General features: G+C 56.5%; 52 protein-coding genes (2 of these 52 cut by a window edge). 29 read left to right on the top strand and 23 right to left on the bottom strand.

Features of this window, described 5'->3' with window-relative positions:
• On the bottom strand, window positions 1-566 hold the 5' portion of the coding sequence (gene fixJ / locus KFJ24_RS02830; RefSeq protein WP_250829580.1) for a response regulator FixJ. 61 nt of this gene lie to the left of the window's left edge; 566 of the gene's 627 nt are visible here — the first part of the coding sequence; its start codon is at window positions 564-566; the stop codon falls past the left edge of the window.
• 39 nt (window positions 567-605) lie between these two features.
• A complete protein-coding gene (locus KFJ24_RS02825; protein ID WP_250829579.1) occupies window positions 606-3014 on the bottom strand; it encodes a Lon protease family protein in 2409 nt (802 codons plus the stop codon).
• A 248-nt stretch (window positions 3015-3262) separates the two neighbouring features.
• Between KFJ24_RS02825 and KFJ24_RS02820 the strand changes: the two genes are divergently transcribed.
• Entirely contained in the window at window positions 3263-3640 is a 378-nt protein-coding gene (locus tag KFJ24_RS02820; RefSeq protein ID WP_250829578.1) for a PilZ domain-containing protein, read from the top strand.
• 15 nt (window positions 3641-3655) lie between these two features.
• Here the strand turns inward: KFJ24_RS02820 and KFJ24_RS02815 are convergent, their stop codons facing one another.
• The 3 genes from KFJ24_RS02815 to pncC all read right to left on the bottom strand — a co-directional run bounded on the left by KFJ24_RS02815 (window position 3656) and on the right by pncC (window position 5890).
• Complete coding sequence (locus KFJ24_RS02815) at window positions 3656-4126, bottom strand: flavodoxin family protein (protein WP_250829577.1); 471 nt, start codon at window positions 4124-4126, stop codon at window positions 3656-3658.
• A 19-nt stretch (window positions 4127-4145) separates the two neighbouring features.
• Entirely contained in the window at window positions 4146-5192 is a 1047-nt protein-coding gene (gene recA / locus KFJ24_RS02810; protein WP_250829576.1) for a recombinase RecA, read from the bottom strand.
• A 197-nt stretch (window positions 5193-5389) separates the two neighbouring features.
• Window positions 5390-5890 carry a nicotinamide-nucleotide amidase gene (pncC, locus tag KFJ24_RS02805; RefSeq protein WP_250829575.1) on the bottom strand — a complete coding sequence of 167 codons (501 nt, stop codon included), beginning with the start codon at window positions 5888-5890 and terminating at the stop codon, window positions 5390-5392.
• Window positions 5891-5971: 81 nt separating this feature from the next.
• Between pncC and mutS the strand changes: the two genes are divergently transcribed.
• Together mutS and fdxA are read left to right on the top strand one after the other, a co-directional pair.
• Window positions 5972-8602, top strand: coding sequence for a DNA mismatch repair protein MutS (gene mutS, locus KFJ24_RS02800; RefSeq protein ID WP_250829574.1), 2631 nt, complete (start codon window positions 5972-5974; stop codon window positions 8600-8602).
• A gap of 159 nt (window positions 8603-8761) precedes the next feature.
• Entirely contained in the window at window positions 8762-9085 is a 324-nt protein-coding gene (fdxA, locus tag KFJ24_RS02795; RefSeq protein ID WP_250829573.1) for a ferredoxin FdxA, read from the top strand.
• Window positions 9086-9175: 90 nt separating this feature from the next.
• Here the strand turns inward: fdxA and KFJ24_RS02790 are convergent, their stop codons facing one another.
• The 5 genes from KFJ24_RS02790 to KFJ24_RS02770 form a co-directional block, all read right to left on the bottom strand.
• Window positions 9176-9808, bottom strand: coding sequence for a LysE family translocator (locus tag KFJ24_RS02790; RefSeq protein ID WP_250829572.1), 633 nt, complete (start codon window positions 9806-9808; stop codon window positions 9176-9178).
• A 34-nt stretch (window positions 9809-9842) separates the two neighbouring features.
• Window positions 9843-10877 (bottom strand): hypothetical protein, encoded by a 1035-nt coding sequence (locus KFJ24_RS02785; RefSeq protein ID WP_250829571.1) that lies wholly within the window; start codon window positions 10875-10877, stop codon window positions 9843-9845.
• A gap of 140 nt (window positions 10878-11017) precedes the next feature.
• Window positions 11018-12001, bottom strand: coding sequence for a DegV family protein (locus tag KFJ24_RS02780; protein WP_250829570.1), 984 nt, complete (start codon window positions 11999-12001; stop codon window positions 11018-11020).
• A gap of 78 nt (window positions 12002-12079) precedes the next feature.
• On the bottom strand, window positions 12080-12913 hold the full coding sequence (locus KFJ24_RS02775) for a metal-dependent hydrolase (protein ID WP_250829569.1): 834 nt from the start codon (window positions 12911-12913) through the stop codon (window positions 12080-12082).
• A gap of 281 nt (window positions 12914-13194) precedes the next feature.
• Window positions 13195-14823: an acyl-CoA synthetase gene (locus KFJ24_RS02770; RefSeq protein WP_250829568.1), complete on the bottom strand. Its 1629-nt coding sequence runs from the start codon at window positions 14821-14823 to the stop codon at window positions 13195-13197.
• 155 nt (window positions 14824-14978) lie between these two features.
• Between KFJ24_RS02770 and KFJ24_RS02765 the strand changes: the two genes are divergently transcribed.
• Together KFJ24_RS02765 and KFJ24_RS02760 are read left to right on the top strand one after the other, a co-directional pair.
• On the top strand, window positions 14979-16484 hold the full coding sequence (locus tag KFJ24_RS02765; protein ID WP_250829567.1) for a PAS domain-containing sensor histidine kinase: 1506 nt from the start codon (window positions 14979-14981) through the stop codon (window positions 16482-16484).
• On the top strand, window positions 16477-17130 hold the full coding sequence (locus KFJ24_RS02760; protein ID WP_250829566.1) for a response regulator transcription factor: 654 nt from the start codon (window positions 16477-16479) through the stop codon (window positions 17128-17130). The genes KFJ24_RS02765 and KFJ24_RS02760 overlap by 8 nt, the downstream gene beginning before the upstream one ends.
• On the opposite strand, the gene KFJ24_RS02755 is transcribed toward KFJ24_RS02760, so the two are convergent.
• Window positions 17113-18537, bottom strand: a complete 1425-nt coding sequence (locus KFJ24_RS02755; protein ID WP_250829565.1) for a PLP-dependent aminotransferase family protein — start codon at window positions 18535-18537, stop codon at window positions 17113-17115. The two genes, KFJ24_RS02760 and KFJ24_RS02755, sit on opposite strands and share 18 nt — an antisense overlap.
• Before the next feature lie 240 nt (window positions 18538-18777).
• On the opposite strand from KFJ24_RS02755, the gene KFJ24_RS02750 reads away from it, so the two are divergent.
• The 3 genes from KFJ24_RS02750 (at window position 18778) to KFJ24_RS02740 (ending at window position 22080) form a co-directional block, all read left to right on the top strand.
• Entirely contained in the window at window positions 18778-19581 is an 804-nt protein-coding gene (locus tag KFJ24_RS02750; protein ID WP_250829564.1) for a PhzF family phenazine biosynthesis protein, read from the top strand.
• Between the two features lie 100 nt (window positions 19582-19681).
• Window positions 19682-20737, top strand: a complete 1056-nt coding sequence (locus KFJ24_RS02745; protein ID WP_250829563.1) for an NAD(P)-dependent alcohol dehydrogenase — start codon at window positions 19682-19684, stop codon at window positions 20735-20737.
• A 161-nt stretch (window positions 20738-20898) separates the two neighbouring features.
• Window positions 20899-22080, top strand: coding sequence for an NAD(P)/FAD-dependent oxidoreductase (locus KFJ24_RS02740; RefSeq protein WP_250829562.1), 1182 nt, complete (start codon window positions 20899-20901; stop codon window positions 22078-22080).
• A 27-nt stretch (window positions 22081-22107) separates the two neighbouring features.
• On the opposite strand, the gene KFJ24_RS02735 is transcribed toward KFJ24_RS02740, so the two are convergent.
• The 3 genes from KFJ24_RS02735 to KFJ24_RS02725 are packed head-to-tail and all read right to left on the bottom strand — an operon-like array spanning window position 22108 to window position 25516.
• Window positions 22108-23064, bottom strand: coding sequence for a hypothetical protein (locus KFJ24_RS02735; RefSeq protein WP_250829561.1), 957 nt, complete (start codon window positions 23062-23064; stop codon window positions 22108-22110).
• A 36-nt stretch (window positions 23065-23100) separates the two neighbouring features.
• Window positions 23101-24027, bottom strand: coding sequence for a universal stress protein (locus KFJ24_RS02730; protein WP_250829560.1), 927 nt, complete (start codon window positions 24025-24027; stop codon window positions 23101-23103).
• A gap of 1 nt (window position 24028) precedes the next feature.
• Window positions 24029-25516: a SulP family inorganic anion transporter gene (locus KFJ24_RS02725; RefSeq protein ID WP_250829559.1), complete on the bottom strand. Its 1488-nt coding sequence runs from the start codon at window positions 25514-25516 to the stop codon at window positions 24029-24031.
• A 301-nt stretch (window positions 25517-25817) separates the two neighbouring features.
• On the opposite strand from KFJ24_RS02725, the gene KFJ24_RS02720 reads away from it, so the two are divergent.
• A complete protein-coding gene (locus KFJ24_RS02720; RefSeq protein ID WP_250829558.1) occupies window positions 25818-27098 on the top strand; it encodes an MgtC/SapB family protein in 1281 nt (426 codons plus the stop codon).
• Here the strand turns inward: KFJ24_RS02720 and alkB are convergent, their stop codons facing one another.
• On the bottom strand, window positions 27099-27749 hold the full coding sequence (alkB, locus tag KFJ24_RS02715) for a DNA oxidative demethylase AlkB (RefSeq protein WP_250829557.1): 651 nt from the start codon (window positions 27747-27749) through the stop codon (window positions 27099-27101).
• Between the two features lie 15 nt (window positions 27750-27764).
• Here alkB and KFJ24_RS02710 point away from each other — a divergent pair, with 15 nt between their 5' ends.
• Together KFJ24_RS02710 and djlA are read left to right on the top strand one after the other, a co-directional pair.
• Window positions 27765-27932, top strand: coding sequence for a hypothetical protein (locus KFJ24_RS02710; RefSeq protein ID WP_250829556.1), 168 nt, complete (start codon window positions 27765-27767; stop codon window positions 27930-27932).
• Window positions 27933-27982: 50 nt separating this feature from the next.
• Complete coding sequence (gene djlA, locus KFJ24_RS02705) at window positions 27983-28774, top strand: co-chaperone DjlA (RefSeq protein ID WP_250829555.1); 792 nt, start codon at window positions 27983-27985, stop codon at window positions 28772-28774.
• Window positions 28775-28780: 6 nt separating this feature from the next.
• Here the strand turns inward: djlA and KFJ24_RS02700 are convergent, their stop codons facing one another.
• Entirely contained in the window at window positions 28781-29389 is a 609-nt protein-coding gene (locus KFJ24_RS02700; protein WP_250829554.1) for a methyltransferase family protein, read from the bottom strand.
• Between the two features lie 186 nt (window positions 29390-29575).
• Between KFJ24_RS02700 and KFJ24_RS02695 the strand changes: the two genes are divergently transcribed.
• Window positions 29576-31063 carry an amidase gene (locus tag KFJ24_RS02695; RefSeq protein ID WP_250829553.1) on the top strand — a complete coding sequence of 496 codons (1488 nt, stop codon included), beginning with the start codon at window positions 29576-29578 and terminating at the stop codon, window positions 31061-31063.
• Here KFJ24_RS02695 and KFJ24_RS02690 read toward each other — a convergent pair.
• The 4 genes from KFJ24_RS02690 to KFJ24_RS02675 all read right to left on the bottom strand — a co-directional run bounded on the left by KFJ24_RS02690 (window position 31030) and on the right by KFJ24_RS02675 (window position 38005).
• Entirely contained in the window at window positions 31030-32919 is a 1890-nt protein-coding gene (locus KFJ24_RS02690; RefSeq protein WP_250829552.1) for a sensor domain-containing diguanylate cyclase, read from the bottom strand. The two genes, KFJ24_RS02695 and KFJ24_RS02690, sit on opposite strands and share 34 nt — an antisense overlap.
• Window positions 32920-33074: 155 nt before the next feature.
• Entirely contained in the window at window positions 33075-33803 is a 729-nt protein-coding gene (locus tag KFJ24_RS02685) for a pseudouridine synthase (protein WP_250829551.1), read from the bottom strand.
• A gap of 39 nt (window positions 33804-33842) precedes the next feature.
• Window positions 33843-36917, bottom strand: a complete 3075-nt coding sequence (locus tag KFJ24_RS02680; protein WP_250829550.1) for an efflux RND transporter permease subunit — start codon at window positions 36915-36917, stop codon at window positions 33843-33845.
• 5 nt (window positions 36918-36922) lie between these two features.
• Window positions 36923-38005 carry an efflux RND transporter periplasmic adaptor subunit gene (locus KFJ24_RS02675; protein ID WP_250829549.1) on the bottom strand — a complete coding sequence of 361 codons (1083 nt, stop codon included), beginning with the start codon at window positions 38003-38005 and terminating at the stop codon, window positions 36923-36925.
• A gap of 330 nt (window positions 38006-38335) precedes the next feature.
• Between KFJ24_RS02675 and ilvG the strand changes: the two genes are divergently transcribed.
• Both ilvG and KFJ24_RS02665 read left to right on the top strand, forming a co-directional pair.
• Window positions 38336-40036: an acetolactate synthase 2 catalytic subunit gene (gene ilvG, locus KFJ24_RS02670; RefSeq protein ID WP_250829548.1), complete on the top strand. Its 1701-nt coding sequence runs from the start codon at window positions 38336-38338 to the stop codon at window positions 40034-40036.
• Window positions 40033-40311, top strand: coding sequence for an ACT domain-containing protein (locus tag KFJ24_RS02665; protein WP_250829547.1), 279 nt, complete (start codon window positions 40033-40035; stop codon window positions 40309-40311). Before ilvG ends, KFJ24_RS02665 begins: the two co-directional genes overlap by 4 nt.
• A 169-nt stretch (window positions 40312-40480) precedes the next feature.
• Here the strand turns inward: KFJ24_RS02665 and KFJ24_RS02660 are convergent, their stop codons facing one another.
• Genes KFJ24_RS02660 through KFJ24_RS02650 form a run of 3 tightly spaced genes read right to left on the bottom strand, consistent with a single transcriptional unit; the run spans window position 40481 to window position 43622 of the window.
• Window positions 40481-41662 carry an acetyl-CoA C-acyltransferase gene (locus tag KFJ24_RS02660; protein WP_250829546.1) on the bottom strand — a complete coding sequence of 394 codons (1182 nt, stop codon included), beginning with the start codon at window positions 41660-41662 and terminating at the stop codon, window positions 40481-40483.
• Window positions 41663-41684: 22 nt separating this feature from the next.
• Complete coding sequence (locus KFJ24_RS02655) at window positions 41685-42836, bottom strand: acyl-CoA dehydrogenase family protein (protein ID WP_250829545.1); 1152 nt, start codon at window positions 42834-42836, stop codon at window positions 41685-41687.
• A 24-nt stretch (window positions 42837-42860) separates the two neighbouring features.
• A complete protein-coding gene (locus tag KFJ24_RS02650; RefSeq protein WP_250829544.1) occupies window positions 42861-43622 on the bottom strand; it encodes an SDR family NAD(P)-dependent oxidoreductase in 762 nt (253 codons plus the stop codon).
• A gap of 103 nt (window positions 43623-43725) precedes the next feature.
• Here KFJ24_RS02650 and KFJ24_RS02645 point away from each other — a divergent pair, with 103 nt between their 5' ends.
• The 15 genes from KFJ24_RS02645 to KFJ24_RS02570 all read left to right on the top strand — a co-directional run.
• Window positions 43726-44175, top strand: coding sequence for a MerR family transcriptional regulator (locus tag KFJ24_RS02645; protein ID WP_250829543.1), 450 nt, complete (start codon window positions 43726-43728; stop codon window positions 44173-44175).
• 87 nt (window positions 44176-44262) lie between these two features.
• On the top strand, window positions 44263-45429 hold the full coding sequence (locus KFJ24_RS02640) for an isovaleryl-CoA dehydrogenase (protein ID WP_250829542.1): 1167 nt from the start codon (window positions 44263-44265) through the stop codon (window positions 45427-45429).
• A 171-nt stretch (window positions 45430-45600) separates the two neighbouring features.
• Entirely contained in the window at window positions 45601-47208 is a 1608-nt protein-coding gene (locus tag KFJ24_RS02635; RefSeq protein WP_250829541.1) for a carboxyl transferase domain-containing protein, read from the top strand.
• Window positions 47209-47222: 14 nt separating this feature from the next.
• Window positions 47223-48029, top strand: a complete 807-nt coding sequence (locus KFJ24_RS02630) for an enoyl-CoA hydratase-related protein (RefSeq protein ID WP_250829540.1) — start codon at window positions 47223-47225, stop codon at window positions 48027-48029.
• A gap of 1 nt (window position 48030) precedes the next feature.
• Window positions 48031-50025, top strand: coding sequence for an acetyl/propionyl/methylcrotonyl-CoA carboxylase subunit alpha (locus tag KFJ24_RS02625; protein WP_250829539.1), 1995 nt, complete (start codon window positions 48031-48033; stop codon window positions 50023-50025).
• Window positions 50025-50930 (top strand): hydroxymethylglutaryl-CoA lyase, encoded by a 906-nt coding sequence (locus tag KFJ24_RS02620; protein WP_250829538.1) that lies wholly within the window; start codon window positions 50025-50027, stop codon window positions 50928-50930. Before KFJ24_RS02625 ends, KFJ24_RS02620 begins: the two co-directional genes overlap by 1 nt.
• Before the next feature lie 21 nt (window positions 50931-50951).
• Window positions 50952-51530, top strand: a complete 579-nt coding sequence (locus KFJ24_RS02615) for a peroxidase-related enzyme (RefSeq protein WP_250829537.1) — start codon at window positions 50952-50954, stop codon at window positions 51528-51530.
• Window positions 51531-51589: 59 nt separating this feature from the next.
• On the top strand, window positions 51590-53272 hold the full coding sequence (locus KFJ24_RS02610; RefSeq protein ID WP_250832538.1) for an AMP-binding protein: 1683 nt from the start codon (window positions 51590-51592) through the stop codon (window positions 53270-53272).
• Window positions 53273-54000: 728 nt separating this feature from the next.
• The gene (locus tag KFJ24_RS02600; RefSeq protein WP_250829536.1) at window positions 54001-54468 is read left to right on the top strand and encodes a nucleotidyltransferase; all 468 of its coding nucleotides are present in this window, start codon (window positions 54001-54003) and stop codon (window positions 54466-54468) included.
• Between the two features lie 137 nt (window positions 54469-54605).
• Window positions 54606-54959: a hypothetical protein gene (locus KFJ24_RS02595; protein ID WP_250829535.1), complete on the top strand. Its 354-nt coding sequence runs from the start codon at window positions 54606-54608 to the stop codon at window positions 54957-54959.
• A gap of 2 nt (window positions 54960-54961) precedes the next feature.
• Window positions 54962-55438, top strand: coding sequence for a hypothetical protein (locus tag KFJ24_RS02590; RefSeq protein WP_250829534.1), 477 nt, complete (start codon window positions 54962-54964; stop codon window positions 55436-55438).
• Window positions 55439-55527: 89 nt separating this feature from the next.
• Entirely contained in the window at window positions 55528-56208 is a 681-nt protein-coding gene (locus KFJ24_RS02585) for a hypothetical protein (protein WP_250829533.1), read from the top strand.
• A gap of 54 nt (window positions 56209-56262) precedes the next feature.
• The gene (locus KFJ24_RS02580; protein WP_250829532.1) at window positions 56263-56589 is read left to right on the top strand and encodes a hypothetical protein; all 327 of its coding nucleotides are present in this window, start codon (window positions 56263-56265) and stop codon (window positions 56587-56589) included.
• 104 nt (window positions 56590-56693) lie between these two features.
• A complete protein-coding gene (locus KFJ24_RS02575) occupies window positions 56694-57191 on the top strand; it encodes a DUF3291 domain-containing protein (RefSeq protein WP_250829531.1) in 498 nt (165 codons plus the stop codon).
• Window positions 57192-57307: 116 nt separating this feature from the next.
• Window positions 57308-57671: the 5' portion of a DUF6932 family protein gene (locus KFJ24_RS02570; RefSeq protein WP_250829530.1), read on the top strand. 206 nt of this gene lie beyond the right edge of the window; only the first 364 of its 570 coding nucleotides appear in the window; its start codon is at window positions 57308-57310; the stop codon falls past the right edge of the window.

Below are 57671 nucleotides of genomic sequence, written 5' to 3'. Positions count from 1 at the left end.
TGGGTTCCCATCTTGTGCATCACCCTGGAGCGATGAATTTCCACCGTGCGTTGACTGATTTCGAGCTCAATGGCAATCACCTTGTTGGCCTGGCCGGCGATCATGCGATCCATGATCTCGTGCTCTCGGGGCGTAAGGCTCTTGATACGGCGAATGATTTCCTGCTTCTCATCCAGGGATTTACGCTGTTCCAGATCCTGCTCTAGAGCCGCCTCAATTTTTTCCAGCAAAGCTTCCTCGCGATAGGGTTTCTGGATAAAGTCCACCGCCCCCTCTTTCATGGCGTCCACCGCCATGGGCACATCACCATGCCCGGTCACAAAAATTATCGGGAGAATCGAGTGCTGCTCGTTCAGCTTCTTCTGAAGCTCCATACCATCCATTCCTGGCATACGGATATCCAGCACGATGCATCCGGCCATCTTGTCGGAGTAATCCTTGAGGAAAGCTGTCGCGCTCTCATAGGTTTTCACCGGCTTGCCGTCAGATTTCAGCAACAACTCCAGTGAATCACGAACCGCTTCGTCGTCCTCTACTACGTAGACAGTCTGCTGGATATCAGTCATGGAAGTATTCTCTCCTGTCCGTTTTCTTATGGAGCCCGATCAATGAATTGACGGGTCTTTATTGGCATCTCGGGCATGTTCCTGATGCTCGTGCTCGCGCATTTTTTCAAGCCTTTGCTGGATAATGCCAAAAACACTCTGCTTCGGGTACCTGCCTTTATCATCCGCCTTGCCAGCAGGCTTGCCCAGCAGCAGCGTAACCGCCTCTTCAAGATGGGAAACGGCATACACGGAAAAGTTTCCTTCCCGCACTGCGTTGACCAACTCACTGTCCAGCATCAGATTCTGGACGTTTGTGCCCGGAACAACCACGCCCTGGGTGCCGGTCAGGCCACCTGTAAGCTGGCAGGTCGCGAAGAACCCTTCTGCCTTTTCATTTACGCCACCAATAGGCTGCACTTCTCCAAATTGGTTGACCGAGCCGGTGATGGCCAGGTCCTGACGCACGGGCACACCCGACAATGATGAAATCAGGGCACACAGCTCCGCGAGGGAAGCACTATCGCCATCCACTTCGCCATAATTCTGTTCGAAGGTGAGGCTCGCCGACAGGTGCATCGGATCCGTCACAGCAAAGTGAGAGGCCAGCCACGAGCTGAGGATCATCACCCCTTTCGAATGGATGTTACCGCCCAGCTTCACATCCCGCTCGATATCCATGACCGCACCATCTCCATAATAGCAGGTTGCGGTGACACGATTAGACAGACCGAACTCAAAACCACCGGTCGAGAGTACCGACAGGGCATTAACCTGCCCGACACAGGTACCACTGGTAGACACCAGCGTTGAACCATCTCGGATGGAATCGTAAAACTGGTCACGGATCCGGCTATCCCGGTATTTGGCACTTTCCAGAGCACGCTCCACATGAATATCCTGGATGAGCTTCGCTCCAGCCTGACGGGCCCAGAAATCAGACTCCCTCAGCAGGTTGGCAATATTGGCTGCATGGAGGGAGAGGCGATTCTGGTGCTCGGCCATACGAGCGCTGTGCTCGATCACCCTGGCAACGGCCTTGTTCGAGCAGTGCAGCAGTTGCTTCTCGCTCACGAGGCTGGCAATAAACTTGGCGTACAGCAGCTGACTGTCATCGGAGCGATACATTTCGTTCTCGAAATCCGCGGTTACCCGAAACAGCTCCGCGAACTCTGAATCGTATTCCTGCAGCAGCATCCAGGTTTCACGGTCACCAAACAGCACAATCTTCACATCCAGTGGCACCGCTTCCGGCTCAATGGATATGGTCCCGGAAAGGGTCAGCTCCCGCTCCAGCGAGTTGATCTGAATGCACTTGGAACGCAGCGCCCGTTTCAGGCCATCCCACACGAAAGGCTGCTCAAGCACCTTGATGGCATCCATCAACAGATAACCACCATTGGCCTTATGCAGGCTGCCCGGGCGTATCAGCGAGAAATCGGTGAAAACCGTGCCTTTGAAGGTGACGTTTTCCACGTAACCGAACAGATTGTGGTAGGTCGGGTTGTCCTCAACCACCATGGGGACTTCGTTGGTTTTCTGATGCACCAGCACGTTGACCAGATAACGTCTCGGCATCTTCTTGTCCAGCGACGCATAGGCGATCGCTGCCTGCTCCTCGTTGTCATCAAGGAAAATATCGAGATTCTCTGCCAGATCGGCCCGTACCGCCTCGAAAAAAGCAACAACCTCCGGCATATCCTTGTATTTCTGCTCGAGTTCGTCGATCTGGTGACCGGAAATGCCCGCAAGCGTCTCCTCATTCAAGGCCTGCTGCTTATCGGCATACTCCTGCTCCCAGTCGGCCAACTTACGAAGTGCCTGACGCAGTTTTTTCTCAAGCTTGTCGATGGCGTCTTCGAACTTGTCCCGCTGCGCCTCCGTCAATGCCTGAAACGATTCCGCGGTGTGGGGCTCCTCACCATTCATGGCCACCAACCGATAGCCGCCAGGTGTGGAAACGGTCAGGCGAACCTTTTTTCGTTTAGCCTGAGCCGCAACCTTTTCCAGCTCGTCTTCCTGCATCTTGCCGTATTCGTTCTTGAGCTGCTCGGAGCGCTCCAGAAAGCTGTCACTGTCAAACGTCTGGGGAATCACCTTCACCAGACGACTCATGAGCTTTTCCATGTCCTGCTTGAGCTGAGTTCCCTGGCCCGCAGGCAGCTGCAACAGCTTGGGTACCCTTGGCTCCTCGAAGTTCGCCACATAGCACCAGTCATGGCTTTGCTGATCGGTATCCACATGGTGCTCAAGATAACGCAGCATCATGGTGCGTTTACCCAGACCGTTGCGGCCCACCGCGTAGACGTTGTATCCACCATGGGGCATAGCCAGCGCAAAGCGCACCGCTTCCTGGGCGCGATTCTGGCCGACGATTTCGGACAGAGGCTCCAGTTGTCTGGTGGTTTTGAATGGCAAATCTTTCAGAACACAGGCTTTGTAGAGCTGGTGCAGAGACAGTGACTTCAAGGTTTGGTCCTGTAACAGTTGAATCATTGGCCGGTCATTGTAGATTCTGCAGCCCTCCCTGTCGCGTGCAGGGTATAGATTTCTCGGAACGTTTCAGGGCTCCACAAAACTGTTAGCCAGTTCACAAAACAGCCGCCAGTCATTTTTCAGACCTATGTCCGAGAACTACACTTCATCTCCCGACCACGGTTTAGCCAACCAACGGTTCGGCCAATAACAAAGACAAGACACGCGATGGATGCCAACGTATGACGAGTGATTCCGCAGATCGCAGAATCAAGGATCGCTTCCCGGCCTCTTGCCTCAAAGTACATTTGCGGGAACGCGGCTTGTTTGGTCGCGGCAGACAGGCCACAGCCGTTACCTGCCTGGACCTTAATCGCTACGGTATGGCTGTACTTTGTCCACGCCCGGTGGAACCGGGGGTCCGGTTATTTATGGATTTTCAGGGTAAGTACATCAGCGAATCGCGGGTCTGTGCGCGGGTGGTGGAATGCCAGCCATTTCAGACTGGTTTCCGGGTTAGCGTACAGTTCAGTTATTGCCAGGATAAAAAAGGCTATTCACGTGCAGCCGACAATGCTCTGTCGCGAATCGAAGGCTTCTACAACCGGTTTGCCAGCTGAAGACTGAAACGTCTCTCAGATTAGGCCAGCGTCCAGGCTAGCCGCAACGTACATTCCCAGTTCCCGACACTGTTCCTCGAACTCGTCCCGGTATTCGCCCCGGCAAATCAGGGGGTCCTGGAGTTGCCGCCAGCGAAGACCTGTGGTGATACTTTCAATCGCCCGGTTGGTACCGGTACCGTCATGCCCTGCCCGGATGTAGTAAGCAAAGGGCAAGCCCTGGGTTTTTTCCAGGCAGGGGTAGTAACTGCGATCAAAGAAGTCCTTCAGAGCCCCGCTCATGTAGCCGAGGTTTTCAGTGGTGCCCAGGATAATGGCATCGCAGGCAAGAACGTCCTCAGGGCCTGCATCCAGGGGTGCCAGGACCGTTACCTCGACGTTCTCGATATCTTCGTGGCGAGCACCCTGCGCGACCGCGTCCCGCAGTTTGAGAGTATTCGGGGAAGGCGCATGGGCAACAACCAGCAATTTCTTTTTGGTGTCCATTACGCCTCCCGAGGACTACTTAAAGCAGCTCACCATTCGCTTCAGCCGGTGCTTCCTCAGCCTTTTCCTTTTTCTCCGGCTTAGGCATCAGCTTGTCGCGGACCTTGGCTTCAATTTCGGTGGCGATCTCCATGTTCTCTTCCAGGAACTTGCAGGCATTCGCCTTACCCTGGCCAATCTTGTCACCGTTGTAGGCATACCAGGCACCGGATTTGTCCACATAGCCTTCTTTCACACCCATATCCAGAACTTCGGCCATGTGGTAGATCCCCTTGCCGTACATGATCTGGAATTCAGCCTGCTTGAACGGCGGAGACACCTTGTTCTTGACGACTTTGACGCGAGTTTCGTTGCCCACGACTTCGTCACCGTCTTTTACCGCACCGATGCGGCGGATATCGAGGCGTACGGAAGAATAGAATTTCAGCGCGTTACCACCGGTGGTGGTTTCCGGGCTGCCGAACATCACGCCGATCTTCATCCGGATCTGGTTGATGAAGATCAGCAGGCAGTTGGCGTGCTTGACGTTACCTGTGAGTTTACGCAGTGCCTGGGACATCAGCCGTGCCTGAAGACCTACGTGACTGTCGCCCATCTCACCTTCAATTTCCGCTTTTGGAGTCAGCGCCGCCACGGAGTCCACGATGATGACGTCCACCGCGTTGGAGCGAACCAGCATATCGGCGATTTCCAGCGCCTGTTCACCGGTGTCCGGCTGGGACACCAGCAGGTCATCCACGTTAACACCCAGCTTTTCCGCGTAAATCGGGTCCAGAGCGTGCTCAGCATCCACGAAGGCACAGGTTTTACCTGCCTTTTGAGCCTCGGCAATCACCTGCAGGGTCAATGTGGTTTTACCAGAACTTTCCGGGCCGTAGATCTCACAGATACGACCGTAGGGCAGGCCGCCTATACCCAGGGCAACATCCAGCCCCAGAGAGCCGGTGGACACCGCAGGAATGGCTTCGCGGGGCTGGTCGCCCATTTTCATGACGGCGCCTTTACCGAACTGGCGTTCGATCTGGCTCAGTGCTGCGCTTAGTGCTTTCTTGCGGTTGTCTTCCATCAGTGCAAAACCCTCTGTCGCCGTAGCGGCCGGTAATCACTCAAGACCGGTCGCGGAATAATGGTGCGGGAACTTGTACAGCAGATACAGCAAATTCCCTGTATATTTGAACAGTATTAAAACATAACCCGATGAGCAGACCAACCCCTCTTTTGTGAAACTGATTTGATTGTTGCATACGCGCTATTCGGCACCGGTCAGGACGCCTCCAGGAACCCCCGGACCCCCTGCAGTGCGAAGAGCGCCGCCTGACGCCGAACCTGATCCCGGTCACCGGAAAAATGCTCAACGACAGCCTCGGTGGAAGCCGGATTATCGCCCCAGGCGAACCAGACCGTGCCCACCGGCTTTTCCTCACTGCCTCCGCCCGGGCCTGCGACACCGCTGATGGCGACAGCCACATCGGCACCGGTGGCAGCCAGAGCACCGGCTACCATCTCCCGAACGACCGGTTCGCTGACCGCACCGTGGTCCTCCAGTGATTTCCCGGTCACCCCCAGCAGTTCCTGTTTGGCCTGGTTGCTGTAGGTGACCAGACCACCGAATACGTAGGCGGATGAGCCTGCCTTGTCAGTCAGTGCCTTGGCCACCCAACCGCCGGTGCAACTTTCGGCCGTGGCAATCATACGTCCCTGGCGTTCCAGCAGTTCCCCAAGGCGCTCTCCGGCGTCGAACAATTCCTGATCACTGCCAGTCATAATGATCTCCTTCATTTCATCCCGGGCGTTATTTTCTTACAATTCACGCCTCCACCCAAAGCAAGGCAACCGGACCCGTCCATGTCAGCAGCTCAGACCGATCTCTCCAAGCACACCCCAATGATGCAGCAGTACCTGAAGATCAAGGGTCAGCACCCTAATGAACTGGTGTTCTACCGCATGGGGGATTTCTATGAGCTGTTTTACGAAGACGCCAAAAAAGCCGCTGAGCTGATGGACATTACCCTGACGGCGCGAGGGCAATCAGGTGGCAACCCGATTCCCATGGCCGGCATTCCTTTTCACTCGTCTGAAGGGTACATTGCCCGGCTGGTGCGGGCCGGTCAATCCATTGCCATCTGTGAACAGATTGGCGACCCGGCCACCAGCAAAGGTCCCGTTGATCGCCAGGTCGTAAGAATTGTTACTCCCGGCACGCTGAGCGACGACGCCTACCTCGAAGACCGCCGCGATAACCTACTCGTGGCAATATACAGCCATCGCGAGCAGTTCGGGTTTGCCTCGCTGGATATTTCCAGTGGCCGCTTCGCCGTCTCCGAGCTGGATAACCTTGAAGCGCTGCAGGGCGAACTCCAACGGGTGCGTCCGGCCGAGATCCTGATCAGTGAGGATTTCCCGTACGAAGAGGTTCTGGAGGGCTTCACGGGAATTCGACGCCAGGGCCCCTGGCTGTTCGAATCCGACACCGCACGCCGGGTGATTACGCACCAGCTGCAGGTGCGGGACCTTACCGGGTTTGGCTGCGAGGACCTGACCCTGGCCATCTGCGCCGCGGGCTGCCTGCTGCAATACGCAAAGGAAACCCAGCGCACCGCCCTGCCCCACATCCGGAAACTGACGCGGGAGCGGCGGGATGAGGCGGTTATCCTGGACGCTGCCAGCCGGCGCAATCTGGAAATAGACATCAATCTCATGGGCGGCCACCTGCACACCCTCGCCTGGGTGATGGACCGAACCGCCACGTCCATGGGCGGACGCGAACTTCGACGCTGGCTCAATCGCCCGTTGCGGGACGTAAATGTGGTATCACAGCGCCAGCAGGCCGTGTCAGCGCTACTGGACGGTTTCCATTACGAGCCGGTACACGGTCTGCTGAAGGCGGTCGGCGACATTGAACGGGTTCTCGCCCGGGTCGCCTTGCGCTCGGCCCGCCCACGGGATCTGGCCCGTCTGCGGGACGCCTTCCAGGCGCTGCCGAACCTCCAGGAGACCCTGAAACCGGTCAATTCCCACCATATCGTGAAGCTGGCCACCATCATTGGCGAATACCCGGAGCTTGCCGACCTGCTGGAACGCTCCATCATCGACAACCCGCCCGTGGTCATTCGTGAAGGCGGCGTGATCCGTGAAGGGTTCGATGAGGAGCTGGACGAACTTCGCAACATCAGCGAGAACGCCGGCCAGTATCTGCTGGATGTAGAGACCCGGGAGCGGGACCGCACCGGCATCAGCACCCTCAAGGTTGGGTATAACCGGGTGCACGGCTATTACATCGAAATCAGCCGCGCCCAGTCAGGTCAGGCCCCGGTCGATTACATCCGGCGCCAGACCCTGAAAAATGCCGAGCGCTTTATCACCCCCGAACTGAAAGAGTTCGAGGACAAGGCCCTGAGTGCCAAAAGCCGTGCGCTGGCCCGCGAAAAGGCCCTTTATGACGAGGTGCTGGAAAGGGTCGCAGAGCAGCTTGCACCACTACAGGATGCAGCCCAGGCCCTGGCTGAACTGGACGTACTGAGCAACTTTGCCGAGCGGGCAACCAGCCTGCGCTTTGCGGCGCCGGAATTCAGTGAGTCACCGGGCTTCGATATTGAAGAAGGCCGGCATCCGGTGGTGGAACAGCTGCTGGCCGAACCGTTTGTGCCTAACGATCTGCTGATGGACACCCAACGCCGTATGCTGGTGATCACCGGCCCGAACATGGGCGGTAAGTCCACCTACATGCGTCAGGCCGCGCTGATTGCCCTGCTCGCCTACACAGGCAGCTTCGTACCGGCCAATCGTGCCGTCCTGGGTCCGGTAGATCGTATCTTTACCCGGATGGGCTCCTCGGACGACATCGCCGGAGGGCGCTCCACCTTTATGGTGGAAATGACCGAAACCGCCAACATTCTCCACAATGCGACGGAGTTCAGTCTGGTATTGATGGACGAGGTGGGTCGAGGCACCAGTACCTTTGATGGCTTGTCGCTGGCCTGGGCCACCGCCGAACACCTGGCAAAAAACATTCGTTGCTACACTCTGTTTGCGACGCACTATTTTGAGCTGACACAGCTCGCCGACGACCTGCAGCATGCCGTTAACGTGCACCTGACCGCCACCGAACACGACGACAGCATTGTGTTCCTGCACAATGTCCACGATGGCCCGGCAAGCCAGAGCTACGGTTTGCAGGTGGCCAAGCTGGCGGGCGTGCCCCAGGACGTGATTCGCAATGCCAAGGGCCAGCTGGCGCACCTGGAAGGTAGTGCAACCCCGGCAGCGCCGGCCAGCCAGGGTCCGGCGCCAAGCGTTCAGGAATCTCGTCCACAGTCCTCGACAAAAGCCAGTGACCCCGTCATGCAGGGCGATATGTTTGCCAGCCTGGAGCCCAGTGTGGTTGAGCAGGCGCTGAAGACGCTTGAGCTGGATGACCTGACCCCGAGAGAAGCCCTGAACCGGCTTTACGAACTGAAGGAACTGCTGGCCAAATAACAGCAACTGTCCAGCTTTTTGACCTAAGTAATAAAGATATAGCGGCCCAGCTCTTGCGGGTCTGCAGGGCGCTCCCTACAATATTGCGCACTAAAACATAACCATGGAGCCGTTACACAAGCTCCCGATGAGATTGACCACTGGACCAGGGATCTGACTATGGCGTTTATCGTTACTGATAACTGCATCAAGTGTAAATATACGGACTGCGTGGAAGTCTGCCCGGTAGACTGTTTCTACGAAGGCCCGAACTTTCTGGTAATCGATCCGGACGAGTGCATCGACTGCGCCCTCTGTGAACCCGAGTGTCCGGCGGAAGCGATTTTCGCCGAAGACGAGCTGCCCGCCGATCAGGTCCAGTTTGTGGAACTCAACGCGGATCTCGCCGGTAAATGGCCCAACATCACAGAGAAGAAAGATCCGCTGCCGGACGCCGAAGAATGGGACGGCAAGCCGGACAAGCTCCAGTACCTGGAAAAGTAAGGCCAGGGTCAGCAAGACACTGCCTGAACAAAAAAAGGGAAGCTTACGAGCTTCCCTTTTTCTTTTTTCTTTGGGCGAACCCACGGTGAATTACGTACTGGCCAACTTGGCCCCCATCGCAACAAAGAACCCGCCGGTGGTGGCATTAAGAGCCCGCTTGAGCCTTACACTTACACCAAGCCCCTTGAAACGAACCACAACCCAGGCCAGCCCGCATTGCCAGATCATAGCCAGCATGAAATGCACACCTGCCAGGATCAGTGATTGCTGAAACGCATTCCCCGCCGGATCCACAAACTGGGGCAGGAGCGCCATATAAAACAGCGCCGTCTTGGGATTGAGAACATTGGACAGCAGCCCCTCCCGGAACGAAGCGGCGATCGAAACGTTCCGCTTTATCACAGCAGATTTGGCCTCAGGAGTTTTTTCTCCCTTCATCAGCGCCTGGCGCAGAGAGACAATGCCCAGCCAGATCAGGTAACAGGCACCTGCCCACTTGAGCGCAGAGAAGGCCCAGGCCGTTTCCACCAGGAGAATGGAAATACCCAGTGCCGAGAGAGTGGCGTGGATGAACAACCCACTACAGATCCCGACACTGGTCACACAACCATCCTTCAGCCCACCGCGCCCCGTGTTCCGCATAACCAGCAGCGTATCGACACCCGGTGTAATGGTGAGCAGGGTGATGGCAACGAGGTAGGCCCAGAATAATTCGGTAAACACAAACGCCTCCGCTTCACGTCAAAGGCTGCACTCATCAGGCCTCAGACTCCAGAATCTTGCGGGCTGCCGCCGACGTGTAAAAGCCGGACAACCTGCGACGAACCAGGGCCTCAACATAGCCCTCTTCGCGCAGAACGTCTATAACCGGAATTGCGTAGGCGTCGACCTCGGCCATGATCACCTCACGGGTCACTCCGACATCGTCGAGCAGATCGGTAATCGGCCGGTCGCCATACTTGGCAAACAGGTGCTCAACCGCCGCGCGGGCGCAGCCGTCAAAGTAGGCGGTTTTGCGAAACTGCAGCCAGAACTCGTAACCAAGCACCACGAATTCCTGCAGCTCAACATCGCCCATCCCCTCACGCAGGTCAGCGATGGTTTGATCTTCCATGGAGACCCAGGCAGCCATCACGCTGTCCCTGAGCTCATCGTCAGTCAGAGCCCTGTGCAGGAATTGCTCACTACGGACAATAAGCTCGGGCAGACTGTCAGACAGCCACGCCTTGATACGCCGCTCAAAGGTTTCGTCCAGCCCCGGTACAGCCCTGTTGGCCATACGCCTGCCGAACTTCATCATCGACCCCACACCCGGAACCGACTTGGTAATCAGGTTGTCCTCGTAGAGGTAATTCACCAGGCCGGCGTAGACCAAATTGGACACCAGTTCCTGATAGACCGGGTGCGCCATGATTTCACTGATCACCCGGTCACGCTGCTGACGCAGTTCCAGGGCTTCTTCAAGGAAGCCGGTCGCCTGCTCCCGGCTCAGGATCTCACCCAGGGTTGTCCGTTCCTGAATCGGTGTATTCATTACTTCTGTTGCCATCTCAGCCGCCAGCTCCGGGATACCGGCATCGAGCTCCATATTGACCACAATGCGATGAATAATGCCCATGACCTGATTTACCGAGGTCAGCCGGTTCAGGGTAATGGTGCCAGCGAGACCAAGCAGCTCCGTCAACTCCTGCTCCAGAAACTTGCGCAACTTTGCGCCCTTCAGCGACGCCATCTCGTGTTTAACGTGCTGGTCCAGTAACGCGCTGGCAAGGTCCTTGCTGCTCTCTGTCATGGCTTATGCTTTCCTGTGTATTCAATATGTGAGATCAGGCTATGAGGCTAACATGGGAGAGCTTGTGAGCAGTTCGCCAAAAATACCGGAAGGATAATGCGGTGGAGCAAATACTAACCGCCGCATGGGATTGTCAGTGGCTACTGAAAATCGCTGAAACTGTGGGGCTCCGCCGCCAGCGCCAGACAAATGCTGCCCGGACCAATATAGATGGAGCTGGTAATCCCCATCTGTGACAACAGTAATTCAACGCCATTGCGCTCGCAGGCGTCCCGAAGCCGGTTGAGCTCCGGCAGATCCTCGATTTCAGTCCACGTGAGACCACAGGACAGACTGACGTATGGCGTGAGCAACCCGGCTTCTACCCGAGCGGCGGCATAGTTCATGACCTTTTCTGCCGCGACGTCAAAGCTCCGGGTTTTGGCGGCCGGCTGAGCTTCAGCCCCCTTGCCGAAAAGCACCGGCGTAATATTGAGCGCCTTGCCAAGGAACGCCACCAAGGCCGAGACGCTCTTGTCGCCCCGGCGGCGGGCACGTTCCCGAATGTAGTGCAGATCCCGGGGAATCACGCAGGTATGGATTTTGTCCGTGAAGGTTTCAACTTCATGGCGGAGAGCATTCTTCGAAAGTTTTTGTTCGATCAGCTTCAGGGTATGGGCTGCCAGCAGACCCTGGCCGGCGAAAATCTGCTTACTGTCGATCACCCGCATAGAGAACTTGCCGTCCCGACCGGCCGCCTGGCGAGCCTTGTCATAGTTGGCCATGACGCTATTCATGGCCTCAGTGGCATTCTGGAAGATCAGACTACGGCTGCGGGTGACAGTTTCGCAGATGGCAACATCGAATTGAGTGACAATCTTCTCAATGAAAAGATCATGGATCTTGTCGGCAGAATAGGCTCTGGTTTCGGCCTGGTGACCCTTTTGCAGCAACCCTTGCTGATAGAACTCCTGGGTTCTGACCGGGTCGTGTTCGTCAATGTAGGTTTCGCCGTCGATCACAGCTGTTACTGGGAGGATAAAAAGATCGTGCTTGCGGCTGAACTCGTAGGGGAGATCACACGCCGAATCGACGATCAGGCCAACGCGCATGGTAGAAGCCTCCAGCTTCGGGCCATCCCTCATGGGGGAACGCCCTTTATTTCATTATTTTTAAAGGCATCCAGTTTTACACAACCTTTTCAGAATTTCAGTATTTCGCTTTCAACCCGCCTGAGAGATTGATTCCAGCTCCTTCAGGTTTTTCTCCAGCAAGCGACGATTATCCTTTTGCCAGGGATGAAACCCCTCCCGGAAATAGGCCAGAAACTCCGGCAGACATTTGCGTATCACACCCGGCTTCCCCCAGAGGAAGTTCAATCCCCCAAGCCAGGTCCGAAGACTCCACAACTTCCCGTCGGTCTTCAGCAGGCTGCAGGTATTCAGAAAGGTGTATTTGAAGAAATTCCAGGTGACAAACAGGAAAACAACACGTCGCAATCGCTCATTGCCGACACATTCGCGGTACACATCAAAAGCAACGGATTTGTGCTCGGTTTCCTCGATCGCATGCCAGCGCCAGAGTCTTGCCATGCCTGGTGTGGCGCCCTTCATCCACTCCGGATGACGCAGAATGGCATTGGCCAGCACCGCCGTGTAGTGTTCCGCACCGCAAGTACCCGCCAACTGACGACTTGGGGCCAGGTTAGCGACCCAACTCATGTGTTTTTCAAAACGCCGATCAATGGCATCGATGTCATAGCCGCGGGCCTTCAAGGCATCGTTATAATGCCTGTGCTCGCGGCTGTGGAGCGCTTCCTGACCGATAAAGCCGCGAATTTCTTCTTTCAGTTTTGGGTCTTCAATCTGATCACGATACAGGCGAACGGCATTAATGAACTGCTGCTCTCCATCGGGGAACTGCAGGGACAGCGCGTTAAAAAAGGCAGTCCGGAAGGCATCGTTGCCATGCCAGAAGGTCTTGAGATCCTCGCTGACGTCAAACCGCATGTGCCGTGGCTTGACCGACACTCCCTCTGGCGTAGAGCTGATGGTCATGGCTGGCTCCTGTCTTCGTCAGATTGTTGTTTTAGGTTGCGAACAGCGGACAAAAAATCATCAGTCAAATCAGTTTAAACCTGAAAACAAGAAGGAAGGAAGGGCCAGACCCGAAAAATCCGACAGATTGTCACGTAATGACATTCTGTCATCCAGTTTCTCGACGACAAAAAAAGGGAGGCGTATCGCCTCCCAAATTCACTCAAGGAATGACTGCCTCCGTGCCGAATCGGGGGCAGCCGGTTCAGTGTTTCAAGAATCGGGCAACGCCGATCCGGGGATCAGTCCAGCTCTTTGGCCTGGTCCCGCAGTACGAACTTCTGGATCTTACCCGTGGAAGTCTTGGGCAGCTCCGAAAAGACGACAGTCTTGGGTACCTTGAACCGGGCCAGGCGCTCACGACAGAAGTTGATGATTTCCTCTTCGCTGACATCACCCGCTTCCGGTTTCAGAGTCACAAATGCACAGGGTGTTTCTCCCCACTTTTCATCCGGACGGGCAACCACTGCCGCTTCCAGCACAGCGGGATGGCGGTAGAGGGCGTCTTCTACCTCGATGGTTGAAATGTTTTCGCCACCGGAGATGATGATGTCCTTCAGGCGATCCTTGATCTCCATGTAACCATCTTCATGCCACACCGCCAGATCACCGGTGTGGAACCAGCCACCACGGAAGGCCTCTTCGGTCGCGGTCGGATTCTTCAGGTAGCCCTTCATCGTGGTATTGCCGCGGAGGAAAATCTCTCCAATGGTCTTGCCATCTTTAGGCACTGGTTCCATGGAATTGGGATCCCCCACCATGGTGCCTGCCAGGGTATGGTAACGAACGCCCTGGCGTGCCTTGATACGGGCGCGATCTTCGAGGGGCAGGTTGTCCCACTCGGACTTCCAGGCACAGACAGTGACCGGGCCGTAAACTTCGGTCAGACCGTAGGTGTGAGTGACCTTGAGTCCCATTTTTTCAATGGCATCAATGACCTGTGCCGGAGGAGCCGCACCGGCCGTCATAGACTTCACTTCGTGTTCGATACCGGCTTTAGCAGACTCGGGCACGTTGAGCAGCGCATTCAGAACAATGGGCGCACCGCACATATGCGTGACCTGATGATCACGAATGAGCTGCAAAATCTTCTCGGGATCAACTCGGCGCAGACAAATATGTGTACCCGCCATCGCGGTGATGGTCCATGGGAAACACCAGCCGTTGCAATGGAACATGGGCAGAGTCCAGAGATAGACCGGATGCATGTCCATGGACCACACCACCTGGTTACCCAAGGCATTCAGATAGGCGCCACGGTGATGGTAGACAACGCCTTTGGGATTACCGGTGGTGCCAGACGTGTAATTCAGGGAAATAGCATCCCACTCATTATCCGGAAAGCCCCACTGGAACTCGGGATCGCCTTCCTGCAGAAAGGCCTCGTAATCCAGGTCACTGACCTGTACACCTTCTCCATACTCAGGATCATCAACGTCTATGATCAACGGCTTGTCCGCCAGATGCCGAACGGCATCCTTAACAACCTGGCCAAACTCCCGGTCGGCAATCACAACCTTCGCCTCACCATGCTCGAGCATGAACGCTATGGCATCGGCATCAAGCCGGACGTTCAGGGTATTCAGCACCGCACCAATCATCGGCACACCGAAATGGCTTTCCACCATAGCGGGGATGTTGGGAAGCATAACCGCAACCGTATCGCCAACACCTATTCCGCGCCCTTTCAGCGCAGATGCGAGGCGGCGGCAACGCTCGTAGGTCTCTCCCCAGGTGTACCGGATAGCACCGTGCACAACCGACGGATATTCCGGGTAAACACTCGCGGTGCGTTCGATGAAATCAATCGGGGATTGAACGGCGAAATTGGCATCGACGGGCGCGAGGCCTTGATCAAAAATCGAGGTCATTGTGTATTCCTCTGTGAGCGCTGTTGTTCTTATGGCATATTTCAGGAGAATCGCTAAAGCAGTTATGATTTCTGCTGGCAAGAATAGTATTTAATAGTGCCAATACTAGAAACTGCACCAACGTATTATAGTGGATATACTATAAGTTGTTCGACATGACGGATTCTCCCCCTGCTACCGTATTTAGTTTGCCAGACGCAGACCCGCAACCCGGGTTGGTGATTGATGCTGACTCAAGGGTGCTCAAGAACAACCCTGCGGCCCAGGATTTGCTCCGGAGCAGCGGCATGGCAAGGTTTGGCGATCTGCTTCCGGTTAATAGCGCTGCACTGGTCCAGTCGGCCCTGAATCAGGACCGCGCTATTGAGGGCGTTGAATCCCGGATCACGACAAAAATTCTGCTTTGGACCTTCATTCCTGACTGCGACAGTGGGCAGGTACTGGTGCGGGCCCGGGATGCTACAAATGACGTGCGCATGCGCCAGGACGCCACGCGCTCAAACCGGCTGTATCGACTGATTACCGAAAACACCACGGACCTTATCTCCCGCCACGCCCCCGATGGACGTTTCATTGATGCCACCCCGGCCTCCTGGCGCCTTCTGGGGTACTGGCCCGAAGAGTTACGAGGCAAGTCGCTGGAAGACGTTTTTCGCGGCGATTCGGTAGCTCAGAAACTCATCGAGACACGTAATCGCCTGCGGGATGACGGCTACGCCACCATGACCCTGGAGATTCTGCACCGGGATGGCAGTAAGCGCTGGTTCGAGATTTCCAGCCGCGCCATACGCGAAACCTATACCGGCGCAGTGATTGAGGCCGTCAGCGTTACCCGGGACATTACCGCCAGGGTCGAGTCTGAAAAAAGTAACCGCCGATTGGCGGACGAACTGGCCCATGCTGCTCGCCTTGCCACCCTGGGCGAACTGGCGTCCAGCATAGCTCATGAAATGAACCAGCCCCTGGCCACCATTGTGAACTTTGCCAGCGCAAGCCAGCGCTATCTGAAAAACGCACGCGCCAATCCGGAAGGCTTTGAACGCGTTGATGATGGCCTGCAGAAGATTATCCATCACGCCAATCGCGCCTCGGAGGTAATCAAGCGCTTGAGGGCCTTCCTGCGAAAAGGGCATAAGCGCACGGCACCGATCGCCCTGAATGATGTGATAACCAATGTTACCCACCTGTGCCAGTGGGAAGCGGAAAAAAACGGCGTTCAGATTACTGAAAAGCTGGCCAGCTACACCCCTGTCATCAACGCCGACCCGGTTTTGCTGGAACAGGTCCTGATCAACCTGATCCGCAATGGCATCGAAGCCAACGTCGAAGCCCGAGCGCACAACGAGGGCGACAAACCATCCGGGATCACCATCAGCACTTGTGTGAACGAGTCCAAGGAAACCCTGATTGAAGTCACGGACGAAGGGCCGGGGCTGGATGACCAGGGCATCCGCCAGATGTTCCAACCGTTTTATACCAGCAAACCCCAGGGGCTTGGACTTGGGCTCTCCATGAGCCGTTCTATTATCGAGGGGTTCGGCGGGTTTCTGGACGCCCGGCCAGCCGGGACCAGTGGGCTGTCGCTGATCTGTCGTTTCCCAGCCTCTCTCTGCCATAAGAACAAAGCCGCGAACCCGACGGAGACAAAACCCGATGACTGAACACACAGCCGCAGATGCCACGATCGTTTACGTTGTCGACGACGATGCGGGCATGCTGGAGTCCACCCAGTGGCTGCTGGAGTCTGTCGGCCTGAAGGTAGAGGCCTACAGCGATGGCCGAAAATTTCTGGATTCAGTTACCCAAAAGAACTCGGGCTGCGTGGTCCTGGATGTCCGGATGCCCGGCCTGGGCGGCCTGAATGTTCAGGAGGAACTGCAAAAAAGGGGACTGGAGCTGCCCATCATTTTCATATCCGGCCACGCCGATGTGCCCATCGTCGTCCGGGCGTTCAAGTCTGGCGCCTTCGACTTTATCGAGAAGCCTTTCAATGAGCAGCTGTTACTGGACAGCGTACAACAGGCCCTTCAGGAACATCAGCAGACCAGTCAGCAGCAGAGGGGCGACGCACGTACAGAGACGTTGCTCAGCACCCTCACCCGTCGTGAACGGGATGTATTCCTGCCACTGGCGCAGGGTTACACCAGCCGGGAAATCGCCGACCAGCTCAACGTAAGCGTAAAAACCATTGATCTCTACAGGGCACGCGTCATGAAACGGCTTGGTGCCGAGCGTCTGCCGGATGTGACAGGAATAGCCATCGCGGCCGGTCTTCTGGACTCTCTGGATTTACGCGGGAGGCAATAAAGCACCCTGAGCCTCATGGGCCAGCGCACCCAGCCGGGCAACCGCCTGCTCAATTCGCCCGGTCCACGGATTAGCGCTGTTAAGCCTGAGGCAGTTGTCGTATTTATTGGTGGTTGAAAACATCAGGCCGGGCGAGACATTAATATGTTCTGCACGGGCCCGGTGAAACACCTCAGTGCCTGAAACGCCCTCGGGCAATTGCACCCACAGGACAAACCCACCCTGGGGGCGGCTGACGGCTGTCCCCTCGGGGAATGACCGGGTAATCGCTGCTCGCATCCGCTCTGACGACTCCCGATAATGCTGCCGGGCCGAGCGAAGATAGCGGTCGTAACTGCCCTGTTCCAGGAAATGCGCCACCGCCAGCTGGGGAATCGACGAAGTTGCCAGATTCACAAAATACTTGTGCTGCCTCGCGCTGGCCATGTACCTGCCCGGCACCATCCAGCCGAGCCTAAGCCCCGGCGAAATGGTTTTGGAGAAAGAGCTGCAGTAAATCACATTGTCCGTGCGATCAAAGGCCTTCGCTGGCCTCGGGCGCTCGCCCGAGTGATACAGGTCGCCGTAGATGTCATCTTCAATCAGCGGGACCGCTGCCGCCGCCAGCATGGAAACCAGCTGTTTCTTGCGCTCATCCGGCATTCTGGCCCCCATCGGGTTACTGTGATTGGTCACCACCACGCAGGCCTTGAGCGGCCACTGACCGAGCGCCAGTTGCAGTCCCTCCAGGCTCACCCCGTCCGAGGGGTGGGTTGGAATTTCGATCACCCGCAGACCCACCACTTCGAGCGCCTGAAGAATGCCTGGGAACGAGGGGGTCTCGACAGCAACAATATCACCGGGCTGGGTGACGGCCCGAAGTGCGAGAATGATGGCTTCCTGAGCGCCGTTGGTCGCCAGCACGTCGTCCGGCGTGATGGGGACTCCGAGGGTCGCCATGCGCTGAGCGATCTGGCGCCGGAACGACTCCTTGCCCGGAAAGGCGTAGTCCAGGGTTTCCAGTCCACGGCGAGCCGCCCAGAGGGTACTTTGCTGAATCTGTCGCACGGGCAGGAAGTCCGGATGTGGGATCGCGGTCGCCAGCGGCACCATACGCTTCTGTTCATCCGCACACAGGTCGAGCGTCATTTCCCGCGCCGTCACCGGCACCGGTTTGGCCCGGTGTTTCTGCATGACCGGCTCAGGCGCATCCAGGGCGGGCAGCCGAACAAAATAGCCACTGCGCTCACGGGCATCCAGGTAGCCGCGCCCTTCCAGGGTCTGATGGGCCTGCAGTACCGTCGAAATGCTCACACCGAGTTGCCGGCTCAGAACCCGAACACCTGGCAGACGATCACCATCGCGATAAACACCCTCCTTAATCAGCGCCTGCAGCTGGTCTGCCACCTGATTGTATAAAACACCCATGTCACCCACCCTACTGACAATTACTGAACACCTGATGCCGACCATTGCACCAGATTCCGGGCCGGTCGAATCGGTACAGTTTGTCGGAAATATGACCAGTACAGATGCCTTTCTAGAACATCTGTACCGGTTCAAATTAAGGTTACCTGAATCTGTTATGCACGTCTCCGCTCGCACACAATAAGCCATGAACAAACCCAGTAATGGCTTTATGCCGATCTCACGAACAAGGAACAGAGAATGACCTATCCCATTTACCAGGTAGATGCTTTTACCGACCGAGTCTTTGGCGGTAACCCCGCTGCTGTCATGCCGCTTGAACAATGGCTGCCGGATGAAACGTTGCTGGCACTGGCCGGTGAGAACAATCTGTCTGAAACTGCCTTTTTCCTGAGGTTGCCGGAGAACGAGGAGGCCGACTTTCACATCCGCTGGTTTACGCCAGGGTTCGAAGTGCCTCTGTGCGGCCACGCCACGCTTGCCAGTGCCTGGGTACTTTTCAACAAACTGGGGTGGGCAAAAGACAGCATCCGCTTTCAGTCAAAAAGCGGCCCTTTGGGCGTGAAACAGACCGACGATGGCTGGCTGGTTCTCGACTTTCCCAACCTCTCGTTCGAGCAGAGGGAAACGCCCCCACTTATTCGAGAAGCCTTACCGGGCTTTTCGGAAACCGCGTATTTTGTACCCAACGACACCAATTACATGCTGGTGCTGGACAACGAGACTGCCGTGCGCGGCGCACAACCGGATCTGGGCAAGCTCAGGGAACTGGGTAATCAGGGACTGATTGTGACCGCCCGAGGGGATGAGAGCGACTTCGTCAGTCGGTACTTCGCTCCGGGCGCAGGCATTGATGAAGACCCGGTTACCGGCTCCATCCACAGTGTCCTGGTGCCCTACTGGGCCGAAGTGCTGGGCAAAACCAGCCTGGATGCCAGGCAGGTCTCGAAACGCGGCGGCGTCCTTCGATGTGAACTTAACGGAGAACGCGTATCCATTGCCGGTCAGGCGGCGTTTTTCATGGAAGGCTTCATTCAGCTATAGCCAGCCAGTCGCCGGTTACACGATGGCAATGTCAAACAGTGATAGATCCGGAGCAATCCAGAGTATAACTGGACCCACACCCGAACAAGGAGACTGAACTATGACAGCAACCAAGGCATTCGCAGCACAATCTCCCACCTCTGGCGTGGCCCCTCACGACATTACGAGGCGGTCTTTGCGCAAAGATGACGTTGCCATTGAAATCGACTACTGCGGTGTTTGCCATACCGACATCCATTTTGCCCAGAATGATTGGGGCGTTACTCAGTACCCGGTTGTCCCCGGCCATGAAATCGTCGGCCGGGTCACCGCTGTAGGACCCGACGTCAAAAACTACCGGGAAGGCGATATGGTTGGTGTGGGCTGTATGGTCGATTCCTGCCGCACCTGCTCCGCCTGCGAAGCGGGCCTGGAACAGTACTGCAGCGAAGGCATGACCGGCACCTACAACGGTGAGGACCGCCACGACCATTCCATCACCTTCGGCGGCTACTCCGAGCGCGTCGTTGTCAGTGAACGGTTTGTAGTTCGGATTCCAGAGAAACTCGACATCAAAGCAGCAGCACCCTTGCTGTGTGCCGGCATCACCACCTACTCGCCGCTGCGTCACTATGGCGTCAAAGCCGGACACAAAGTCGGGGTTATCGGCATGGGCGGACTTGGCCACATGGGCGTGAAATTCGCCAAGGCACTTGGCGCCGAAGTCACCATCTTTACCCGCTCAGAGAGCAAGGTGTCGGAAGCCAAGAAGCAGGGTGCCGATCACGTTGTGATCTCCACCGATGAAGACCAGATGGCCGCAGCTGCCGAGACCCTGGACTTCATGCTGGACACCGTGCCGGTACAGCACGACCTGAACCCGTACCTCAACTGCCTGAACTACGATGGCACTCACATTATTGTCGGGCTGCTTGAGCCCATCGAGCCCGCCCTTCAGGCCGGCGCCCTGGTGTTCAAACGCCGTGTCCTGGCTGGCTCGCTGATTGGCGGCATGCCGGAAACCCAGGAAGTCCTGGATTTCTGCGCGGAGAACGACATCAGCTGCGATGTCGAAATGCTTGATATTCACAACATCAACGACGCCTATGAGCGGATGAAGAAAGGCGATGTGAAGTACCGGTTCGTTATCGATATGGCAACGCTGAAAAACAGCTAACAGCGTAATCGGCCCGGCTTGCTCCTGGCAACGCCGGGCCCTCTGCTCCTCCATACCCTGCACTCCAACACCAACCACAATCCCTGCCAAATCTGCCAAACACAGACGACGAAGCCGGGGCCACGTATAATGCCCGCACATTCAAATGTCTGCGATGATTCATGGCTTCGGATTACGACGTAATTATTATTGGTGCCGGTGCCGCCGGCCTGATGTGTGCCGCAGCGGCGGGCTACCGGGGCCGCAGGGTCCTGGTGATCGACCATGCCAATAAGCCTGGCAAGAAAATTCTTATGTCCGGCGGCGGGCGCTGCAATTTCACCAATCTGAACAGCACACCCGCCAACTTCCTGTCCGATAACCCTCACTACTGTATCTCCGCGCTCAAGCGTTACACACCGCAGGATTTCCTCGAACTGGTGGAGCGCCATGGCGTGGAGCATGAGGAGAAAGCCGCCGGGCAGCTGTTCTGCAAAGACAGCGCCAAAGACATACTCAATGTGCTGCTCACCGAGTGTGAATGGGCAGGCGCTGAGATCCGGCTGAAGACCTCCGTATCCCGGGTTCAGGCCACAGAGTCCGGCTACCAGCTGGCAACCAGCGCCGGCACACTCACGTGCGAATCCCTGATCGTTGCCAGTGGCGGGCTGTCCATTCCCACTATGGGGGCCACAGGCTTCGGCTACGAGATCGCAAAACAGTTCGGGCTGAGGGTCCTGCCCACCAGGGCTGGCCTGGTGCCGTTCACCCTTCACCCGGAACTGAAGGAACAACTCTCGCCCCTGTCGGGCATCAGCTGCCCCGTCGATGTCACCTGCCACCATCAGCATTTTCGCGAACCCATGCTGGTTACCCATCGCGGCCTCAGCGGACCCTCAATGTTGCAGATCTCCAGTTACTGGCAACAGGGTGACGAGCTGTCGATTAATCTGTTACCCGCCAACCAGATTCACGAAGACCTTCTGTCACTGCGGAAACAGAAACCCCAATCAACGGTCGCACACTATCTTGGCCAGCATCTGCCAAAGCGGTTTGCCCAGGCCTACAATGATCTGCATGGCTGGAGCGGGCCCCTGCAGGGCTATAAGAACAGCGACCTGGAGCAGGTCACTCAAGCATTGGGTCAATGGACCATCAAACCTGCCGGCACCGAAGGCTACCGGACTGCGGAAGTGACCCTGGGGGGCGTGGATACCCGGCAGCTGTCCTCCAAAACCATGGCGGTTCTGGAACGGCCAAACCTGTACTTCATCGGAGAGGTGGTGGACGTGACCGGCCATCTGGGTGGCCATAACTTCCAATGGGCCTGGGCGTCCGGGGTTGCGGCCGGCAACGATGCCTGATTCCTGGCCCCCTAACAACCAGCACCATTACGGCCGGTACTGCAGCACCCGCAGCGGCCTCTGATCCTGGGTCAAGAGCGTGCGCTGGCGCTCAACCTCGTTTGCAAACTCCAGACTAATCTCGTCACCGCTGTCGAGATCAGCGCGCGCTGCGGCCAGGGCCTGTTCAAGATTTGCCAGCGCCTGCTGCTGATTATGCGCCAATGAAAAATTGTCCAGCAGGATCAGCCAGGGAGCCGATTTTCCGGGGCCGGCCTTTTCGATTCGGTCGCGGTAGGCGGCCTGGTCGGGACCGGCAACCAGGGCGTAGTCATAGAGCATCTCGGCAGCAGAAAACATCAGGTCCGGCTCGCAGGGGCCGTCAAGGTAGCGTTCCATCGCGCGCCCCAGATGCTCGCTCATCCCCTCTGCCCTGCGGCGACCATAGCCGTCCGCTATGACCTCAGGCATGGTGCAAAGATAATAGTTGCCTGCGTAATATGCGCTGGTTTCGCCGTCAACGGCGATAAAGGGGCGTTCGGGCAGATGGGAGCGATCGATAAAAAGGGGATACAGCTGGGCGGCGAGTTCGTAGAGCTGTTCAGCGTCAACCAGGTTCGCCTGACCACCAACCACCACTTCGACGGTGTCTGAGAGCCTGTTAAAGAAGTCCCCCCACAAACGGTACTCCGGCCCGGTGACCGGACCTGACTGAGTCAGCTTCAGAAAATCATGACCAACCGCCCTTAGTTGCCCGGCTCGACGGGCAAAGGCAACCTCATCCGCCGGCAACCCACCGGAGCTTGATTCGGCCAGCGCCAGGTTGATCCGACGCAATTGGCGCGAATACTCCGGATTAACCGCTTCCTTGCCGTCCACCGCCTGCTCAGCACGGGCCTTTGACGGAGGTTGTAACAGCGACTGGCAGCCTGTCATCGTCAAGGCCAGAACCAGAGTGATGACTGCCAGGAACCGCCGGCTCAGGTCGTGACGCAATGCTCCCAATCCGTCCCCTCCTAAAACCGCTCCGCTGAAGACCGATTAGCGCAGGATAACGAGCGGCTTTTCCGCGGTTTTCAGCATGGTTGTGGTGGTACTACCCACCAGGAACTGCCGAATGCGGGAATGACCGTAGGCGCCCATCACCAGAAGGTCGATGTCATGCTCTTCCTGGTAGGCATGGAGTGCGGGCTCAACGTCTCCGGCACGGATAGCCAGCGTAATCTCCGATTCAAGACCGGCCAGCATCTTCTCCGCCTTTTTCAGTTGTTCCCAGCGATCGTTCGTATCTGCACCGATCATAACAAGGTGAAGAGGCATTCCCTTGAGGACCGGGCTACCTGCCAGCAACTCAATACCTTTGAACGCCGTGGCGCTGCCATCAAAGGCCAGCATGGCACTTTGGGGCGCCTTGAACTCATCTGGCACCAGCAGAATAGGCCGGTGCACACTGCGAATGAGAGTTTCAAGCTGGCTACCAATATGGATGTCACGGTCGGAACTGCTCTCGCCATGAAGCCCTATCACAAAAAGGCGGGTCTGGTTTTCAAGCGAAAGCAGGGATTCCGTCAGGTCATCATGGCGCTGACGCTTGGCGACGTCATTAACGCCCGCTTCCTTCACCCGGCGCTCCGCTTCATCGAGCATGTGATGCCCATGCTCAAGCGCAAGCTTGGACCGTTTGCGATCAAGCTCTGCCAGCTCGTCCAGCAGGTGCTCACGACTTCCCAGACCAATGCTGCCAGCAAGGTCTGGTTCTGCGGGATACCGTTCCTCATCCAGTACGTGAAGAAGCGTCATGGGTGCTCCCATGTGCTTGCTTGCCCAGGCGGCATAGTCGCACACCGCGGGTGCGGCGCGAGAACCATCGATACAGGCCACTACTCGTAACATCTCAACCTCGCCTTGCTGATCCTTGTGATTGTTATTCTGACTGCGATCGTTGCCGGATTCCTTGGTCTGCGTCATATCAATGCCCCATCAGCTGATCAACGGCTTCAGGCTTGTCGTGCACACCGAAGCGGTCAACGATGGTGGCACTGGCCTCGTTCAGCCCGATCACTTCGACGTCTGAACCTTCACGACGGAATTTGATGACCGCCTTGTCCAGAGCCCCGACCGCAGTGATATCCCAGAAATGAGCACGGCTCAGATCAATCACCACATTATCGACTGCTTCCTTGAAATCAAAGGACTGAAGGAACTTTTCCGACGAACTGAAGAACACCTGGCCGACAACCCTGTAGGTGCGGGTATCGGTTTGCTCATCCAGGTCCGAGGTTACCAGCATGTAGTGGCCAATCTTGTTGGCAAAGAACATCGCCGCCAGCAGGATACCTGCCAGCACACCGAAGGCCAGGTTGTGGGTCGCCACAACGACAACCACAGTCACCAGCATCACGATGTTGGTCGATAGCGGATGGTCCTTGAGGTTACGGATGGATTCCCAGGAGAAGGTACCGATGGAAACCATGATCATAACGGCGACCAGCGCTGCCATGGGAATCTGTACCAGCAGGTTGTCCAGCACCAGCACCATAATCAACAGGAAAAGCCCCGCCGTCAGGGTGGAAAGGCGGGTACGGCCGCCGGATTTCACGTTAATGATGGACTGACCAATCATGGCACAGCCTGCCATGCCGCCAATAAGGCCGGAACCGATGTTGGCGATACCCTGGCCTTTACACTCGCGGTTCCGATCACTCTCGGTATCCGTCAGATCGTCGACAATGGTTGCCGTCATCATGGATTCCAGCAGGCCAACCACCGCCAGCGGCAAGGAGTACGGCAGGATAATCATCAGGGTTTCCAGGTTAAGCGGGACATCCGGCCACAGGAAAATCGGAAGGGTATCAGGCAGTTCGCCCATATCGCCGACGGTCCGGATATCCAGCCCCAGGGCAATTGTTACGGCGGTCAGTACAACGATACACACCAATGGCGAGGGCAAGAGCTTACCAACCACCGGCAGAAGCGGAAACAGGTAGATAATGCCCAGGCCTGCCGCCGTCATGGCGTATACGTGCCAGGTGACATTGGTTAGTTCCGGCAACTGGGCCATGAAAATCAGGATTGCCAGCGCATTGACGAACCCGGTTACCACTGAACGCGAGACAAACCGCATCAGACTGCCCAGCTTCAGATAGCCGGCAACAAGCTGGATAACGCCCGTCAGCAGTGTGGCAGCCAAGAGGTACTGCAGCCCGTGTTCCTTGACGAGCGTCACCATCAGTACCGCCATGGCGGCGGTGGCGGCCGAGATCATACCGGGACGACCACCGACAAATGAGATGATGACAGCAATACAGAATGAGGCATAAAGCCCCACTTTGGGGTCGACTCCGGCAATGATCGAGAAGGCAATGGCCTCGGGAATCAGTGCCAACGCCACCACAACACCTGCGAGCAGATCCCCGCGGATGTTAGATAACCATTGGTTTTTCAGGGTATTAACCATGTTGAGTTCCGTAATTGGTAAAACAGGTAAAAAGCTGCCGGGGATTCACCCGAAGTGATCGCAAAAAAACATCCCGAATGTGGAAGGGGAACAGAAATAAGCGCTAAGGTGGACTGAGGTTCACAGGATTCCGGCGAGCTTTGATCAAAAGAGGTTGAAAACAGGGCCGCGAAGCTTACCAGATTCGCCCCCCACAAGTAAGGTAAGGATTATCCCGTGTATTTATTGATGGCTCGATGACAGGCTACAATTCAAGCAGATTATTCTGAAAAATCCGCCACCTCCGGAAGCCCTCACCTTCATGGACGATGTAACTGCACAATTTCTCGTATCTCATCAGACCACGATCAACCTCGCAGTTGCGCTTTTACTGGGCGCTATCATTGGCCTGGAACGCGGATGGGATGCCCGGGATCAAAAATCCGGGGAGCGCATTGCCGGCATACGCACCTTCGCCCTGGTCGGGTTATTGGGTGGTATTTCCGCCGTTTTGACAAAGGAGATAACGGAGTGGGCGTTTCCGGTGCTACTGCTGAGCGTGGTTGCAATGGGCGTTGCAGCCTTTACGGAACGTCTCGAGCATATTCGCAATTTCAGCATCACCGGCATGGTGGGGCTGGTACTGACCTTCTGCTTTGGTGCTATTGCCGTGGCCGTGGATCCGGCGATGGCAACGGCAGCAGCCGTCGTCACGGCTATTATCCTGGACAATAAAGCGGAGATTCATGGCTGGGTGTACAAACTCAAGGACCATGAACTGGATGCCGCACTCAAGCTCTTGCTGATTTCCGTGGTCATGCTGCCACTGTTGCCGAATCAGAAGATGGGCCCGGGCGGTGTGCTGAATCCTCGGGAAATCTGGTGGATGGTCGTGATGATCGCGTCGATTTCCTTTGTCGGCTATTTTGCGATCCGTGTCGCCGGAACCCGCAAGGGCATTCTGTTCACCAGCCTGTTTGCCGGGCTCAGCTCGTCAACGGCTCTGACCCTGCATTTTGCCCGCCAATCCAATTTAACACCGCAACTGAGCCCCCAGTTCGCCACGGGTATCCTGATTGCCTGTGGCACCATGTTTCCGCGCATACTGGTGTACTGTTTTGTGATAAACCGGGACCTTCTACCCAGCCTGATCTGGCCGGTGATCACAATGACGATCCTGCTGTATGGCGCAGCCATTCTCATTTGGCGCCGTCACTACGAACAGCTTCAGGTGTCCCAGCCAACGCTCAATCAGAACCCGCTTGACCTGACCTCTGCCCTGCTCTTCGGCGTGCTGTTGACGGCCATCCTTTTGTTGGGTGAATTTCTCAAGAGCTGGCTCGGGAATGCAGGTATTTACATGCTGGCCGCCAGCTCTGGTGTCGCCGATGTGGATGCCATCACCCTTTCTCTCACGCGTATGTCCAACAACTCACTGGCAATGGATACCGCCGTGATCGGTATCGTTATTGCCGCCGCCACGAATAACCTGGTGAAATCGGGAATGGCCTGGAGCCTCGGAAGCCGCCGGACAGGGCTGCTGGTAGCGGGGCCGATGGTTCTTTCCGTCGCTGCCGGGCTTGCGGTGGCCTGGTTCCAGTAGTTAGCGCGCGCGCCGAAAGGTGAGGTTGTAGCGGCAGACACCGGTTAATGGATGCTCACCGGCCTTGAGGGTCAGAACACCGTGATAACGCAACCGGGCGGGCCCTCCCCAAACCACCACATCACCATGGTGAAGGGGAACATTCACCGGGCGTTCGTTTCGCCGGAGCCCTCCGAACTGGAACACCTGTGACAGCCCCAGAGTTACAGACACGATCGGCTGGTCAAAATCATACTCGTCCTTGTCCTGATGCAGCCCCATTTTGGCACCGGGCTCGTAGCAATTGATCAGACAGGCATCCGGACTAAAGCCCTCATAACCCGCTGCTGATGCAGCTTCACGTGCCAACTCCCGGAAGACTTCCGGCATTGCAGGCCATGGCCGACCGGACAGTGGATCTTCAGATTGGTAACGATACCCCCGCGCATCCGTTACCCAGCCCTGCTCTCCGCAACAGCTCATGGCCGCCGACATGGTATGCCCGCCCGGGGTTTTCATCTTACGAAGGGGCGCAGCAGCTGTGACTCCGGCGATTGCATCCAGCAACGACTCCGCTTGATCCGAGGCAAACCGGCGTAGAATCAGTGCACCCTCGGTCAACACTTCGGACCCGGGCTCGTCAGGCAGGTCATCAAACAGGTCAGGTGTCATAACTTGCTACTTTTCATGAAAAAACCAGAAAAAACCGCGACCAGGGTCTACCCTTTCAGTAGTGAGCAGGCAGACCTCAATTCTCACGCCAATGTACACTGGCAAGGGTCACCTATGCACGGGAAACGCCCGCCGGAACAGATTGACGAGGTGAATGAAAGCCTGTTCATGAATACCCACTGAAAAACCCGTATATTCTTAGAACTGTTCCACCCTGGATTAAGGACATATTGATGCTCTTCGCACTCATTTTTGGCGGTCTGATCGGCTACGCCTTTGGCAAGTTCCCCGGCTTCCTTATTGGTGCCGCCATCGGTGCTTTCCTTTTTAACCGCATGAAAAGCCGGCTTATTGGCAAACTCCAGAATATCCAGTCCGGCTTTGTTGAATCCGTCTTTGCCGTCATGGGGGCCCTGTGCAAAGCCGACGGCGTGATATCCAGAGACGAGATACAGATGGCGGAAAACATGTTTGTGCGCTTCCGCCTGAGTGAGGACCAGAAAGCCAAAGCCAAGGCCGCCTTCAACCGGGGTAAAGAGCCTGACTTCGATCTGGACGCGGAGCTCAGCCACTTCATGCAGATGAGTGGTCGCCAGCCGGCTTTCCTGCAGATGTTCCTCCAGGTCCAGGTGTCCGCCGTCGCGGCCGATGGCGTTGTCCATCCGGCAGAACATGAAATGCTGGTTCACATTGCCCGCAGGCTGGGACTGCCGGAAAGCCAGGTCGATCAACTGGAAGCAATGCTGCGGGGTGCCCATACCGGGCAGGCTGGTGCTGGTGGCGGTGCCGGCCAGCGCTCAACCACACAGCAGATTGATGATGCCTACAAGGTGCTGGGCGTATCACCCTCAGCCAGCGATGCCGAGATCAAGAAGGTGTACCGCAAACTGATGAGTGAAAACCATCCCGATAAACTCGCGGGCAAGGGCCTGCCCGAAAGCATGCGGGAAATGGCGGAAGAGCGGACCCGCGAGATCAGCCACGCTTACGATGTAATCAAGGAATCCCGCAAAGAAAGCGCCTGACCGGCCTCAGAACCAGCGCGGAACCCGGTCTCGGTAATCGTCGAATCCGGCACCGAACTTCCGCGCCAAAGCCTTTTCTTCCTCGCGGGCCTGGCGGGTGATAACCAGAACACCCGCTATCAGACAAACCAGGGAAAAAACACTGGGGACCGCCAGGAAAAAACCGAGCTGCCCCACCATCACGCTAATGAACACAGGGTTTCGCGAACGACTGAACGGCCCCCGGGTCAGCAGCTTGCGATCATCTTCCCGGGCATCAATTCCTGAACGCCAGTCGTCATGCATATAGGCTTGCAGATAGTTCACCGACGCGAACGAAGCCAACATGAACACCATGCCCAGCAACAGGACCGGCCATTGGTAGAGCCAGCCAAAGACGCCCAGCCAGCCATCGATTTCGGCGAAGATCCGCACAACACATACCGCAAGAATGAGACCACGGAACAGGTTAAAGATCTGCCTGTGCCACCAGGGTGCGCTCCCCCGTTCACCATAATTGATGTGAGAAAACTCCATGCGCTGGTATAGCCCAAGCGTCCGGCCAGAAAACTGCAGGCCGATCATCAGGAAAAAGATGCCCAGAAAGTGGCGTACTAAAGGTTCGATAAAGTCCATCGGGCTCGCTTGCTACTGTATTAAACTGCAAGCTTATTACCTGACGTGCTCCTTGAAAAGAGTATCTGGAAACCATCATGTCCCATATTGCCCAAACAGGGCCGGCTCAAACTTTCCTGAAATGACATTTCGTCACGTTTTGACCTACATTAGAGTGATAAAAATACTTTCAGGGAGTGCTTCACCATGTCCGCGTCGACAGGCCCGCAATCTGCTCACTCGTTTGCAGACGATGCTCTGGGCAGGGATGATGCAACCGCGCTTGCGGAACGGGTCCGCAAGCGGGACGTATCTCCATCAGAACTGGTGGAAGCTGCCATCGAGCGGGCACGCAGGGTCGAGCCCTTTATCAACGGAATCGTCACCGATTCCTTCCACGAAGCACGGAATGTGGCGCAGCGTTTCGGTAAGGATGATGACAGCTCGGGGCGTGGATTCTTTAGTGGAATACCCACGTTCATCAAGGACAACACGGACGTTGCCGGCTTACCCACGATGCACGGATCCAAGGCCGTGCCCCGGAATATTGCCCGGCATACCAGCCCCTATGCCTTGCAGATGCTAAACCAGGGGTACATTTGCCTGGGCAAAAGCACTCTCCCGGAATTCGGGTTTAACGCCACCACCGAACCGGCACACCTTCCACCGACCCGAAACCCATGGAACCTCGGCTTTTCCACTGGCGCCTCGTCTGGTGGCTCGGCTGCGCTGGTTGCCGCGGGCGTCGTACCCATCGCCCATGCCAACGATGGCGGTGGTTCCATACGTATCCCTGCGGCCTGCTGTGGTCTGGTCGGCCTGAAGCCTAGTCGCGGACGCCTCATAGACAACGATGCAGCGAAATCCCTGCCAATCAATATCGTGACCGACGGTGTGGTTAGCCGTTCCGTGCGGGATACAGCGAATTTCATGGAACAGGCCGAACACTATTTTTACAGGCGGGGCCTGCCGGCGATTAACAAGGTAGAGGGGCCCTCCGGACAGCAGCGGAAAATCGGCCTGGTGCTGGATTCCATTACCGGCCATAAAACCGATGAGGAAACCCGGCGGGCCGTCGAAGCAACCGCTCACACACTGGAGAAACTCGGCCATGTGGTTGAACCCGTGCCAGTGCCCATCGCTTCGTCATTTCCCGAGGACTTCGCACTGTACTGGGCTCTTCTAGCATTCGGTGTAAAAGTGAACGGCCGAAGACTGATTCACCCCGACTTCGATAAACACCAACTGGATGGTTTAACCCATGGCTTGTCCGGTATGTTCAAGAAGCAGTTCTACCGGATACCCGCGGTTCTATGGCGATTGAAGCGCTCCTGTCAGGATTACGACCGGGCGATGCAGGGCTACGATGCCGTTGTAACGCCGGTCCTCGGGCATACAACGCCAGCTCTCGGACACCTGAGCCCGAACGTGCCATTCGGTACGCTGTTCGATCGCCTGACGCGTTATGTGAGCTTTACACCGCTCGCCAATGCCACCGGCGCGCCGGCTATTGCACTGCCCACGGGGCTGACCTCAGACAACCTGCCTGTCTCAATCCAGCTTATGGGCCAGTATGGTGGTGAACGCACCTTACTGGAGCTCGCCTTCGCCCTTGAGGCCGAATCCCCCTGGCCCCTTCTGTGCGATCATAAGCAAGGCAGTCAGGCCGGCGAAACCACAGTCATCATGGCCTGACCGGGAGACTCCCACACCACGACACGGTTCCGGCCCCGCCCCTTGGCTTCGTAGAGGGCTTCGTCCGCCCAGCCAAAGATCTCTTTCGTTGCGCCCGCCTCTCCCGGCGATACGCTACAAACACCAATACTGACGGTCAGGTGAAGCATCTCATCGGACACTCTGAATGCGGTTCTCTCGATTTCAGTTCGAATACGTTCTGCTACCTGAATGGCGCCTGCCTCTGGCGTGTCCGGCAGCATGACCACAAACTCCTCACCACCATAACGGGCAGCCAGGTCCTGTGGCCTGGTAACAAACCGCCGGATGCATTGCGCAACCATTTTCAGGCAGTCATCGCCAACCAGGTGACCATAGCTGTCGTTGAACTTCTTGAAGTGATCGATGTCCAGCACCAGCAGGGATAGCTGCTCCTCATACCGATAAGCCCTGACCACCGCTGACTGGAAGGCCCGGTCAAAGTGGCCGCGATTCTTGAGCGAGGTCAGAGCATCGGTCGCGTTCAGTTCAAGCAACTGCTCATTGAGGCTCTCGAGATCCTGAGTGCGTTCCTGAACCCTTTTTTCAAGCAGGCTGTTGGCTTCCTGTTGGATTTTCAGCGATTTTTCCTGGGCAATCCGCGCCTTTCGCTCTTCACGCAAGAGCCGCTGCTGGGCCAGAAATACCCGTTTCTTTTCCCTGTCGAGGCGGTCGGCCAGGGCGATGGACAGCAGGATGACACCGAGGGCGGAGCCTACCTGGGTGGCGTTCTCGGTCAGCAAGTTGCGGGGCAACATGGTGAATTTACTCAACGCCAGGACAATGCCCCCGAACAACATGAACACCCAGGCAAAGGTGTAATAGCGAGCAGCCGGGTCTTTTCTGACCCAGCGGACAATACTCAGTACCAGCATGGTACTGCACCCCGTAGCCCCGATCAGGATCGTCGGCAAAATCATATACCTGTAAGGCACAAAAAAGCCTGCCGTCGCCAGCATGCCCGCCACCATAACCAGGCCTACCGTCCATCGATTCAGGCCCGGATGATTTTCACGGGTAACATTGATGAAACTGATACTGAACATGCCGCCAAAGAGCACAACAAGATTGAGGAAAACGATAATAGACTGATCATTCCACCAGGTTGATTCAGGCCAGAGATACTGAAATGCCACACCATGAAGACTGGCGAGAAACAGCGGCATAGTGGTGATATACCCTACATAATGCAGAAAACTCCGCTCACCCACGGCCATAAAAACAAACAGGTTGTACAGAACCATCACCAGCACAATGCCGTAGTAGAGCCCCTCAAACATGCTTCGGGACTGTTCTGCCGAGTAGAAGGCGTCCTGATCCCACAGAGTTAGGGGGACCTGCATCGAACTGGTGGTGTCTACCCGCAGATAAACAGTAGCCTTCTTCCCTGCCGCAAGCGTCACCGGGACCACAAAGTTGCGGTGGTCGATAGGCCGGTCATAGAAAGGCTGCTTGTCACCCAGAACCAGGGCTTCGGAACCGGGCTTGCCCGGGTTCATGTATAGCTCGATGTGGTCAAGAACCGGATAGCCAATTTCAAGGAAGGTGACCGCTTCGTGATCAGCGACATTTTCGAGTTCTACCCGGAACCAGTAGACCTCATCCCCATAGCCAAGACTGATACTGTCACTGCCATTGCGGCTCCAGGCCCTGGTATCCAGATCGGTGACCGTGGAAATCCCGACAGGCCCGGAGGGTTCCTGCCAGTAATCAACAAAGCGTGATAATTCGACCCGCTCGGAATCTGTGTCCCAGGTAGCCGGCTGGCCGTCGGAGAACGCCGGCACAGAAATAAACAACAGAAGAAACAGGCAAAGCAACCTGTAATATGTTTGCACGTTACGCCCCGGACTCAGGCAGGTTCTTGTTTTGTTATTTGCATATTCCAGAGTATTACCCAGCCCGCCTGAAATCGCCTCATCTCCACACCATTCGATGCAAATCGACAAGAAAAGCTACAAACCTGAACACATCGTGGAAAATCTTGTTCAACTCAAAAGCAATCCAGGCACGGAAAAATGGATAGTACCTGCCCAAAGCTGTCTTCCGGATCCGCGCTAACTGTAATGTTCTCACCCGTCACTGGATGAACAAACGCCATTCGGGTTGCAGCCAACATCAAGCGACCTTTTCCGAAGCGCTGGGCAAAGTATCGGTTGTGTCGACCACGACCATGATTGGCATCACCGATGATCGGATGATTAATGTGCTTCATGTGCCGGCGTAACTGATGCTTCCTGCCTGTCTCCGGACAAAGCTCCACCAGGGCATACCGGCTGCGGGGGTAGGTTTCAATCTCTACCGGAATTTCCGTGGTCGCCAGTGTCCGGTAACGGGTTCGGGCTTCACGGATCGGCTGGTCCTGTCCTTTCAGGCGCCGGTCCTCCGGCTCCTCCCTCAGGGGATGATCGATCTCACCACTGGCCGATGGCCAGCCACGAACCATTGCAAGATAGGTTTTATGGACATCACCCGCCATCATGGCCTTACCAAGGTTTCGCGCGGTCTCACGATCCCGCGCGAAAACGAGCACGCCAGAGGTTGGCCGATCCAGTCGATGGACCGGATAAACATGCTTGCCGCCATTGAGCTCACGGGCATACTGCAAGGCAAATTCGGTTTCGTGTTTGTCGATGGGACTGCGATGAACCAGCAAGCCCGCAGGTTTGTGCACCGCCAGCAAGTATTCGTCCCGGAATAATTCAATCAGTGGGTTGGCCATCTATATACTCACGGGCAAGCGCAATGAAAGAAAACACAGTCAGCCCCGACCGTTAACACGTCTGACTTTCTGCCCGGCTTTCTCTCCGAGAACCAGCATTGCCGGGGTCAGCAAAAGGGTCAGGATTGTCGCAAAAGCCAACCCGCCGGCGATGGCACTGGACAGTTGGGTCCACCACTGCGTGGATGGTGCTCCGAGCCCGAGAGACGGCGTCAACAGATCGACATTGATGCCAAGAACCATGGGCGTCAAACCCAGAACCGTTGTGACAGCGGTCAGCAACACCGGCCTCATACGCAGGCAACCTGTCTCCAGGGCGGCTTCGTATGCGGGCAGGCCACCTTTGCGCATCTGGTTGTAGGTATCGATCAGGATAATATTGTTATTCACCACAATCCCTGCCAGCGCAATGATTCCCATACCGACCATAACAATACCGAATGACTGGCCGTTCAGCAGCAGCCCCAACAATACCCCGGCCGTGGACAGAACGATGGCCGAAAGGATCAGGAAAGTCTGATACAGGGAGTTGAACTGGGTCACCAGGATCAGCAGCATCATCACCACCGCGACAACAAACGCCGTGGCCAGAAAATTTGAGGCTTGCTGCTGGTCTTCATTCTCACCGGCGAATTTAACCGCGACGCCGTCGGGCGGTTCCGGCATCTCAGCCTGGAGCTTTTTCAGCAGTTCATCGACACGGCGTCCCGGCGCCATCTCCGATTTGATCGTCACCGTGCGCTGGCCATCAACGCGAACGATGCTGTTGGTCTTGTCACCCGGTTCCAGATCCACGAACTGAGACAAAGGCACCTGACCTCGGGCCGTGTTAATGGTCTGACGCTGCAAGTGGTCCAGCTCCCGCCAGTTGTTCGGCACCCGCACGGCAATATCCACCTCGTCCCGCACGTCTTCAGGACGATAGGTCGCCAAAACCAGGCCGTTGGTGACCAGACGGACGGCACTGCCAATGCTGAGCACATCAGTTCCAAACCGGGCGGCCGCCTCGCGATCCACCTTCAGGCGCCATTCGATACCCGGCAGACTGCGATCATCTTCAATGTCTGCAAAGCCACCCAGTGCGCGCATCCGGTCCTCGATGGTATCCACAAAACCGTTCAGCCGGGTGTTGTCACGGCTGCTCACCTGAAGCTCAATGGGCTTGCCTTCAGCCGGGCCGCCCTCCTGCTTGCGAAACTCCAGCTGAATACCGGGGATGTCGGCCGTGCGCGAACGGAAATCCTCGAGAATTGCGCTGGCTGGACGCCGCGCGAACCAATCGGTGAACTGAAACTGTAATACGCCGATGACATCCGGCGCCATCCGGTTGCCGGGGCTGATCATGGACCGGGCATAGAGCGCATCCACTTCCGGCATACCACGCAGTCGCGCTTCTACTTTCCGAACAATGTCATCCCTTTCCCAGACGGAAAGATCACCCCGGGCGCGGATCTGCACCTGCGCGGAATCCGGCTCCACACTGGGAAAGAACTCAACCCCGTAATTGAATTTCCCATAAGCCGCGTAAATTACCAGGATGACGCCCAGCACGCCCAACAGGGTGAACCCCGGAAATCTCAGCAGGACCGACAGAAGCCAGCGATAACGCTGCATCATCCGCCCTGCCTTGTGCCCCTGACGGGCGCGTCTGCCTCCGCTGACACCGCCAAGCACCGGCAGGAAAACCAGCGCCATCGCCAGCGACGCGGTAAGGCAGATTATCACCGTCAGTGGCAGGTAACTCATAAACTCGCCAACCACACCCGGCCAGAAAAGCAATGGCACGAACACCGCCAGAGTGGTCGCGGTAGAGGCAATGATGGGCCATGCCATACGGCTGGCGGCTTCGGCCCACGCGGATTTAACCGTCTGGCCCTCAGAGAGATTCCGGTCAGCCAGTTCGGAAACCACAATCGCCCCGTCTACCAGCATGCCGGCGACCAGAATCAGGCTGAACAACACGACAATATTGAGTGTCAGCCCCATGCCCCAGATCACCAGGATTCCGGTCAGAAAAGCACCCGGAATAGTGAGGCCAACCAGCATGGCAGAGCGGGGACCCATGGCCGCAATCACAACAATGATCACCAGCACAATGGCAGTCAGAACGTTGTTCAGAAGGTCACTGAGAATATCCCGGACTTCCTCCGACTGGTCCATGATGTAGCGGACCTCCAGGGCATCTGGCAGTCGCGGCTTTGCCTGTTCAATCAGCGAACGCACCTGACCGACGGTTTCGATGATATTGGCACCGGTTCGCTTGGAGATCTCCAGCACCAGTGCCGGTTCCCCGTTAATGCGAGCGAAGCCGGTTGGATCCTTGAAGGTTCGTTGCAGCATGGCCACGTCGCCGAACGTCACCACTGTGTCACCATCTACCTTGATCGGCAGGGACATCACATCCTCAATGCTTTCGATGACACCGGGTACCTTGAGGGACATACGGCCGTTGCCGGTATCCAGCGAGCCTGCCGCGACCAGCTGGTTATTCCGTGTCACCAGGGAGGCAAGCTGGTCGAAATCGATGCCATAGCTCTCCAGTACCTGGGGATCAACCACCACCTCCAGCAGATCCTCACGATCACCCCCAATCTCAACTTCCAGCACTTCCGGAATGGCTTCAATGGCGTCCTGAAGATTTCTCGCGACGGTAATCAGTTCCCGCTCGGACAAGGGGCCGGAGAGACCAACCGACAGCACCGGGAAGAGCGAAACATTGATCTCATTGACGCGGGGCTCATCCGCCTCATCGGGAATTTTGCTCCGGGCGGTGTCCACTTTTTCCCGGACATCCTGCAAGGCTTTATCCGAGTCAAAGCCGGCGTCGAATTCCAGAACCACCGAGGCGTGTCCTTCCGATGCCGTACCCCGCATCTCCTTGATGCCTTCAAGCGAGCGCAACTCCTGTTCCAAGGGCCGCACCAGCAGACGCTCGGCATCCTCGGGACTGATACCTTCCAGGGTCACGGAAATGTATATGACCGGAATCGTGACATCCGGGTTCGCTTCCTTCGGGATTGTCTGAAACGCGGCGATCCCTCCGATAAACAGGAACAACAGGGTCAGAAGCGTGGTGCGGCTTCGATCCATGGCGGCGAAAATCAGCGCTCGCATGGTCTCTAACCCCGGTCTTCAGCAGAGTCAACGGGACGAACCTGCTCACCCACACTGACGAAACCACCACCGCGAGTGATCAGGCGAATCTCGTCTGGCAGGCCGGTCACCCAGGCGCCATCCGTGGAGACGCTTAACAACTTTACCGTTTGGAAAACCACCTGATTGTCCTGGCCAACAAATTTGACGCCCGGCCGACCATCGTCGCCCAGAGAAAGGTAAGCCGGTGAAATGAAGATGGCTTTTACCTCCGGCAGCGCAATACGCAAACTGGCACTGCCGCCTGCAACACGGTGAAGTTCCGGGTTCTCAACGGCAATTTCGACAGCAAAGCTGCGGGTCTGCGGGTCCGCAGCACTGGCAACAAAGGTTACGATGCCATTGAGCTGTTCGCCATCAAGAAGATCCACACGCACCCCTTGCCCCGGAGCGACCTCACTCACAGATTGCTGGGGCACCTGTGCTCTTGCTTTCAGCCGATCAATGCGTACCAATTCGAACAGCGATGAACCTACCTGCACCAGGCTGCCCTGCTCTACAGTCTTGCCATTGATAATGCCGTCGAAGGGTGCTCGCGGAGTCAGGTGGGAAACATTAAGTCTTGCCGCTACCAGTTCTGCGGACGCCGCTGCCAGCTCACTTTGCAGGTTGAGCAACTCCGACTGGGAAACCAGGTTATTCGAACGCAACCTCCGGGCGGCTGCCAGGTCTGCATCGAGTTTTCGTGCCCGGGCCTCCCAGCGCTCCACAACCGACCGGCGGCCATCATCAGAGAGTGTCAGCAATGCCTGTCCTGACTGAACGTGTTCGCCCAGATCCACGGCCATGCTTTCAACCGTTCCGGCAACCCGGGCACTGATCGTAACGGAATGCCAGGGCTCAAGTTGCCCCTGCAGCAGCAAACCCGGTTCATACAGCCTTGCCGAAAGCGTCTGAACCTGGACACTGGTCAGCGGCCGTTCGCCAGCGTTTCGCTGATCCGGCGCCTGATCACTGGCCACCTTGATTTCGCCGGTCGCCATCCAGACCACCAGGGCAATAATGATCAGAAGGGATAAACCCAGGGAACCCCATTTTGCTTTACTCATGAAACGCTCGCAGTGCATCAAATCCGTGATTGAGTGCGGGAAAATCAGGCCCGATGAAAAAACCGGCAAGAAACAGTTGCAACCGGTCAAAAACGTGGGGTAGATTCTACACAGAAACTTTTCATGAATTCAGAGCAGATTGTTCATTTTATGAATCTCAACGCAGTGATTGTCCTTGTGAAGCTTGTCCTGGTGGTCGTGGTACCGTCCGGGGGCTTTTGCGTGGACAAGCGGGTGAGATAGCAACAACCTGACAAAACACCAAAAGCCCCCGGCACCGAAAGGTCCCGGGGGCTTTTTTTTGCGGCCAAGAAAAAAGGGAAAACGACCATGAACGGCGCACAGCAGATTCTTGAAGCGTTCCACCACCATGACATCAGCACGGTTTTTGGCTATCCGGGCGGCTGCATCATGCCGCTCTACGACGCGCTGGTGGATGATGTCGGAACCGAGCATGTGCTGTGTCGCCACGAGCAGGGTTGCGCACTGGCGGCAGATGGTTACGCGCGGGCCAGCGGCAAGCTGGGGGTTTGCATTGCCACCTCTGGCCCTGGCGCCACCAACCTGATCACCGGCGTTGCCAACGCCCACCGGGATTCCATTCCGATGCTGGTTATCACCGGCCAGGTTCCCTCCGGTCTGATCGGCACTGATGCCTTCCAGGAAACCGACGTGCTCGGCATGACGCTGGGCATCGTCAAACACAGTTACCTCGTGGATAGCGCAGATGACCTCCCTGCGATCATGGAAGAGGCCATCCACCTGGCCCAGAGTGGTCGCCCGGGGCCGGTATGGATCGATATCCCCAAAGATATCCTGCTGGCCGAGGCCAGTCCGGCCCCCAGTGCCGCCGCGGACACCGCACAACCTGCCTCCCCGGACCTTTCAGAAGCAATGACCATGCTGCGTTCCGCACGCAAGCCCCTGCTCTACAGCGGCGGCGGTGTCAGCCTGGCCCACGCCGAAACCGGTTTCCGGGACTTTGCCGAGACGTCGGAGTTGCCGAGCGTTGTCACGCTCAAGGGGATCGGCAATGGGGGCAAGCACAGCACCCATCACCTGGGCATGCTGGGCATGCATGGCTCCCGGGCCGCCAACCGTGCCGTTGACGAGTGCGACCTCCTGCTCGTGGTCGGCGCCCGCCTGGATGACCGCGCCACAGGCAAGCTGGATACCTTCGCTCCCAATGCCAGGATGATCCACATTGATGCCGACGCCGCTGAAATCAATAAACTGCGCCCCGCTGACCTGGCGTTGCGCGGCGATCTCAACAGCATTCTGGAAAGCCTCACAGACGACCTGAAAAAGGCACCGCTGGCGATCCACGACTGGCAGAAACAATGCCGTAACTGGAGCACCACGGGCGGTTTCAGCGCCGCTGACAACGAGGAACCCCTGGCCCCGATCACAGGCCCGGCGTTCATCCGGCAGCTGTCCCGTATCACACAAGACGATACCGTCATCGCCTGCGACGTAGGCCAGCACCAGATGTGGGTCGCCCAGCATTACCAGTTCGATCATCCCCGCCATCACCTGTCCAGTGGTGGTCTGGGCACCATGGGCTTTGGCCTGCCCGCCGCCATTGGCGCCCAGTTTGCTGACCGTACAAGCACCGTCATTAACGTTGCCGGCGACGGCTCCTTCATGATGAATGCCCAGGAGCTTGCCACGATCCGCCGCTACAACCTGCCATTGAAAATCATCATTCTGGATAACCAGTGCCTGGGCATGGTCCGCCAGCAACAGGAACTGTTCTACAACAACCGGGAAAGCCAGATTAACCTGGACGACAACCCGGACTTCGTTGCCATGGCGCGAGCATTCGACATCCCGGCCCTCCACATCGAGCGCACCGACCAGATCCGCCGCGGAATCGAAACCATCCTGGCTTACGACGGCCCCATGTTGCTGCACGTGGCCATCGCCCGGGAAGAAAACGTCTGGCCCATCGTCAAGCCTGGCGCCAGCAACCGAGAAATGATCGACGAAACCAAGCGCACCACCAAAGCCCAAAGGGAGCACGTCGCATGAACCCGCAAAATCAGCGATCGATACCAAGCTACACCCTCACCTGCCAGATGAGCCATGAGACAGCAGCGCTGGAGCGCCTGTGTCAGGTCATACGGATTCGTGGGTTCCGAGTTGCCAAGATGGTCGTGGAGGGCGTCGGTGAGAACCTGGACATCATCCTCACACTGGAGGGGACACGGCCAATTGCCATGCTGCAGGCGCAGTTGGAGAAGCTGCATACGGTGGCAGAAGTTGCCCTGGCTGCTCCCAGGGCAACACAAACAAAGACGGCGTAATTCTCCTCTTTTCACAGGTAAGGAAAAGGGAAGAGAGTATGCCTAAAGTTCAACCGGACATGGGCTGGATGGGTCTTTTCTGCCGGGACAAAGGTGCCTGAGCTCAGCGAGTTCTTTTCCCAGAAGAAAAGACTCGCCCAGCCCATGTCCAGCCCTAAAGGCCGCGAAATCAGATCAGTTCAATCGCAACCGCCGTACCTTCACCACCACCGATGCAAAGAGAGGCCACTCCGCGCTTCAGGCCCCGCTGCTTCAACGCATTGATCAGGGTCACAATGATCCGTGAGCCCGATGAGCCAATCGGGTGGCCAAGGGCACAGGCACCGCCATGCACATTGACCTTCTCGGCCGGCAGCCCGAGTTCATTGATAGCCGCCAGAGTCACCACCGCAAAGGCCTCATTGATTTCGAACAGGTCCACGTCGTCCACGGACCAGTCCACCTTCTTGAGGACCTTCTCAATGGCGCCAATCGGCGCAAGCGTGAATTCCGAGGGCAACCGGGCATGAGTGGCGTGAGCAAGAATCCTTGCCTGCGGAGTCAGGCCGCGCGCATCTGCCTCCGCCGCCGAAGCCAACACCAGGGCCGAGGCACCGTCACTGATCGAACTGGAGTTGGCTGCGGTTACTGAACCGTCTTTGGCAAACGCCGGTTTCAGACTGGGAATCTTTTCCGGCCTGGCATTGCCTGGCTGCTCATCAATCTCGACCAGGGTTTCACCACCACGGCCAGGAACGCTCACCGGCACAATCTCATCCCTGAACCAGCCATTTTCAATGGCAGCCAGGGACTTTTGCAGTGAACCAATGGCAAATTCGTCCATAGCCTGCCGACTGATGTCGTATTTGTCTGCAGTACGTTGGGCAAACACGCCCATCAGACCACCCTCATAGGCGTCTTCAAGACCGTCCAGAAACATGCTGTCCAGAACCTGGCCATGACCCATTCGCATGCCGGCACGGGCCTTGGGAAGCAGATATGGAGCCTGACTCATGTTCTCCATACCACCGGCAATCATGATGTTGTTGGTACCTGCCTTGATCTGATCGTGAGCCAGGATCACGGCCTGCATACCGGAACCGCACATCTTGTTTATGGTGGTACAACCGGAACTGTCCGGAATGCCCGACGCTCGTGAAGCCTGCCGAGCCGGAGCCTGCCCAAGGCCGGCGGGCAAGACACAGCCCATGATCACTTCCTGGACATCTGCAGGCTGGAGACCGGAACGTTCAATGGCTGCCTTGATGGATTCAGCACCCAGCTGCGGAGAACGCACGGAGCTCAAAGAGCCCATCAGGCCGCCCATGGGAGTCCGGGCGGAGCCTGCAATTACAACGCTGTTGTCACTCATGATTTTCCCTCACTCAAACCTGTCAGCCCTTGCCCAGCACGGACCGGGCAATGATTTCTTTCATCACTTCCGAGGTGCCACCATAGATCCGCTGAACGCGGGCATCCATAAAGGCACGGGAAATGGGGTACTCGGTGGTGTAGCCGTAACCGCCAAACAGCTGCAGACAGCCGTCAGCCACCTGGCACTGCATTTCGGTAGCGCTGTATTTGGCCATGGACGCGGTTGGCGCATCCAGCTCCCCGCGTTCATAGTCGGCAATACACTGGTTAACAAAGGCCTGATTCACCCGGTAATCAGTCTCCATCCGGGCGATTTCGAACCGGGTATTCTGCAGTTGGGCCAACTTCTGTCCAAACAGCTCACGCTCCTGGGCATAGGCGATGGTCAGATCCAGCGCACCGCGTGCCGCCGCCACACCCAGGGCACCAATCACCAGCCGTTCACGGGGCAGTTCGCGCATCAGATACATAAAACCCTGCCCTTCTTCACCCAGCAGGGCTGAGGCTGGAATGCGCATATCCGAGAAAAACAGCTCCGAAGTGTCCCCAGAGTGCTGGCCGATTTTGTCCAGGTTCCGGCCCCTGCTGTAGCCCGGCAGAGAAGTGTCCACCAGGAACAGGCTGATACCGCGCGCACCGGCTTTCGGGTCGGTTTTGGCCGCCACAATCACCATGTCTGCGTGCTGGCCATTGGTAATGAACGTTTTCGAGCCATTGAGGATGTACTCGTCGCCATCCTTAACCGCACTGGTGCGAATCGCCTGCAGGTCACTGCCTGCGCCTGGCTCGGTCATGGCAATGGCGCCAACGGCTTCACCGGAAACCAGCTTGGGCAACCATTGCTGCCGTTGCTCCTCGTTCCCCATATGGCTCAGGTAGGGCGCAACAATATCCGAGTGCACCATAACGTTGGTGGACAGCGCGCCGAACCCCATTCGGGCAAGTTCTTCACCCACCACCACGGAGAACTGAAAAGGCGCACCGATGCCACCCCACTCCTCCGGCACATCCACGCACAGCATGCCGGCGTTGCCGAGGGTGTTCCAAAGTTCGCGAGGCACCAGGCCGGACTTTTCCCAGGCCTCGTAGTGCGGCGTCACTTCTTTTTCCAGGGCCTTAATAACCGACTCCCGGAACATCGCCAGTTCTTCTTTATCAACAGACACAGTCATGTATGTCTCCTGCAATTGAATGCTTCACTTGGGTGCCATGCGAAGCGCACAGTCCAGACGAATCACTTCGCCATTGAGGATCGGGTTACGCACCATCTGGTCCACCATCATACCGAACTCTTCCGGCTTGCCGAGACGCTTCGGGAACGGCAGAGTGGCCGCCAGGCTCTCCTGAACCTCGTCGGGCATTCCAGACATCATGGGGGTCATGAACAGGCCCGGTGCAATCGTATTTACACGGATACCCTCACGGGCCAGCTCACGAGCCGACTGCAAGGTCAGTGAGACCACGCCACCCTTGGAAGCACTGTACGCCGCCTGTCCGATCTGCCCTTCATAGGCGGCAACGGAGGCAGTATTGATGATTACCCCCCGCTCACCGTCGGCATTGGGCTCACGAGTTGCCATATCGGCGGCGGCCAGCCTCAGGATATTGAAGGTACCTATCAGGTTGACCTGGATTACCTTACTGAAGTTCTCCAGCGGCATCACACCGTTGCGCCCGAGAATTTTCGAGGCCGGAGCAATACCCGCGCAACTCACCGCCACACCACAGGGGCCATGGGCTTCCCGAGCAGCATTGATTGCGGCCTCAGCACTTTCAGCTGAGGTTACGTCACATTTCAGGAAGATGCCGCCAATGTCCGCAGCGACCTTCTCACCCTGCTCCTGACTCACATCCAGGATTGCCACCTTGCAGCCTGCTGCTGCCAGCGCACGGGCCGCACCTTCGCCAAGACCCGATGCACCACCTGTTACAATCGCCGCCACATTTTTAAATTCCATCGTTCACTCCTGCTCTGAAGAATCCTTTGATCGAAATCTGACCGTAAAACTACTTTACGTTTACGTAAACTTTATCTAACCTAAGTCTAAAAAGGAAATCGCTATGGTTAAAAAAGAAACATACAGCATAAGCGAGCTCGCCAAGGAGTTCGACGTGACGACCCGGAGCATCCGGTTCTACGAGGATCAGGAGCTGCTCAAGCCCTCGCGTCGGGGACAAACACGGATTTTCAGCTCCAAGGATCGCGTCCGCCTCAAACTGATCCTTCGGGGCAAACGAATGGGCTTCTCCCTCTCGGAGACTAAAGAACTCTTCGACCTCTGGGACGAAACCCTCAGTGGCAATGAAAAACAGTTGCTCCTGATGCTGGAGACCCTGAGCCGCAAGCGGGCCCAGCTGGAACAGCAGAAAAACGATATTGCCATGGCAGAAATGGAAATGGACACCGCCGAATCACGGTGTCATGAAGCGCTGGCCGAGCTGCAAAAGAAAAAGAAGGAACAGCAGATGCCGGCGAACGATGAACAGACAACGACTGCGGGACAGCGTTAGACAACAAGGCACGTAAAGGTGCCCTGCGCAGTAGCTGCCCGGACCTGAAACTCCGTAAGTCAGAGATCAAAATAAAAGGTAACCGACATGAAATCACAGTACTCAGAACTCAACTTCGGCCTTGGCGAAACTCTCGACATGCTGCGCGAGCAAATCAACAGTTTCGCCGCTTCGGAAATCGCTCCCCGCGCCGAAGAAATCGACCGTAACAATGAGTTCCCCATGGATTTGTGGCGCAAGATGGGCGATATGGGTCTGCTGGGCATCACCGTTACCGAAGAGTACGGCGGCTCAGACATGGGTTACCTGGCGCACGTGATCGCGATGGAAGAAATCAGCCGCGCATCCGCTTCCGTCGGACTATCCTACGGTGCCCACTCCAACCTGTGCGTGAACCAGATTCACCGTAACGGCACCGAAGAGCAGAAACAGAAGTACCTGCCGAAGCTGGTCAGTGGCGAACACGTTGGCGCACTCGCCATGTCCGAGCCTAACGCCGGCTCCGACGTCATTTCCATGAAACTGAGTGCCCGGGACGAAGGCGACCACTACGTCCTTAACGGCAACAAAATGTGGATCACCAACGGCCCCGACGCCCACACCTACGTGATCTACGCCAAAACCGACGTCAAGGCCGGCTCCAAAGGCGTAACCGCCTTCATCGTAGAACGCGACGCCCCCGGTTTCAGCCGCCACCAGAAACTCGACAAACTCGGCATGCGCGGTTCCAATACCTGCGAACTGGTGTTCGAAGACTGCAAAGTACCCAAAGAAAATGTCCTCGGTGGCGTAGGCAACGGCGCCAAAGTACTCATGAGCGGCCTGGACTACGAACGCCTCGTCCTCTCCGGCGGCCCGCTGGGCATTATGCAAGCCGCTATGGACGTGACCGTTCCCTACATCCGCGAGCGCAAACAGTTTGGCCAAGCCATTGGCGAATTCGAACTGGTACAAGGCAAAGTCGCGGACATGTACACCTGGATGAACACCGCCAAATCCTACGTTTATATGGTGGCCATGTCGGCTGATCGCGGCGAAACCACTCGCAAAGATGCCGCCGGCGCCATCCTCTACTCCGCCGAGATGGCCACCAAACTGGCCCTGGACGCAATCCAGCTGCTCGGTGGTAACGGTTACATCAACGAATACCCAACAGGCCGTCTGCTGCGTGACGCCAAGCTCTATGAAATCGGCGCGGGTACGTCTGAAATCCGCCGGATGCTGATCGGTCGCGAGCTGTTCCTGAATAAGTAAAAGAACAGGAAATCAGCACCCAATGTTCGATGAGGGGTTGGCGGCAGGACGGTCCGGGAATGTTGAAGGCCAAGGATGGCCTGAAACAAGCGCACATGGACGTGCTCGTAGCGGTTCCCGGACCGTCCTGCCGCCAACCCCGACTCCCCGGAATGCACGGACCCAAATGCTATGACCATACTGCAAAGCAAAATCAACCCAAGGTCGGAAGAATTCCAGGCCAACCAGGAATCCATGGCGCAAGCTGTCGCGGACCTGCGGGACAAAGTATCCACCATTCAGCAAGGCGGCGGCCCCTCCTATCAGGAACGCCATATCGCCCGCGGCAAACTGTTGCCCAGAGAGCGTATCAACCGCCTGCTGGACGACGGCTCCCCTTTCCTCGAGATTGGCCAGTTCGCCGCCTACAACGTTTATGGTGAGGAAGTCCCCGCTGCTGGTGTCATCGCCGGCGTGGGCCGCGTCTCCGGCACCGAGTGCATGATCATCGCCAACGACGCCACGGTGAAGGGCGGCAGCTACTACCCACTGACCGTGAAAAAGCACTTGCGGGCCCAGGAAATCGCTCTGGAGAACCGCCTGCCCTGCATCTATCTGGTGGACTCCGGCGGTGCCAACCTGCCCCGGCAGGACGAAGTATTCCCGGATCGTGACCACTTTGGTCGCATCTTCTACAACCAGGCTCGCATGTCTGCCGACGACATCCCGCAGATCGCCGTCGTTATGGGTCTGTGCACCGCCGGCGGCGCGTACGTGCCCGCCATGGCCGACGAATCCATCATCGTGCGCAACCAGGGCACCATCTTCCTGGCCGGCCCTCCGCTGGTAAAAGCCGCTACCGGTGAGGTCGTGAGTGCCGAGGACCTGGGCGGTGCCGACGTGCACTGCAAAGTCTCGGGTGTCGCTGACCACTATGCCGAAAACGACGCCCACGCCCTGGAAATCGCCCGCCGTAGTGTTTCCAACCTCAACCGCCGAAAACCGGTAGACGTGGAAATCCGCAAACCAAAAGCACCGCTTTATGACGCGGAAGAAATCTACGGCATTGTCGGCACCGACCTGCGCAAACAATTCGATGTGCGCGACGTCATTGCCCGCATCGTAGACGGCTCGGAATTCGACGAGTTCAAACGCTACTACGGCCAGACCCTCGTCACCGGCTTCGCCCATATCCATGGCTACCCGGTGGGCATCATTGCCAACAATGGCATCCTGTTCAGTGAGTCGGCCCAGAAAGGCGCGCACTTCATTGAACTCTGCTGCCAGCGCAACATTCCGCTGCTGTTCCTGCAGAACATCACCGGCTTCATGGTCGGCCAGAAGTACGAATCCGAAGGCATCGCCAAGCACGGCGCCAAGATGGTCATGGCCGTCGCCTGCGCCAACGTACCCAAGATCACCGTCCTGATCGGCGGCAGTTACGGGGCCGGCAACTACGGCATGTGTGGCCGTGCCTACAGCCCGGATTTCATGTGGATGTGGCCGAATGCCCGTATCTCCGTCATGGGCGGCGAGCAGGCCGCCGGCGTTATGGCACAGGTTCGCCGTGAAGGCATGGAGCGCAAAGGCGAGGAATGGAGCGCAGAGGAAGAGGCCGAATTCAAGAAACCGATCGCGGACAAGTACGAGCACCAGGGCCATCCCTACTACGCCAGCGCCCGCCTGTGGGATGACGGGGTAATCGACCCGGCCCAGACCCGGGAAGTGGTTGCCCTTAGCCTCTCAGCCACCCTTAACCGGCCGGCGAAGCCCACGCGCTTCGGCGTGTTCCGGATGTAATCGGGGAGACTGACATGACAGACAACGAATCCGCAGTTCTGCTCAGACACCGCGCCGAAGGCATTGCCGAGGTGGTCCTGAATCGCCCGGACAAACGCAACGCCTTTGACGACGTGATCATCCAGCAATTGATCAGCACCCTCACCGAGGTGAATGCCGACAACAGCGTAAAAGTGGTCATCCTGCGATCCGAGGGCAAGCACTTCTCAGCCGGTGCCGACCTCGGCTGGATGAGCCGAATGGCCGACAACACCCGTCAGGAAAACCTCGACGATTCCCGGGAGCTGGCGCGGCTGATGAATGTGCTCAACCACCTGTCCAAGCCGGTGATCGGTCTGGTTCAGGGTGCTGCCTTCGGCGGCGCAGTTGGGCTTGCCGCCTGCTGCGATATTGTCATCGCCACCGAAAAATCCAGCTTCTGCCTGAGCGAAGTTAAGCTTGGCCTGATTCCCGCCGTGATCAGTCCGTACGTGGTGCGGGCCATTGGCGAGCGCCAGGCCCGCCGGTACTTCATCTCCGCCGAGGTGTTTACTGCACGGCAGGCTCAGGAGTATGGGCTGGTGCACATCGTCTGCGACGGTGTCGACGCCATGGAAACCCACTGCAACGAGATGCTCCAGCAACTGGCCATGAACGGCCCCGAAGCCATGAAAGCCGCCAAGGACCTGGTGTTTGCCGTCAGCCACAAGCCCATCAGCGATGACGTGATTGACGATACCGCACACCGCATCGCTGATATCCGCGTGGGTGAAGAAGGACAGGAGGGCCTGAGCGCCTTCCTGAACAAACGCCGCGCCAACTGGATTCCGGAGAGCAAGTAACATGTTCAGCAAAATACTGATCGCTAACCGCGGCGAGATCGCCTGCCGGATCATACAGACCGCCCACCGCATGGGTATTCGTTGCGTCGCCGTGTATTCCGATGCCGACGCGAATGCCCGCCACGTTGCCATGGCAGACGAAGCCTTTAATATCGGGCCAGCGCCAAGTTCCGAGAGCTACCTGCGAGCCGAGAAGATCATTGATATCGCCAAACAGAGCGGTGCCCAGGCAGTCCATCCCGGCTACGGTTTCCTCTCCGAGAACACCGGATTTGCCGAAGCCTGCGAAGCCAATGGTATCGTGTTCATCGGCCCGCCCTCTTCCGCCATCGCCGCCATGGGTTCCAAGTCCGCCGCCAAGGCGATTATGGAAAAAGCCGGCGTACCACTGGTGCCGGGTTACCACGGTGATGACCAGTCTCCAGAGGTTCTGCGCAAGGAAGCCGAGAAATGTGGCTTTCCGCTGCTGCTGAAAGCCGTCGCCGGTGGCGGCGGTAAAGGCATGCGTGTGGTCGAAAACATGGGCGAATTTGACGATGCCCTCGCCGCTGCCAAACGCGAAGCCAAAAACGCCTTCGGCAACCCCGACATGCTGATAGAGCGCTACCTGACACAGCCGCGTCACGTAGAGATCCAGGTATTCTGCGACCAGGACGGAAAGGGCGTCTATCTGGCCGAGCGCGACTGCTCTGTGCAGCGCCGCCACCAGAAGGTGCTGGAAGAAGCGCCGGCGCCAGGACTGAGCGAAGATACCCGCAAGGCCATGGGTGACGCCGCTGTGCGTGCAGCCCAGGCCATCGATTACGTGGGTGCGGGAACCGTTGAGTTCCTGTACGACGTGGATGGTTCCTTCTTCTTCATGGAGATGAATACACGCCTGCAGGTCGAGCACCCGGTCACTGAAATGGTCACCGGCCAGGATCTGGTGGAGTGGCAGCTGAAAGTGGCCTGGGGTGATCCCCTGCCATTGGAGCAGTCCCAGGTAAAAACCCGGGGCCATGCACTGGAAGCCCGCATCTACGCCGAAGATCCGGACCAGGACTTCCTGCCCGCCACCGGCAACCTGCGCTACCTGAGCACACCCGATGAAAGTGCCCACGTACGGGTCGATACCGGCGTGACCGAAGGCGATGACATCAGCATTCACTACGACCCCATGATCGCCAAGCTGATCGTTTGGGACGAAACCCGGGACCAGGCCATCAACCGCATGGTTCAGGCCCTGGAGCATTACCGCATTGCGGGCGTAAAAACCAACATCCGGTTCCTGCATGCCCTGGCCGACGCCCAGCCATTCCGCGAGGCGGACCTGACTACGGGGTTCATCGACAGCCATCGCGAACTGCTGTTCCCGAAATCCAGGCTCGATACTCACAAGGCCCTGGTTCTGGCCGCCGGCTTTGTACTGGAAGCGCGCAAATCCGAAGAGCCGGCTTCAACCGATCCATGGTCACCGTTTGGTCGCCGCAACAGCTGGCGAATGAACTCCGAATATGCCCAGCCGCTCCAGCTTCAGGTAGGTGACGAGATTCATGATCTCAAGATCCTGGAACGGGATGACCGTTACCAGGTGTTCGTGGGCGATAGCGTCTACAACCTCACCGCCAAACTGGATGAGGACTACCTTCAGGCTGTGATTAACGGCCACAGGATCAGCGTTCACGGTAACCTGCATAATGATCAGCTGATCCTGTTCTACGAGGGCGATACCTTCAACTGTACGGTCTATCGCGAGACCTACGGCTTCGAGGAAATGGCCGGCGAAGGCAGTCTGGCAGCACCGATGAATGGTGCCATTGTGGCCGTGCAGACCAAGGTGGGCGACAAGGTCACCGCAGGCCAGACCCTGGTGATCATGGAAGCCATGAAGATGGAGCACGCCATCAAGGCCCCGGCCGACGGTGTGGTGAGTGAAATCTTCTTCGCCGAAGGCGACCAGGTTTCCGAAGGCGCTGAACTGATTGCCATTGAAATGAGTGAAGAGGAGGCAGAGTAATGGCCTTTGCTCAACAGGTGCGGCTGGTGGAAATGAGCCCCCGGGACGGTCTCCAGAACGAGGCTGGCCCGGTTATCGCCACCGACATCAAAACCGGCCTGATCGACCGCCTTGCCGATTGCGGCCTTTCCCACATCGAGTCCGCAAGCTTTGTGTCGCCAAAATGGGTGCCGCAGATGGGCGATGCGGCCGAGGTTATGGCCGGTATCAAACGTAAGGCCGGCGTCCGCTATTCGGTGCTGACCCCAAACCTCCGCGGTTTCGAGAATGCCCTGGCGGCGGGGGTTGATGAAGTCGCAGTGTTCGGAGCCGCCTCTGAGTCCTTCAGCCAGAAGAACATCAACTGCTCCATTGCCGAAAGCCTTGAACGGTTCATGCCAGTCATGGAAGCCGCGAAACAGCACAACATCCCCGTGCGCGGCTACGTGTCTACCGTCTTGGGCTGCCCTTACGAGGGCGACATCGCCCCGGAGCAGGTGGCGAAAGTGGCAAGGGATCTGGCCGACATGGGCTGCTACGAGATTTCACTCGGAGACACCATCGGTGTGGGTACACCGCTCAAGGCCAAGCGTATGCTGGAAGCGGTTGCCAGACAGGTCCCAGTAGAGCGACTGGCCGCTCACTTCCACGACACCTATGGCCAGGCACTGGCCAACCTCTATGCGGTACTCGAGGAAGGTGTGGCCGTAATTGACGCCTCCGTGGCCGGCCTTGGCGGCTGCCCCTATGCCAAGGGAGCCTCCGGCAACGTCGCTACCGAAGACGTGCTATACCTGCTTAACGGGCTTGGCATCAAAACCGGTGTGGATCTGGACAAACTGGTGGCAACCGGTGAGTGGATCACCCGTGAACTCAATCGCCATAACGGTTCCAAAGTGGGACAGGCCCTCGGCGGCAACTGCTGAAGCAAACAAGGAGTATTATTCATGAGCAATAACAAGAACGTCGTTGCCCTCGATCTTCCCATTCCGGACATTGCGGACATGCCGGAAGATACAAAGAAGTACTTCCAGATCTGCCAGGAAAAGCTGGGCATGATCCCCAACGTACTGACAGCCTACAGCCAGAATCTCAAACAACTCGACGGCTTCACCCGACTCTACAACGAGCTGATGCTGGGCGAAGGCGAGCTCAGCAAGCTGGAGCGGGAAATGGTGGCGGTCGTGGTCTCCTCCGAGAACAAGTGCTTCTACTGCCTGGTCGCCCACGGTGCTGCGGTACGCGTTCTGAGTGGTGATCCAACACTCGGCGAGCACATGGTAATGAACTACCGCACGGCCAATCTGGACAAGCGCCAGCGGGCCATGCTGGATTTTGCATCCCACCTTACCCGTTCGCCGGCAACCGTCACAGAACAGGACATTCAGGCCCTGCGCGACGCTGGCCTCAGCGACAGCGCAATCTGGGACCTGAGCAACCTGATCGGTTTCTACAATATGTCCAACCGCGTGGCCATCGCCAGCGATATGCAACCAAATCCCGAATACCACAAGCAGAGTCGATAGCAGGTTCGCAGACCTGCTCGTTTCCGAATACAAAAACAATGGAGGCAGAGACCATGAGCATGACTTTTCCAAGCTACACCAGCGGTACCTCAGAAACTCCGCTGCTTGGTATGACCATCGGCGAAAAGCTGGACCACACCGCCGCGCAATATCCGGACACCGAAGCCCTGGTTTGTCTGCATCAGGACATCCGATGGACCTACAGGGAGTTTGTGGAGAAGGTCAATGAAGCTGCCCGCGCTTTTATGGCCATCGGCGTAAAGCGTGGCGACCGCGTGGGTATCTGGTCTCCCAACCGTTACGAGTGGACCGTGACCCAGTTCGCCACGGCCAAGGTGGGCGCCATCCTGGTGAACATCAACCCGGCCTATGGCATGCACGAACTGGAATACGCCATGAACCTGGCGGGCATCAGCGTGCTGGTCACTGCCGACAGTTTCAAGGCCTCAGATTACCGCAAGACGCTCTATGATCTGGCACCCGAACTGAAGGCCAGCTCACCCGGCAAGATCAAGGCCCGGCGCCTCTCTGACCTCCGCGCCGTGATCAATCTGGACACCGACAAGCACGACGGCATGTGGACCTGGGACGAATTCGTGACATTTGGTGGTGATGTCAGCCAGGAAGACCTGGACAAGATTCAGAGCCAGCTCCAGTTCGATGACCCGATCAACATCCAGTTCACCTCCGGTACTACCGGCAACCCCAAAGGCGCCACCCTCACCCACCACAATATCCTCAACAATGGATACTTTGTGGCCGAGAGCCAGCGCCTTACCGAGAAGGATCGCCTGGTGATTCCAGTGCCGCTGTACCACTGCTTCGGCATGGTGATGGGTAACCTGGGCTGCATTACTCACGGTTCCACCATGATCTACCCGGATGAGGGCTTTGAACCGAAGTCCGTGCTGCAGGCCGTGCACCAGGAAAAAGCGACCGCCCTGTACGGTGTACCCACCATGTTCATCGCCGAACTGTCGGATCCGGAGTTTGAAACCTACGACCTCTCCACACTGCGTACCGGCATCATGGCCGGTTCCATCTGCCCGGCGGAGGTGATGAAGCAGGTCAACGGCAAGATGAACATGAAAGAGGTTCAGATTGCCTACGGCATGACCGAAACCAGCCCGGTCTCCACCCAGACCAGCTCACTCGATCCGTTCGAGAAGCAGGTCACCACCGTGGGGCGGACCCAGCCGCACCTGGAGACCAAGATCGTCGATCCGGGCACCGGCAACGTGGTCCCGCGGGGCGAGATTGGCGAGCTATGTACCCGTGGGTACAGCGTGATGCTGAAGTACTGGAACAACGAAGAAAAAACCCGCGAAGCCATCGACAATGCCGGCTGGATGCATACCGGCGACCTGGCAACCATGGACGAAGAGGGCTACATCCAGATCGTCGGCCGTATCAAGGACATGGTTATCCGGGGTGGTGAAAACATCTACCCGAAAGAGATCGAGGAATTCCTCTACACCCATCCGTCCATCGAGGAAGTCCAGGTAACCGGCATCCCCGACGAGAAGTACGGCGAAGAGCTCATCGCGTGGGTGAAGCTGCGCCCGGACGCCGATCCGGTCGATGCGGATGACCTGATTGCCTTCTGCAAGGGTCAGATCGCTCACTTCAAGATCCCCCGCAACTACAAATTCGTGGATGAATTCCCGATGACCGTCACCGGGAAGATCCAGAAGTTCAAGATGCGGGAAATTTCCATTGAGGAGATGGGGTTGAAGAAGTAGGCAACTCTCCTCCTCCGCTCTCACCTATTGACCCCGGCTCTTTGCCGGGGTTTTTTTAACCTCTCCAGGCATAGACGCTTCCGGCAACACTGTAATCATCAAGCGCGCTACGTTATTGCCCGGTGGTATTCCAGGAATATCGCTGACCGGCTTTGCAGAGCTCTGATTTTTTGACTATTTTTTCATTAGCTTACAAACGAACGAGTAATGATGAGGCAGCCAGATTGAAGCCGATTTCTCCGGTGGCCACAAGCTGGGGGCGATGACCTGAACGATCATGAGGCGTTGCGCTTTGACCAGACGCTTCAGACAGCCATAAGCGAAGATAACACCCTGGCAAGTCCACCCTGTGCAAGGAGAAGAACTTCTTCGAGACACGGGTGATTGAGTACCAGGCCGGGGCGCAGCTGGACAGATAAGCCCGCCTGAATGGCCGGAGTTATACGAACGCGTTCGCAAAACTCCGGCCGACTTCCGCGCAAAACCTATAACTCTCTGATATGTTTAGGGTAGTGGATTTGAGTTCTGGAGTTATACGCCCTGACGCTGCAAGGATTTGTGAGTTGGAGGGGGCGTATCACTCCGGCGGTAGCCGTTAAGGTTTTTGGTAACGTTTTGGTTTCATTGAGGTTTAAGAAATCAGAAAGGCGGCTGGGACTGGAATTATACGAATGCGTGCTTTACGAACGCGTTCGTTGAATACGCTGTTATGCGCAAAAGGAGGAGGCGTGCATCATTTAGCAGCCCAATGGATTGTGGGGTTACTGAGAGATAGGAATATCCCCTTCCTGATCTGCGGAGGACTCGCTGCAAAGGGATATGGCTCAGAGCGTGATTTGAATGACATCGACCTTTTCGTCCCTGGTGAACACTTTTCGTCAGTGGTTCAGGCCGGCCAGGAATTTGTATCCAAAGCAGCCGCTCACCGCCAAGAAGAAGGCTGGGATCTAACCTACGTCCAGTTCAAGTATGAAGGCATCAAGGTGGAGGTAGGTAACGCTGACGGTCCGTGGATCTTCGATTCAGGCAACGAGACTTGGGTTCCGCTCAACATAGATTTTTCTCGCCATGCGACGGTGCATTTGCTGGGTCTTGAGCTTCCCCTTATGCTGAAGGACGATCTGGTCCAGTATAAATCTGCGCTCTCACGTCCGGTGGATATCGAGGATATCCGTGCTATCCGTGAGAGCGCATAACCAGGCCATGCACCGGATGCCAAAACCTCCGCTTCGCTGCGGTTATGTCACCGGTGATGGCGAGCGTTATGCATCGAGGCGACACAGCTTGTCGTTCTGAACGGGTAAGCTGAGAAAAGTCACCAAAAGGAAGAGAAATGTCGAATTTTGATCCGGACTTTGAAAGCACTCGCTTGGGTATGCTTGCCCAGCAACACTCAGAGATTGTAAAGGTTAAAGGCGAAGTGGTTTTTAGCGCTGAAGAGGATGAAGACCGCCTGAGTGGTACATCTTGGACTCTAGAGGAAGATGTATTCGATCAGGTCACAAATTCCGGCTTTAAGCTTCATTTGATTGAGCTGCTTGATGACTTCATTCAATACCGAGGCCAATGTAATGAGCAGCCCAGGAAGGAGGGGGTTGTTCGTTTTGCTGGCGGTAAACTGAGTATTGAATGGCTGCCGAATGGATCAACACATCTTTCACATCATTCAGCTGCAGGAGGAGAGTAGCCTTGCTCACTAAGGACGACCTATACCCACTCGTTAATGGGTTTGAAAGATTGCCAGGTCAAATTGACGAGCTTTCAACGAGTGCATTTGAAAAAGTATATGGCTCTATAGAAGCTGCAAAATCAAAAGGCATAATTTATTTTCTTTTGTCCTCGAAGCCTGTGCCTCGTCTTCGGGGCGAAAGTCGCATTCTATATATCGGTCAAACAAAGACCAGTTTTAAATCAAGATATTTTCGCTATGCAAATCTTCATGCAACGTCAAACGCTAATTCACTGAAGTTTGGTGAGATTATAGATAGTTATGGCCCGATAGAAATTGCCTTCTGTGATTATGAAAAGTTCGGGAAAACAAAGTCTGGAACCTCTTTGCTCCAAGCGGAAGGACAGTTTCTTTGGTGGTATTTTCAGAATCACTGCGAGTATCCGCCAATAAACTATACGAAAACCAAGGTCCGCACCGATGCGATCAGCGCATAACAAGGCCAGGCACGGCGACGCCTTTTTCGTTGCGGCTTCGCCTCCACTCCAAAGGCGCGCATGCTGGCGGCGTTAAATAGGGAGAAGGAATGCCGCGGATACAGATATTTGAACAGTCTTTCACATATGATCGGGATCCTGACGAGTGCCCGATATGCCACCACGGTGTAAGTCCCTCAAATATAGGGAGTAATCTGATTTCAAGATCTGATCTTGATGGAGGAAACACTCTTCAGATTCTCTATTCCTGTCCCCGCAATGAATGTCAGTGGGCTTTTATCGCATCTTATACTCAAAATAGAGATTATCGGACCCGTTACCCCCAAGGTGACTACTACCTAAGAAACTGTCTTCCGCGCAAGTCGGTTGAGCCAGATACAGCTGATGAGCTAAAGGAATTGTCCCCCAGTTATCATAAAGTTTTGGCTCAAAGCTCCGCCGCAGAAGGTTTTCAGCTTGATCAAATCGCTGGTTGTGGTTTTCGTAAGGCTCTAGAATTTCTGATAAAAGACTATGCAATGCATAAGCATCCAGATGACGCTAGCGCTATTAAAAAGAAAATGCTTGGTGCCTGTATTAACGAATACTGCAGCGACGCCAATGTAAAGGCGTGTGCTTCTCGGGCAGCATGGATAGGAAACGACGAAACCCACTATGTTCGAAAATGGGAAGAGAAGGATCTTAGTGACTTAAAAGTTCTCCTACGTCTGACGGCCGCTTGGATACTAAACGAACTGCTCACTGAGAAATATTTGAGAGAAATGGAGTAGTGCGCTCAGTAAAATTTAATAAGCTGTTAAGTTTACGATCAACTAAGGAATCCAATGTCTGAGATAGATTTGAAAGCCATTTACAAAAAGCATGCACCCTCCGCTTCTCAATTTTTCTTTCGCGGCGGACTGATTTTGCTTGTTTTTTGGCTTGCGGGTTTAGCCTACGGTCAGTTTTTCATGGAAGTTCCTCCAGGTTTGACTAGCGAGGAGGAAAGTCAGTTCAGGCTAGGTATAGGTTTCGGTATCGGTCTTCAGTACGCACTCATTCCTATCCTCTTGCTGTGTCTGCATTTCGGCTTTCGGTTATTCCAAGCTAATAAGAGTGCGAAAAAAGAAATTTCAGACTTTTATCTGAATAAGGTGAGAGGCGGAAAGTAGAACTTAACAATTGCATCAAATTCGTTCCGGCCCCTTGGGCCTCCACCGGCCGCCCTAGTCGGGCGCCGTTTATGCAGGCGTTAGGTGTTTTCAAGGAGGAAACTGTGAGCAAGTATCAAATTGCCCAGCTAAACATTGCCACTCTGATGGCTCCAATAGATTCGCCTCAGCTTTCAGATTTCGTCGAGAATTTGGACAGGATCAACGCGTTGGCTGAGGATTCCCCTGGTTTCGTCTGGCGCTTGCAAACCGAAGAAGGTGATGCCACCGGCATTGATTATTTCGGCTCAGATAAGATCGTGAATCTTTCTCTCTGGGATTCGGTCGAGGCTTTGCATAATTACGTTTATCGGTCTGCCCACGTTGAGATCATGCGTCGCAAAAAAGAGTGGTTCCACAAAATGGGTGAGGCATACATGGTTCTTTGGTGGGTGCCTGCCGGTCATATTCCGTCAGTCGAAGAAGCAGCGCGAAAACTAAACACCCTGAGAGAGCACGGACCAACCGCCGAGGCTTTCACGTTCAAAAAAGCCTTCCCGGCTCCCAGTGAATTGGCCAGCGTGCAGACCGATACTTTGGGTGGTGAATGTCCAGCCACTTAACAAATCAATTAAGTTCGTTCCGGCCTTCGGCCTCCACCGGACGGCCCTGTCGGGCCGCCGCTTATTTTCGGCGTTAGGCAGCTGAGTTACCTGAGAAGTCATAGGGAGTTTGAAGAGTGATACCAGAATTAAATCAATCAGGAGTATTGCCTCCATTTATACCAGAGCAAGGACCAACCGATCCTGCTGGTATGGCACCCTATAAAACAACGATATCTGAGTTTGTCCTTCGTTACGCTCACTCTCCTGAAAGGAGAACTATACTTAGGGGCCTGCTGGAATATCGAAGGAAACTTAAGCAAGTCGGTATTTCAAACGGGTTTCAGTGGCTTGATGGTAGCTTTGTAGAGGACGTAGAGCTAAATCGTGGCAGGCCACCAGCGGATGTAGATATAGTCACTTTCGCTTTGAGGCCAACCAATGACTTGGAGCAATGGAAAAGAATAGTGAGTGGAAACACAGATCTATTTCTTCCTAATG

This window comes from Marinobacter sediminum (genome assembly GCF_023657445.1).
GTDB lineage: Bacteria > Pseudomonadota > Gammaproteobacteria > Pseudomonadales > Oleiphilaceae > Marinobacter > Marinobacter sediminum_A.
The sequence above is the reverse complement of the archived record's forward strand: the minus strand, read 5'-3'. Positions and strand labels throughout refer to the sequence as shown.

Coding starts and splice junctions, on each gene's coding strand:
- KFJ24_RS02785 (WP_250829571.1), bottom strand. CDS start 10,877: ATGACAGAGAGCAGCAAGGACCTTGCCAGCGCGTTACTGGACCAGCAC.
- KFJ24_RS02645 (WP_250829543.1), top strand. CDS start 43,726: ATGGTTAAAAAAGAAACATACAGCATAAGCGAGCTCGCCAAGGAGTTC.
- KFJ24_RS02710 (WP_250829556.1), top strand. CDS start 27,765: ATGAAAAAACCAGAAAAAACCGCGACCAGGGTCTACCCTTTCAGTAGT.
- mutS (WP_250829574.1), top strand. CDS start 5,972: ATGTCAGCAGCTCAGACCGATCTCTCCAAGCACACCCCAATGATGCAG.
- KFJ24_RS02755 (WP_250829565.1), bottom strand. CDS start 18,537: ATGGGTGTTTTATACAATCAGGTGGCAGACCAGCTGCAGGCGCTGATT.
- KFJ24_RS02630 (WP_250829540.1), top strand. CDS start 47,223: ATGACAGACAACGAATCCGCAGTTCTGCTCAGACACCGCGCCGAAGGC.
- KFJ24_RS02585 (WP_250829533.1), top strand. CDS start 55,528: ATGCCGCGGATACAGATATTTGAACAGTCTTTCACATATGATCGGGAT.
- KFJ24_RS02640 (WP_250829542.1), top strand. CDS start 44,263: ATGAAATCACAGTACTCAGAACTCAACTTCGGCCTTGGCGAAACTCTC.
- recA (WP_250829576.1), bottom strand. CDS start 5,192: ATGGAAGACAACCGCAAGAAAGCACTAAGCGCAGCACTGAGCCAGATC.
- KFJ24_RS02740 (WP_250829562.1), top strand. CDS start 20,899: ATGGCTTCGGATTACGACGTAATTATTATTGGTGCCGGTGCCGCCGGC.
- djlA (WP_250829555.1), top strand. CDS start 27,983: ATGCTCTTCGCACTCATTTTTGGCGGTCTGATCGGCTACGCCTTTGGC.
- KFJ24_RS02610 (WP_250832538.1), top strand. CDS start 51,590: ATGACTTTTCCAAGCTACACCAGCGGTACCTCAGAAACTCCGCTGCTT.
- KFJ24_RS02580 (WP_250829532.1), top strand. CDS start 56,263: ATGTCTGAGATAGATTTGAAAGCCATTTACAAAAAGCATGCACCCTCC.
- KFJ24_RS02680 (WP_250829550.1), bottom strand. CDS start 36,917: ATGCGAGCGCTGATTTTCGCCGCCATGGATCGAAGCCGCACCACGCTT.
- ilvG (WP_250829548.1), top strand. CDS start 38,336: ATGAACGGCGCACAGCAGATTCTTGAAGCGTTCCACCACCATGACATC.
- KFJ24_RS02750 (WP_250829564.1), top strand. CDS start 18,778: ATGACCTATCCCATTTACCAGGTAGATGCTTTTACCGACCGAGTCTTT.
- KFJ24_RS02770 (WP_250829568.1), bottom strand. CDS start 14,823: ATGACCTCGATTTTTGATCAAGGCCTCGCGCCCGTCGATGCCAATTTC.
- KFJ24_RS02720 (WP_250829558.1), top strand. CDS start 25,818: ATGGACGATGTAACTGCACAATTTCTCGTATCTCATCAGACCACGATC.
- alkB (WP_250829557.1), bottom strand. CDS start 27,749: ATGACACCTGACCTGTTTGATGACCTGCCTGACGAGCCCGGGTCCGAA.
- KFJ24_RS02660 (WP_250829546.1), bottom strand. CDS start 41,662: ATGAGTGACAACAGCGTTGTAATTGCAGGCTCCGCCCGGACTCCCATG.
- KFJ24_RS02655 (WP_250829545.1), bottom strand. CDS start 42,836: ATGACTGTGTCTGTTGATAAAGAAGAACTGGCGATGTTCCGGGAGTCG.
- KFJ24_RS02775 (WP_250829569.1), bottom strand. CDS start 12,913: ATGACCATCAGCTCTACGCCAGAGGGAGTGTCGGTCAAGCCACGGCAC.
- KFJ24_RS02625 (WP_250829539.1), top strand. CDS start 48,031: ATGTTCAGCAAAATACTGATCGCTAACCGCGGCGAGATCGCCTGCCGG.
- fdxA (WP_250829573.1), top strand. CDS start 8,762: ATGGCGTTTATCGTTACTGATAACTGCATCAAGTGTAAATATACGGAC.
- KFJ24_RS02760 (WP_250829566.1), top strand. CDS start 16,477: ATGACTGAACACACAGCCGCAGATGCCACGATCGTTTACGTTGTCGAC.
- KFJ24_RS02725 (WP_250829559.1), bottom strand. CDS start 25,516: ATGGTTAATACCCTGAAAAACCAATGGTTATCTAACATCCGCGGGGAT.
- KFJ24_RS02620 (WP_250829538.1), top strand. CDS start 50,025: ATGGCCTTTGCTCAACAGGTGCGGCTGGTGGAAATGAGCCCCCGGGAC.
- KFJ24_RS02635 (WP_250829541.1), top strand. CDS start 45,601: ATGACCATACTGCAAAGCAAAATCAACCCAAGGTCGGAAGAATTCCAG.
- KFJ24_RS02730 (WP_250829560.1), bottom strand. CDS start 24,027: ATGACGCAGACCAAGGAATCCGGCAACGATCGCAGTCAGAATAACAAT.
- pncC (WP_250829575.1), bottom strand. CDS start 5,890: ATGACTGGCAGTGATCAGGAATTGTTCGACGCCGGAGAGCGCCTTGGG.
- KFJ24_RS02595 (WP_250829535.1), top strand. CDS start 54,606: ATGTCGAATTTTGATCCGGACTTTGAAAGCACTCGCTTGGGTATGCTT.
- KFJ24_RS02685 (WP_250829551.1), bottom strand. CDS start 33,803: ATGGCCAACCCACTGATTGAATTATTCCGGGACGAATACTTGCTGGCG.
- KFJ24_RS02700 (WP_250829554.1), bottom strand. CDS start 29,389: ATGGACTTTATCGAACCTTTAGTACGCCACTTTCTGGGCATCTTTTTC.
- KFJ24_RS02615 (WP_250829537.1), top strand. CDS start 50,952: ATGAGCAATAACAAGAACGTCGTTGCCCTCGATCTTCCCATTCCGGAC.
- KFJ24_RS02675 (WP_250829549.1), bottom strand. CDS start 38,005: ATGAGTAAAGCAAAATGGGGTTCCCTGGGTTTATCCCTTCTGATCATT.
- KFJ24_RS02745 (WP_250829563.1), top strand. CDS start 19,682: ATGACAGCAACCAAGGCATTCGCAGCACAATCTCCCACCTCTGGCGTG.
- KFJ24_RS02665 (WP_250829547.1), top strand. CDS start 40,033: ATGAACCCGCAAAATCAGCGATCGATACCAAGCTACACCCTCACCTGC.
- KFJ24_RS02780 (WP_250829570.1), bottom strand. CDS start 12,001: ATGAGGGATGGCCCGAAGCTGGAGGCTTCTACCATGCGCGTTGGCCTG.
- KFJ24_RS02820 (WP_250829578.1), top strand. CDS start 3,263: ATGACGAGTGATTCCGCAGATCGCAGAATCAAGGATCGCTTCCCGGCC.
- KFJ24_RS02815 (WP_250829577.1), bottom strand. CDS start 4,126: ATGGACACCAAAAAGAAATTGCTGGTTGTTGCCCATGCGCCTTCCCCG.
- KFJ24_RS02650 (WP_250829544.1), bottom strand. CDS start 43,622: ATGGAATTTAAAAATGTGGCGGCGATTGTAACAGGTGGTGCATCGGGT.
- KFJ24_RS02765 (WP_250829567.1), top strand. CDS start 14,979: ATGACGGATTCTCCCCCTGCTACCGTATTTAGTTTGCCAGACGCAGAC.
- KFJ24_RS02695 (WP_250829553.1), top strand. CDS start 29,576: ATGTCCGCGTCGACAGGCCCGCAATCTGCTCACTCGTTTGCAGACGAT.